We start from the raw sequence: 57,671 nt of genomic DNA on the forward strand, positions 1-57,671 counted from the left end.
ATTGCGATCGAGTACAATAATCGTCCTGCAGGTGGCTTTACCATCGACGTCTACAACTATGCTCACTCGATTGATTTGTACCGTGGTTATGCTGCCATCGTAGCAGGGGAACCCTTCCCAGCTTCTGAGTTTGAGCCCCTTTATTGCTTGGCAACTTCTCGTCGTGCCAATGCAGCTTATGCTCTTTCAGAGGAAGAAGTTCTGGCCAAATACCGTGATCAATTCCGTGTGAAGAAAGACATGCCAGCGGCCTTTGCGGAACTTCAGGGAGATTACCTCTATATGCTTACAACACCTAGTCGTGAAGAATTGGAACAAATGATTCATGACTTTGGCCAACGCCAATCATAAGATGACGACCGGTAGGATAGGATCCTATCGGTTTTTTATGTGACTATTGAATGAGATAGAAAAATCTAGAAGTTTGTGAAAAAACTAAATATTTCCTTTTGAAAGCTTATAGTTTCCATGATTATAGTGTTTAGGATTGTGAATTTTTCTGAGCATTATTTTTGACTGAGCTTTCATTTTTGGCTAGAATGAAAGTGAATGAATAAATGCTAAGAAAGGCGAAATGATGGCAACATTAGACAAAAGTCTCTTATTGGAAATGTTCCGTAAAATGGAAGAAATCCGTCGCATGGACTTAAAAATTGCACAGTTAGTAAAAAAAGGGAAAGTGCCAGGAATGACGCACTTTTCTGTTGGGGAAGAAGCGGCTAACGTCGGAGCGATGTTGGCTTTGAACGATGATGATTTGCTGACATCTAACCACCGTGGACACGGACAAGCCATTGCTAAAGGAATCGATTTGAATGGCATGATGGCCGAAATCCTTGGTAAGTATACCGGTACTTGTAAAGGGAAGGGTGGATCAATGCACATCGCCGACCTGGATGCAGGTAACCTTGGTGCCAACGGGATCGTCGGTGGAGGTATGGGAATTGCCGTAGGTGCAGCCCTTACACAACAAATGAAAAAGACTGGTAAGATTGTTGTCTGCTTCTTTGGTGATGGCGCAACCAACGAAGGTGTCTTCCACGAAGCAGTGAATATGGCTTCTATTTGGAATCTTCCGGTAATTTTCTACTGTATCAATAATGGTTACGGAATCTCTGCCGACATCAAGAAGATGACCAATGTCAAACATATCCATGAGCGTAGTGCTGCATACGGCATTCCTGGAATGTTTATTCCTGACGGGAACAACGTTATTGATGTCTATGAAGGCTTCCAAAAAGCTGTTGAACACGTCCACTCTGGAAAAGGACCTGTCTTGATTGAAAGTGTCACTTATCGTTGGCTCGGTCACTCTTCATCTGACCCTGGTAAATACCGGACACGTGAAGAAGTCGAAGAATGGAAGAAGAAAGATCCGATCGAAAACCTTCGCAAGTACCTCCTTGAAAATGAAATTGCAAGCGCAGAAGAATTGGATCAGATCCAAGAAGAAGTGAAAAAAGCAGTTGAAGCTTCAGTGAAATTTGCGGAAGAAAGCCCATTCCCACCACTCGAATCAGCTTTCGAAGATATTTACGCAGACTAAGGGGGAGTAGAGAATTATGGAAACTAAATTAATGTCTTTCCGCGATACCATTATCCTTGCTATGTCTGAGGAAATGCGTCGCGACGAAAATGTATTGTTGATGGGAGAAGATGTCGGAGTTTTCGGTGGAGACTTCGGTACTTCTGTAGGGATGCTGGAAGAGTTTGGTCCAGAACGTGTCCGTGACTGTCCGATTTCTGAGGCTGCGATTTCAGGTGCAGCAGCAGGTGCAGCCATGACCGGACTTCGCCCAATCGTTGATATGACCTTCATGGATTTCTCAGTAATTGCCATGGATGCTATTGTCAACCAAGCTGCTAAAACTCGCTACATGTTTGGTGGTAAAGGGCAAGTACCGATGACCATTCGCTGTGCTGCTGGTAATGGAGTTGGATCTGCAGCTCAACACTCCCAATCTTTGGAATCATGGTTTACTCATATTCCTGGTTTGAAAGTTGTTGCTCCTGGTACGCCAGCGGATATGAAGGGACTGCTCAAGTCATCAATCCGTGATAACAACCCCGTTATCATTCTTGAGTACAAATCAGAATTCAACCAAAAAGGGGAAGTGCCAGTTGATCCAGACTACACAATTCCACTTGGTGTCGGAGAAATCAAACGTGAAGGAACTGACGTCACTGTCGTAACCTACGGAAAAATGCTTCGTCGCGTGATGCAAGCTGCTGAAGAATTAGCAGAAGAAGGTATCTCAGTAGAAGTAGTAGACCCACGTACCTTGGTTCCACTTGATAAAGAGATCATCATTAACTCTGTCAAGAAGACAGGAAAAGTAGTCCTTGTCAATGATGCCCACAAAACAAGTGGCTATATCGGAGAAATTTCAGCTATTATCTCTGAATCAGAAGCATTTGATTACTTGGATGCACCAATCCGCCGTTGTGCGGGGGAAGATGTGCCAATGCCTTACGCACAAAACCTTGAAAATGCAATGATCCCAACAGTTGAAAGCATCAAAGATGCCATTCGTAAAACATATAACAAAGAATAATACATAACGTAAATTATGTAATATCATTTGAATTAGACCAGGAAACTTTGTATCTTTTTAGGTACAAAGTTCTCTGCGTCCTTAATATCTTAGATTAGAGCACGGGCTAAAAGCTCGGAAAAAAGATAAATCTACTTGACTTCATCGAAGTCTGCGTTGATTTCCTATTTTTCGGTCGCTTTTAAACGCCCTTTGCATCATAAATAGAATAGGAGAGGTCATGGCTGATGATAAGCTAAGAGCGACTCCTGCGGCTAGAAAATTAGCGGATGATCTTGGAATCAACCTCTATGATGTTTCTGGTTCAGGCGCAAACGGTCGTGTCCACAAAGAAGACGTGGAAACCTATAAAGAAACAAATGTGGTTCGCATTTCACCACTTGCAAAACGAATTGCACTAGAGCATAATATTGCTTGGCAAGAAATCCAAGGAACTGGTCATCGTGGTAAGATTATGAAGAAGGATGTTTTAGCCTTCCTTCCTGAAAATATCGAAAACGATACGATTAAATCACCTGCTCAAATTGAGAAAGTGGAAGAAGTTCCAGATAACGTGACACCTTATGGAGAAATCGAGCGTATACCGATGACTCCTATGCGTAAGGTTATTGCTCAACGTATGGTTGAGTCATACTTAACTGCTCCAACCTTCACGCTTAACTACGATGTAGATATGTCTGAATTGCTTGCCCTTCGTAAGAAAGTTCTTGATCCAATTATGGAAGCAACAGGTAAGAAAATCACTGTTACAGATTTGCTTTCACTTGCGGTTGTCAAAACTCTTATGAAACATCCATATATCAACGCTTCATTGACAGAAGATGGTAAAACAATTATCACCCACAACTACGTTAATCTTGCGATGGCTGTTGGTATGGATAATGGTCTTATGACACCAGTTGTCTACAATGCTGAAAAGATGACCTTGTCTGAGTTGGTCGTAGCCTTCAAGGACGTTATCGGACGTACCTTGGATGGTAAGCTTGCTCCAAGTGAATTGCAAAACTCGACCTTTACCATCAGTAACTTAGGAATGTTTGGCGTTCAATCATTTGGACCGATTATCAACCAACCAAACTCTGCTATCCTAGGGGTTAGTGCAACGGTTGAAAAACCAGTTGTTGTGAATGGTGAAATTGTCATTCGTCCAATCATGAGCTTGGGCTTGACCATTGACCACCGTGTTGTCGATGGGATGGCTGGTGCCAAATTCATGAAAGACTTGAAAGCCTTGATTAAAGACCCGATTTCAATGTTGGTCTAATCAACGAGAGAGAATAGAAACAAGAAAAAGAGGGAAATAAAATGGCCTTAGAAGTAATTATGCCAAAAGCCGGCGTAGATATGACCGAAGGACAAATCGTTCAGTGGAATAAAAAAGTCGGCGAATTTGTAAAAGAAGGAGAAGTTCTCCTTGAAATCATGACAGACAAAGTCAGCATGGAATTGGAAGCAGAAGAAGACGGTTACTTGATCGCTATCCTGAAAGGGGACGGAGAAACTGTTCCTGTAACAGAAGTAATCGGTTACCTTGGTGAAGAAGGGGAAAATATCCCAACAGCCGGAGCAGCAGCACCAGAAGCGAGTCCAGCACCAGCTGCAGCAAGTGCTTCAAACGATGACAATAAGAGCGATGACGCTTATGATATCGTAGTAATCGGTGGGGGTCCTGCTGGTTACGTATCTGCTATTAAGGCAGCTCAATTAGGTGGTAAGGTTGCTCTCGTTGAGAAATCTGAACTTGGTGGAACGTGCTTGAACCGCGGATGTATCCCAACTAAGACTTACCTCCACAACGCTGAAATCATTGAAAATATAGGTCATGCTGCTAACCGTGGTATTGTGATTGAAAATCCTAACTTCACAGTGGATATGGACAAGGTTCTTGAAACCAAGAACAAGGTCGTAAATACCCTTGTTGGTGGGGTTGCAGGACTTCTTCGTAGCTACGGAGTGGATGTTCATAAAGGAATCGGTACCATCACCAAAGATAAGAATGTCTTGGTCAATGGTTCTGAATTGCTTGAAACGAAGAAAATCATCCTTGCCGGTGGTTCAAAAGTTAGCAAGATTAACGTTCCTGGTATGGAATCATCCCTTGTCATGACCAGTGATGATATCCTTGAAATGAACGAAGTGCCAGAAAGCCTCGTGATCATTGGTGGTGGTGTTGTTGGTATCGAACTTGGTCAAGCCTTCATGACCTTTGGGTCAAAAGTTACTGTTATCGAAATGATGGACCGTATCGTTCCAGCTATGGATGCGGAAGTATCTAAGAACCTTCGTTTGATCCTTGAACGTAAGGGTATGACCATCTTGACGGATACGAAATTGCAAGAAATCATTGAGGAAGATGGAAAACTCCGTATCAAGGTTGAAGGTAAAGATGATATCATCGCGAATAAAGCCCTTCTTTCAATCGGTCGTGTTCCAGACCTTGAAGGTATCGGAGATGTTGAATTTGAATTGGATCGTGGACGGATCAAGGTCAATGAATACATGGAAACGTCTGTTCCAGGTATCTATGCACCAGGCGATATCAACGGTACCAAGATGTTGGCTCACGCTGCCTTCCGTATGGGAGAAGTTGCGGCTGAAAATGCTCTTAAGGGAAATCATGCTGTTGCCAAATTGAACTTGACTCCTGCAGCCATCTACACCCTTCCTGAAGTTGCGGCTGTTGGTTTGACAGAAGAACAAGCTCGTGAGAAATACGATGTTCAAATCGGTAAGTTTAACTTTGCGGCGAACGGTCGTGCCATTGCATCAGATGCGGCTCAAGGATTTGTTAAAGTCATTGCAGACAAGAAATACGGTGAAGTTCTTGGGGTTCACATCATTGGTCCAGCTGCTGCTGAATTGATCAACGAAGCTTCAACCATCATTGAGATGGAAATCACTGTAGAAGAAATGCTCAAGACCATTCATGGTCACCCAACCTTCTCAGAAGTGATGTACGAAGCTTTTGCGGATGTACTTGGCTTGGCTGTTCACTCACCTAAGAAGAAATAATATTATTCTTTCAACTAAATTTTCTTAAAGTAGTACGGACGGCAGCGACCTCTTTTAGAGTTCCATGCCTAAAAATTGAGCCACTTGTCTCAATTTTTCCGAGAAATGGCTTAATAAATAATTTTCCTTATCGAAGAAATGTTTGGAAGGATTAGTCAGACGCAGTGGTTGTTTGGTATCTTTGTTCGCTGGACAAGCTTCAAAGATACCTAATCAACTGTGCGGGGGTGGGAATACGAACTTTTTTTACTAGCGAAGTTCTGTCCCACTCCCTTCTTTTTACTACTTCAGAAAATTCAAGTGAAATTCAACTATTTCTGTCTAATGCTTATCTTACTATGAGTAGGATTTATAAAACGAATTTTTGGAATTACTATGAAATACATTATTAATTATTCAAATGATACTGCTTTTAATATTGCTTTAGAAGAGTATGCTTTTAAGCACCTCTTGGATGAAGATCAAATCTTCCTTCTTTGGATTAACAAACCTTCGATTATCGTTGGTCGTCACCAAAATACCATCGAAGAAATCAACCGTGACTATGTTCGGGAGCATGGGATTGAAGTGGTTCGCCGAATCAGTGGTGGTGGGGCTGTTTATCACGATTTGAACAACCTTAACTACACCATCATTTCAAAAGAAGATGAAAACAAGGCCTTTGACTTCAAGAGCTTCTCGACTCCCGTGATCAACACTTTGGCTCAACTTGGTGTTAAGGCTGAATTTACGGGTCGTAACGATTTGGAAATTGATGGTAAGAAATTCTGTGGGAATGCCCAAGCTTACATCAATGGTCGGATTATGCACCATGGTTGCCTTCTCTTTGATGTGGATTTGTCAGTCCTTGCTAATGCTCTCAAGGTGTCTAAAGACAAGTTTGAGTCTAAAGGGGTTAAATCCGTTCGCGCTCGTGTGACCAATATCATCGATGAGTTGCCAGAAAAAATCACGGTTGAAGAGTTCCGTGACCTACTTTTGGACTACATGAAGAAAGAATACCCTGAGATGACAGAATATGTCTTCTCGGATGAAGAATTGGCTGAAATCAATCGTATCAAGGAAACCAAGTTCGGTACCTGGGATTGGAACTATGGGAAGTCTCCTGAATTCAATGTCCGTCGTGGCACAAAATTCACAAGCGGTAAGGTGGAAATCTTCGCTAATGTCATTGAATCAAAAATTCAAGATATCAAGATTTACGGTGACTTCTTTGGTATCGAAGATGTTGCAGCAGTAGAAGATGTTCTTCGTGGCGTTAAATACGAACGTGAAGACGTCCTCAAAGCCCTTCAAACCATTAATCTAGGTCGTTACTTTGCAGGTATCACTGCAGAAGAAATTGCTGAGGCAGTGGTGGAATAAAGTCAAAAGAGATTCGCAGTAGCGGATCTCTTTTTTGAAACTAGTTTCACATAGAAATTATTGTTTTACTAAGGATTTTGTAGTATAGTAAAGGTGGAGAAATGTATTCGTTTACAAAAGTATAAATAAAATTTTAAATACTCAGCAATCACTAAACAAGGAAATTGATTGACTAGCTGAATAATATTTACCTTTGATGCTTTAGAAAGTGTGATGATATGAAACGTGTCTTTATTATTTTATCAAACCTTTTCATCTCTAGCTTTTTGATTTGGATTGCCTTTATTTCTCCAAATACGCTTATCCACCGCAGTCTTCCGGTAGTAGGTGTGGTAAGACAAGATAAGAGCGTCACATATGAAGACTTATCTTCCAGTTTAGACCGCTTGGCAAGGGAAAATCATAGTATAATTGCCCGTCAGATACAAAGAACAGACTCTAAGGGGCAGGTTGTTTTCACCTATGAAATCTACGGAGAGGGAAAACTTCCTCTTGGGATTAAAAGAGAGAAGAAAGAACTGGCTACCAAAGAAAGCCTGCTAACGAATTATTATGTATTAACAGGTGAATTGGAAACTGAAAAGCTGGATCAAACGCTTCATACTCTTGGTTTCTCACAAACTTTTATTGAGAAACCGAATCTTCTGCTGACCTTTATTGCCTTTTTTGGCTCAGGTTCACAATCACTTGCCTTAGTCATTTTTATCATTAGTTTTAGCTCTTTTACGATTATTCAAAAAACACAAGAAATGAGAAGTGCTGGGATTCGATATATTTCAGGAATGAGACGCTTGCAACTTTTCGGACATTCTCTAAAAGATGATAGTATAGAGTTGCTTTTGGGATGTATTGGCGCAAGTATAATGGGTGCTGTTCTGATTTATTGCTTTCAATTGACACCTTTTTCCTATTCCATCGTCATTTTCAGTAGTATTATTTACAATGGGATTTTACTAATTTTGTCTGTTTTCTTATCCTTCCTCTTTGCATATAGTATTCAAACGATTCATTTAGTCCCCCTTTTAAAAGGGAAGGTTCCATTGAAGCGCATATTGGTTTTCCTCTTTATTTGTCAATTTCTCGCTGTGGCACTAATTGGCCTTGCAGTTCATCGAATCAGTATTTATGGATCAGTCTGGCAAACCTACCAAGAGGGAAGTGAGGCTTGGTCAAAACAGTCGAATTGGGTCCAAATTAGTACAAGTCGAGAATATGGCAATCAGATTACCAGTAAAGAGAGGCTGAAGGAAAATAGGGAGAAATGGTCCAAGCTCATCGAGTCTGGTATTGAAAATGGTGGTCTTTTAGCTTATCATAATCTCGTATCTTTTAGTTCAAAAGGAGTTATGACGGATCCTAGTACAGGTAAAGAGTTTTCAATCACAGATTACGATCCTCTTGCACGAACTCTCTATGTAACTCCAAATTACCTCGAAATCCAAGGTGTTCCAGTTTCTCCTGAAGAAAAAGATCACTTAAATCACTTACAAGCAGGGGAATTTGGTCTGTTACTTCCGGAAAAATTAAAAGGTCGAGAAGAGGAGATGATCAAACGATATGAAGATTATCTATCTCCTCGAGATGATCAAGGAAATATCACCTTATCAATGAAGGCGCAGGTAACGTATATTCCGAATCATCAAAAACGCTTTATCTACAACAACACACCAATCAGCTATAAGCAATTCTTTACAGATCCTGTCTTAGTGGTTATACAACCTGAAAGTTTTGGAGGCTATGAGAATCCATATTTCACCCACCTAGATTCCTACCTTTATTTTAATGGGCTTCAGAATAGTAAGAAGCTAGTCGCTGAGTATGATCTTGAAAAAAGTGTTAGTCAGTACGACTATGCAGTGGACGTTTACCAGCAAATGGCCCAAAACATACAAATAGAAAATCTCATGGCGATTGCAGGAGGAGTCTTTGGTATAGCAACCTCTGTTCTTCTTTTTAACACTATGAATTTCCTATATTTTGAAGAGTTTAGAAGACCAATCTTCTTGAAGAAGATTGCAGGTCTGGGATTTGTAAACATTCACCAAACGATTTTGCTCTCAGAAAGTGTCCTCTTACTATTAGGAAGCTTCCTTGTATTCATTCTCACTTCGGAATGGTGGATTGCTCTTGTCACTCTCTTGCTATTTATTACTAATGCTTGGTTCATTCTCCTGTACCGGTCTCATAAAGAAGAGCACTTGTTAGCCACTGTACTGAAAGGAGCCTAATATGATTAGCGTAGAACATTTAACCAAATCATTTGGCCAACGAACGGTCTTTCAAGATTTGAGCTTGCAATTTACAGAAGGTAAGGTCTATGCTCTGATCGGAAATAGTGGGTGTGGTAAAACAACCTTGCTCAATATCTTGGCGAAGATAGAGCCTTATGAAGAAGGGAGTATAAACTATCAAGGGCAAGAACTGAAACAAATCAAACAGCATCACTTCTTTAAGCGTGAATTAGGTTATCTCTTCCAAAACTTTGGCCTACTTGAAAACGAGACTATCGCTACAAATTTAGATTTGGGATTGATTGGGCAAAAATTAACGAAAAAAGAGAAGAAGCAGCAAGAGGAAGAAGTGCTCAAAAAAGTAGGATTGGCTTACCTTGCTCTGGATCAAAAGATTTATGAATTATCGGGGGGAGAGGCGCAACGTGTCGCATTAGCTAAAGTTATTTTAAAAGATCCACCTTTAATTTTGGCAGATGAACTAACTGCAGCACTGGATCCAGAAACCTCACAAGAGGTGATGGACTTGCTCTTAATGTTAAAGAATCAAGAGCGTATAATCATTATTGCAACCCATAATCCAGTAATATGGGAAAAAGCTGACGAAGTGATAAGGCTCAACTAGTCCATGGTTGAAGAATGGTAGGATCTTCTAGATTATCTTTTATAGCTATTCAGGAGGTATAGGCTGATGAAGAAAGATTCATTCGAACAAAAATTTTTCAGTTTTATCATCCTTGGTATTATCATTCTCTTATCAGCTTGCACACTTGTAGGTCCACAAAAAAAATCTCCATCCGGTAGTGCCAATGTATCCAGGAAAATAGGGTTCGAGGAAAGAAAGGCAGAAGATTTATTAAAAAATTCTATTTCTATCCCTTATCCAGATGGGAAAATCTTTACACCTACCGCACTGTCAAATGATGGGATTGCCTATGGCGAGGCTGTTGACCAAGGACATGATGATCAGAATTATCTTGCCAGTATGAATTTACATACCAAGGAATTTCATAAGATAAAAGATGTTGAAAAGACATCTAATCTGACTCATGTAGCTGTCAGCTATGTTGATCATGATATTGTTGTTTTTGAAGAGTATGATCAACTCAATCAAACAGGGATTTACTATCTTTGGAAGATAAAGGACAAATCTTTAACGACACTGATCGATAGGAGACCTATCGGAACGGTTCCAGTTACTCAAGTAGCTCGATCCAACCAGAAACTCTTTATAAATTATGAAGTAGGCGATAGCCTATATCAGATTGAAGAAGTTGACCTTGAACCAGGGTTCATCAGACGATTGAATCAGAAAATAGCGGTTTTCCGACTGTCTTTAAAGATCACTTGTATTATGTACAAATTGATAACACAGCTTTAACTACAAAAATTGTAGCCTACTCCTTAAATGATGGGCAGAAAAAAGTTATAGATCAAACAAAGGATGATCAACGCTATTATGTCGATTTAATGACGAATGGGCACAATCTTCTATACTTGGTTGCAAATAATAAAGATGCTTCGTTTACCTTCGAAAATAAAAACCATAAAAAGATATTTTCTACTTCACAGGCAGAAACCTCCATATATCGCAATATTTATTTCACATATATGGGAGAAAGAAGAAGTGAGGAGCGTGTTAAATCTCAATATTATTTGTGGGATTTAAGGCATCGGATTCATTATTTATATGATCATGGCCCCATTTTACTATCGGATAAAGGGATTCTATGGGTTCAATTCAAAAAGAAGGATAGTGAGATTCCAAAAGGTGAAATCTATCGAAATGAAAACTCCGTAATGCGCTATCAAGAATGGTAGAAAGGAGAAAAATCATGAGAAAAGTTCATTTATTCCTTGTACTTCTGACTTTGCTTGGTTTATCTGGCTGTACAGCGACACAAAAAGAAAGCCAAACAAGTTCTTCCAGCACTCGTAAGGTCACATCCTCTTCATCAACAACAGTTAGTGTAAAAACAAAGGAGCGTACAGAACCTAATCCTCAAATGCCAGCAGAGGTAGCAGAGCGATTAAAAATTAAGGAAGGCAGTACGGAAGCCGGAACTCAGCAAACTTTGCCATCTTCAAAACAGGAACAAGCTTCAATGAAAGAGAATACGCAACCTTCTCAATCGCCCGAGCAAGAATCATCTAGTAAAGTGAATCAAGGGATCCGAAAACTATTGCCTATTCCTCTAAAGCTTCAAGAAGAATGGTATTTCTGTGCACCGGCGACAGTCCATATGATGCTGGCTAGTCGAGGGGTTAGCGTCTCTCAACATCAATTGGCTAAGGAAATGGGGACTTATAATCCCTATGGGACTCATAATCGAGATGCCATTCGCGTCTTGAATCAGAATCTATTTGGCTATCCGGAACCAAGTGGAAATCAAGCAGGCTATCGATTGGTTACTGTAACAGATGCACGTCCAGATTCGGAAGATATCCGTCTCTTTAAAGAACGTGTGCGCAAAGATATTGATGATGGATATCCTCTCTATTACACCTTCAATGTAGCACAAATCTATCCTGGAAAAAGTGGGGAACATAATGTGATTGGAGTAGGCTATGAATTGACAGCAGATGGCAAGGACATCTCATCAATCTATTATCTAGATCCCGATACACATGTACAGGATCCAACCTATGGAGGCTTGAAGAAACTGACACCAGAGGAATTATTAGCAGCCATGGCTACCTGCGGTGAGAAAAATTATGCTTGGTAGATGATATCGTAATAAAACGAAAGTTCGTTCATGACATGGTCTCTTTTCTTGATATTCGAAAACTATGAGTGTACAATATAGAGGAAATCTGAACACAAAAGGGGATTATATTCGATGATGAGAGTTCCAGTGGAAAATCTTGGTCTATTTGAACAGTTAGATCGTATAGTCGTGGCTTTTTTTAGAAAGCAACAATCTTCAAGTCCATATGATTTGTATGTCAGTATTACACAAGAACACCTTGACCAGAAAAAGCAAGCGCTAGAACCATTAGGCTATCAAGCTGTCAAACTACCATTAGGAATGGCTTTAGATAACGTCATCCAGCAACCTTATTATAAAAACTTAATCATTGGTGGTCTTGCTCCTGAGGAAATAATCGTTAGCAAAGAAGAATTAATGCCTTTGAAAGATATCGTGGATAGCTTTTGTATCATGTACGCTGCAGCGAATAACAGATTGGAAAATAGTAAAGCTTATGAATTAATGAAAGATAAGACGGTTTATTTTATTGGTAAACTATTTACAGATTTTCCGAAGGCCGGTGATGAAATTGCTTATTTAGGAATTGATCGAATAGCGAGTGACGGAACACCATATGAAGCAGTTAAATGCTTTTTAACGAAAGAAAGTGCAGAAAAGTATAATAGTGAAAAAAGACCTGTCACCCCTGCAAACCTGGCTTATCTAAAATCATTTTGGGGAAAACCAGTTATAATTGAGCCACACAGAAATTATTGGATTGAATTTTTATAGAATAATAAAAGAGCGTAAGATTCCATATAAAAATCTACGCTCTTTTTCTAACATAAAAATCATTTACATAATTTACGTTATGTAATTTTATAAACTATCCAAGGCATTTTTCTGTTCATCATTAACGATATGCGTATACAAGTCGGTAACTTGTGTGCTGGCATGTCCCAGCTGGTGGCTGACCAAAACCTGTGATTTGGTTGCATCATAGAGACGCGTTGCTAATGTATGGCGTAGTTTATGGGGCGTCACGCGGACTTTGAAGTCTTCTGAATACTTGGCCACCATTTTTTCAACGCTAGAAGCATCAATCCGGTTTGGAACACCTCGATACAAGGTTAAGAATAGAGCTGTATCAGTCTTTTCTGTCTTGTAACGTTTGTCTCGAATAGCAAGATATTGCTCTAGATAAGGCTTAGCAAAGGCAGCAACATTGACAGAGTCTCGTTTTCCACCTTTTCGAGTGACGTCAATCACCATCATCTTAAGATTGAGGTCACGAAGGTCTAGGTTAACGGCTTCAGAGAGACGGACACCAGAAGCAAGAAGGAGTGCTATAATGGCTAAATCTCGCTCTTTATTCTTATTAAAGGAGGATAGGGCGCGATTTGAGAGTGTTTGAGGGTACTCCTGGTCGATATAGTTAAGAAAACCTTCTGTTTCATCTCCTAAAAAGAGTTTTTGTTTGATATTTTCGGCTCGCGCAGCCAAGGTTTCTTTCTTTTTCTTGGTAGCAACCTTCTTCATGACGTTACGGTAGAAATAAGGTTCCCCTTGCTCATTCTCAACCTCCTCGGTCAAATACTTATAGAGACTAGATAGTGCAGAAAGGGTACGGTTTATTGTCGTTTGAGAAACTCCATTTTTAGTTGTGTTAGCATTAAGCAAAGGACGTTCGCGTAAGTAAAGAATAAAGGATTCCATGTCTTTCTTGGTCATGTGTTCCAGAACGTCTAAAGGGATCTCGGCCATGGTGTCAGCATCCGATATACCAGATTCTAAGACCCAGGTGAAAAATCGATCGTATTCCTTTAAGTATTCGTACAAGGTTGTAAAACTGTAGGGAACGGCCAGTTTCGATTGATAATATTCCAATACATACCAGGGCATGACTTGTTTGAGTTTATCAATCCGTTCTAATAAGATCTCGCGTTTCATGTTTTTCTCCAAATCTTTCTATACTAGTAGTATAGCATAGCCAGATATATTTTTCAAGAAAATTATAGTTTTTCGGAAAGATGTTATAGGGTTTATTTGGGTTAACTGAAAAAAATTTTTGAAGATAGATCGTAACCAAAAAATTTTTTTAAGCCAATTACACTCAATTATGTACTTTATTTAAGTGAACACTGGAAATTTTTAAAGCTGTTCATCTTCTGTACAATGTACTTTATTTAAGTGAAAACTAAAAATTTTTCAAATGTACATTTTTGCAATAAAAAACACTCCAATATCAATTTAATGATCTTTAGAGTTGTTTTTAGCTTGTTTGATTTTAATATTCTATTACATCTTTAATCTAACAAAATGCTCCTGTTTTCTTCTCAAACCTTTGCAAATTGGGCAGCTTATTAATGAGCGCTTTTCATATTTAATTTTTCCATTAATTTTAAGTTTATATCGATGATTTGAGTTTTCTTTACAAATCCACCATACAGTTTGTTGATATTTTTCATTGATTTCAGTTGGATCTGCTAAAAGAATATTATTAAGATAGTCCCATTCGTTCATTAAATGTTTATGAGTTGTTTCTAAGTCGTTAAATCCTTTTAATACCTTATTATTTTGACAATATGGACAAGATTCTTTCATCAGAATTTTTTTCTTAACAGTTTGTTGATATTCTTCCTTTACATACATTGCATTTCCACCACGCTCTATAAGTCGAATTACACATAATTGAGCATGATTCTCTATCATTTAAAGCTGACCATTCCTTAATCAACCAAGGGTGTGTGGTCGCTAGATCGTTAAATCCTTTTAATACTTTTTGATTTCTACAGTATGGACAAGAAATTTCTCTGTAAAATTTTTCTTTAATAACTTGCTGATATTCTCCAGTACATACAGGGCATTTCCACCATGCATTATATGTTGAATTTGCCCTTACTGAAGACATTTCTTGTTTATTTAATGATGACCATTCTTTAATTAACCAAGGATGTGTTGTTTCAAGATCATTATAACCTTTTGCAGTCTTCTTAAAAGAACAATATGGACAACATTGGTCGTTTTTGTGGCGTTCAGAAATTTTTGCTTTAAAACTTCTGTGACATTTTCGACAAATCCAATTGGTTAAAGCATTTGAATCATAAAAGAAGGTATCAATATCACCATTCAGTTCTTTTACCCATTCATTGTTTAAGTACGGTTTAACATAGCTTAGTGTTTCGTTTGGTTTAGGAATTTTTTTATTACAGTAAGGACATATAGAGTTGAGACTATTAGAGTTATTGTTTGTAAACACACCTAGAACAATCCCTAATCTCTCCTGAAATTCTAAATCACAACAATCACAAATCCAATTAAATATTTTATTCTCGGTTTCTGACGATTTCGTCACCTCATCAGGTTTTTCTACATTCTTGCTACTCCAAAGGTCACACAACTCAGGATAAGTATCTGCAATTGTATTATAACCTTTTAATGCTTGTTCATCATTACAATATGGACAGCTATCTATTACTTCTTTTCTTATTGGAATTGAACAAAGGTATTCACCTTGACAAACAGAACACTTCCACCAATATTTTTTTGTTTCAATGTGGCTCAATGCTAAATGAACAGGCAATCCATTTTTATCGCTCCATTCTTCCTGTAATTTTGGGAAATTATAGAGTATATCATTGTTAAAAACAAGTGTATACCAATCACAACGATTAGGACAAGTTTGAAAATTACTATTCTCTAAGTCGGTTCTTGAAATCATTTCAATTGGACTACAATAAAAACTGACTTTGCAGCAAGGGCATTTCCAATTTATGCATTTAGAAGACTTATACCAATATTCAGAAATAGGTTTATCATTACTTTTATCCCAAAATTTCTCTAAATAAGGATGAGTTTCTTGTAAAGTATTATATCCTTTTAACATCAATTTATTATCACAATAAGGGCAGCCTTCAAGATGCCTTTTGACAACACTACATTCATATTGACCATGACATTTAAAACACTGCCATCTTACTAAGATGTCGGATAAACTATCAATCATATTACTTTTTACATGAGTTGGAATAAATTGCTTAAAAAGATTTCTATCTGTATGTAATAGGGGGTTGGCTTTCACTTTAATTGGGGTATCGAATGTAGCTTTACAGTTAGTACAATAGAAACTATATCTTTTGATTCTTGAAATTAGCTGATCAATAGACAACTTAAAGATATGGTCACATTTGTCGCATTTCCAATTTCTAGGGATTGTAACATTGTCACTTAACTTCAAATCATTAAACTCTACATCGTTTTGCTCCCCTGGAAGATAAATTTTCCAAAGATTAGGGTATGCTTTAGTGTAAGGTACAAAATGTGTACTTTCATTACATCCGACATGAACAAGCTCTTGATTATGTTTATTGATTAATTTAGAAGTGTTTGCTACATCTTTCCAACCAACATGACAGGTAGGACATTTGAAGTGAAATAACCTCTTTGAAGAAAAAGATAAATTATCAATCTCTTCCTGAATGGTTTCTATATTTTCATAATGAAAGTTTATGTACCTTAGAAAGTTAGGAATCCTTGCAGATATAGAGTTTACCCCTTTTATGAACAGTTTTCCAAGTTCACATACAGGACAGATTTTTGAATGATTTTGAATATTCTTATAAGATTTTGATGTACTTGCTTTCCATTCATAAGAACAGGTAGGACATTTCCAGTTAATGTGTTTTTTACCGGTAATTGTTATTTTTTCTACATCTATTTTGATATTCTTGTCAAAGTCCCAATAGTTCAATAAGGCTGGAAATTCAGTGATTAAGTCTGACATTTTCTCCTCCTAATACTTAGTCTTGTTATCCAGTAAGTCTTTAATTTCCAAAATCTTACTTTTGCTTGTTTGCTCTTCAGTATGAGTATGCTTTTCAAAAGATATTTTTGTGTCTGAAGTAATAACATTCTCACTAAGATACTTCTTAGTTACTAGTTGCTGATCAGATTTTAATAAGCCTTCTTCTTTTAATAATTCATTTGCAATCCCAGGATACAAACTGCTTTTAAGAAGATTTCTTAACTTTTTGTTTTCATCTAATAATTCTTTGTTTAATGCCGTCTGTTCCTTAATTTCGGCATTTTTCTCATTAAGTTTTGCCACCTCATTTTTTAACTCAGAAATTCTTGTTTTAAGCTTACTAGCTTCATCCTTATATTCTACTGCTGCATCAACAACTCTTTTATAATAATTGTTAAGCTCCATCAATGCTGATTTGATGGCTTTAGGGGTTTTATTAGTCATTAAGAAACGTTCTACATCTAGAGTTTTATATGTTATAACTGTTTGATAGGTGTCGTCCTCAAATAGTTCCAGTTTATCATTAAGGGCTTGTCTAAACTCTTTATTTCTTCTAATTGTTGTGTCTGCAACTTGTGGAAATCCGTTGTTTCTAAGGTAATTTCCAAACTGTGGAATTTTGAATAATCTAGGATTATTCGAACAATATTCTAGTAAATAATGTTCAAATAACAATAGCAATTCTTGGTCATCAATATATTTCTTTCTCGCCATTTGAGAACTCCTGCAAGGATAATTGTTTTTCAGTTAGATATTCTTGATAAGAATGACTAACGGCTTTAAGTTTTAATAACGCTTCACCAATATCTTCTAAATTTCCCTTTCCTTGTCGAACTCTTTTTATTGCCTCATCTACAATTAAAGCTTCCTCATCTATTGATTTCTTAAATTTTTTATCCATAGAGAAATAATCTTTTCCAGCTTTTCTGTAAAATGGACAACTAGTGCAAGCACCAAGCTCTGCATGTGAGCTAATGACTTTAAGGCAGTCTGAATAATCACCTTCCGCAAATCGAGGTGAATAACATCTACCTTTATTATCAAGAGAAACATAGTTTTTATTAACGGTGTATTTATGTTGGGTTTTACTAATAGCGTAAGACGTTTGAGAGTTTGTTAATTTACGATAAAGCTGATAGCTCCTACATTCAATAAACTGACTCAGATTTGAAAAATAATGTGAGGATGTTGTGACACTATCATGTCCAGCTAAGAGCATTGCTGTTACAGGACTAGCCCCTTCTGCTATCAGATTGATCATTGCAATGTGTCTAGTATCTCCAATATGAATAAAATTAATCTCATGTTCATCCAATTTATTTGGGAAGTTGATATGATGGACAAAATATCCATACTGTTGAGAAACAATCTCATTAAAGAAATATTTTAAAATGGTATTTAAGTTACTATAAGTCAAAAAGCGATTTTTAGTACCAGTAACGCGTTTCCATTTTCGATAATGTGAGTCTGTCACAAAAAGGGTATCTAACTGTGTAGATGATAAGTCTTTAGTTAGTTCTAGATAATTTAGAATCTCACTCGCAAGCTTAAATGGTACTTCGTAAGTCGTTAAATAATAATCCTCTGAAATTTTATGGGATACTCCCTTGTCTTTTCCTTTTAAGTTATTTCGTCTGAGAGTTAAGTAATAATTTCCGTCTTTTTCTGTAAGACAATTTCTTTGAGTAAGTAAAAATTCCCTTGGTCTAAGTGGTACTACTGCTGTTATTTGCCACCATAAGTAAAGAGGGTAGTAAAACAATCTTTCTTCATCTGATAATGGTTTAACCCAATAGTCGTTTAAAATATCATTAAATAGAAAATAGGATTGAAATTGAGCTAACTTTCGTTGTTTTTTAGTGTTCAGTTGATAACTTACAGTTAAAAGTTCATCTAGTTGTTCAATCAATTGGGTTAATTCATTATCCTCTAAACATGGTAGTGTAGAAAGAAAGTCTATACATATTGAGGGATTGTAAATCTTAATATGTTCCACATTGAAATCTATATCCCAGCTTGTTTCTTTGATCAAGCGCTTTATGTCTCTTAAAAATGTTTGAAGTGAAATCAAAACATGATGCTCCATAGATAGCACTAAAAAACTCTTTAAGTAGGTAAGAAAATCATCAAAAGATAATTGAAATACTTGTTCATAAAATCTTTTATATCGGAATTTATTCAAGTTAAAAATGAAGCTTACATTAGAATATTCATTAGTTGTAATCCATTTATTCTCTTCAAAATTGGTGGTTAATATAATCCCTTTTTCAACATAATCTTGAAAACATTCTTTTGCGCTTTCAATCATATTATCATCAAACAGGATAATTTCATTTACTTTACGAAATAATTTTGATTGATTATTCAACTGACTAACTCCTCAATAATATCCTCATAATCAGACAATACAGCTTCACCATATTGTTCTGATAAAGCTTCTAACATTTCTGTAAGGCATGGTTTAATCTGTTTTTCTAAAATTGCTCTAACTTTACCTCTCTCAAGGTCATTTGTTAGTTTAGAGTATTGCTTGTTAAGCCGATTAAACTCACCGATTAACAAAAGCAAAGTAGATTTTGTCTGCAATTCATACTGGCAACCTACACAATGTTGACGGTCATCATAGGGGCATAGTTTCCCTAACGCAGATAAGAGACACATACTTTCTCCCTGCTTAGAGAAAGCCTCTCCGTTGCCAATTCGATGACAGATTGTCAGTAATTGTTCAGGTTCAACGTTGTTTTCAACTAGAGTTTTTAAAGCTTGTTGAGAACGCAAATCAGCCCTAATGCTCAATTCTAACGTTTTCTCAATTTCTACTGGTGTTAGATCTAAACTTTTAATCATTTGAGTTTGTTGGCTTGGACTTAATTGTTTATACTTTCCTCTAGTTACAATGGTCAAGAGCATAGACGGAATCATGGATAATACGCCTCGCTCAAATAGTTCTTTTGCAACCATTTCAGGTTTTAGTTGTCCAAGTTGGGCATCTTTTAGATACGTTGTTGTAGTTTGCGCAAATTCATTAAAATTACCTTTATGGCTACGAGCTAATGCTGCTAAAAAATAACCTTTAATATTCAGTTCTGACTTTTCTTCAAGAACGTCATCTGCTAACATTGCGACAGATTGTAAGTAAGACTTGTTTGCAGAACGACTACTAAAGTTACGCTCTAAAAATAAATTTCCGATTTCCTCCCCCATATAACTAGTAATCTTCTCATAAGTTTTAATTCGTCTGATCAATGGGTTTTCTGCATTGTATGGTATTTGAAGTTGAAAATGTGCTTCACAGATAGCCAATAACGTTCCAATAAGAACCTGACAACTTTCTGGGACGTGAAACTTTAGCTGAGTAACGTTAGAAGCGTTTTTTGTTTTATTAGGTGTTAAGTTTAAATAAGTCAATCTTGTTGTAATACTTAGTAAGGTCCTTCTAGCTTCACTACTACTCCAAGTTCCATCTACTACTGCTTCTAAAACTTCTAATGGTTCTCTTGTTAATTTAGGATGTCCTAATCTTTCCAAGTCTGTTGATCTTAGTGCGCAAAAAAAATGTAACCCTAGATACAACCATGTATCTGCATAGTTTTTTGAATTTGCTGCTTTACAAAACATATCATTTTTTATGATGTAGTCCTCGTTGAATAGGTAGTACATTAATTCAAGGTATTCATCTAATTCATACGCTCCATTTGCACTCTCAATCGTGTAACGCTTCGTCATTTCGAAACTTACTCGATAACGAGTAACACCTTTATTGAGTAGCCATTTAATAAATTGAATGAGATTATCACCTAGATATTTTGTGAGAACTTCTGTTGCTACTTCTACTAAGGTCTCCACTTCAGCATCACTATATAGAAACAAATCTTTTGTTAAGTAGTATGCTAAAAAATCAAGTAGATAAAAACGATTTGTTTCACTCAGCTTTTCTTCTTCAGCAAATTGGTTGAATAATTCGCTAGTAGACGGAAATTTTTTAGAAAAGATTGCTTCCATACTTTTAATTCCAGGAGGTGTTGTTAAATAGTCTTTGATATGATTTTTAAGAACTTCAGCATCTTTTTCAGAAATAGTATAATCATCAAGATTTATAGACACACCAAACCATTCATTGTCTAGTAAAAATCCACTGACTTTCTCACGGTGTTTTATTGTAGCAGCACCTAACTCGACTAATATTCTTTCAAGATAATTTTTTAAATCTACTACCAATAGCTACTCCTTTTAATCTTCTCCAAACAATTTTTCTGCTTGCCAGTTCATATATTCAAAAACACCATTATTAACCTGACCATATTGTTTTACAATTTCTCCTTTATTTTGTAAATAAACCCAAGCACTTTCTGGTGAATTGTCCCCTCTAGCAGACATCAGTTCACTAACTTCATTAACACCTGACAAAACCAATTGTGTGGTGTACCAGTGCCTAAAGATATGGGGTGAAATATTATTTTCTTGCAAGAGTTGACCAAAAAAGACAACCTCTGGGTCATCAGATTTAAGAAATATTGGAATCATTTCTTCGCGAATAATCTTACGAAATCGTTGATAGTACACATCGTATGACAATGCTTTCCCTTGCTTGTTAAGGTTTAATGGACCATAATCTCTCTCATACCTTTTACCTTCTAGGTAGCTCATATAGTCATTGTAGGTGTCTAAAAAGACCTCTAAGAAGATATAAGGTACAGCTTGAAGTCTTTCCTTTTTAATTCGTCCAGTTGGCTTTAAATCGCTTCTAAGGGGCATTTCTTTTCGCAGATCAATCTCAATTTTAAATACTTGATTATCACTTTGGTGAAATATGATACCTGCCCCCAAAGGGCTATCTTCACGCCTTACATTACAAGCTTCTGATGGTCTTAAACCAACAAATGCTCCCAAAGCAACAACCATAAGTAAATCCTTGTGATATTGAGCAATGTGAGCAAAAAGCATTTCAAAGGCGCTGTTTGGCATATCCCTAAAAATTGACTTCTGTGTGTTGCTTTCATCAACAAATACCTCAAAATTCAACTCTTTTCTTTTGATGACTCTACCTCGTCTATTAGTGAACGTATTGATAGAATAAAGGTCTTTTGGCTTCAATTTAGCCTTCCCTTTTCGTTCATTCAAGTATAGAGTTAAAAAATCAAGAACTGCATTTACACATTTTTCGACTGTACTTTTCTTTCTATTTGTTCTATCTTCAGGCAATTGTGCTAAACCATAAAGCGTAAAAAATTCCATGACCATTTCAAAAGTTAGTTGATCAAGATTATTTACCCCAACTGTTCCAAATATATAGTTCAAAAACTTAACAACGTATGAAAAACGTTTGTTGCCATCGTCTGAGATAGACTTAATTTTTGCGGCAGATTTTACATATCTATGAAAATCAGTGAATTGTAATGTGCCATCATCATGTTTGAGTGCAATCAATTGCTTTGTAACGATATTATTATCACCTAGAATTAGCGAATGTTTATATACAACAAATCTCATATTATCTCCTTGTTTAATATGACTGAAGGTTCTGACTGTGTTTTATGATGTCAATGCACAAAAAAACGATCAAATCAGTACTATTTTCCTTTGTGCTCTATACTGCATAAAGGAAATATCGATGAGTACTTTCATTGATCGTTATTATTATTCAAATTAATTCAATAATAAAAGTAACTTCATCTAAGTAATAAGAGCAATTAATTAGCTCAGCAACAACGATAACCACAGCAACTCCTTCTAAACGATGAAAGGAATATCCGCCGTGGCTATCTATTTACTTTTTTTCTTTTACTTTTGTAAGTTACGTTTGTTATTTTACTTTTTCTGTATTATATCATATTTTGATTAAATTGTCATCTGAGATAGTGATTTTAAAAAAGCTGGAAATTTTTTCAATTGTATATTTTGACAATAAAAAACACTTTAATATCAATTTAATGATTTTAGAGCGTTTTTAGCTTATTTGATTTTAAAGTTGTCGTCTATTCCTCAGAATTACTTGAAGAACAGGAAAAATTCGACAACAAAGTAAGTCGATCTATTCAGTTATAAAACCTATGAAGGTCTTTCTGCTGGAACTAGCCACTCCTACTTTGGAGATGTAGATTATACTCTTACTTATTCAACTGATAATACCCCTCATGATTTCTCCTCATGATGCGTCTGTGGGACTCAAAAGGTTTGGGAAACCTTTTGAGGATTAGTTTCGTTTCACTAACAAACTCACACAATCCACATGTAGTGATAGCTTGCTTCTATACTAATAGACGAAAGCGAAAAAAGTGATTTTAAAATTATACTGTAGAAATAAATATTAACTATAGTAATGACTAACTTTCTAAAATATCTTCAATAAGAGGTTTTATCCTCTAGATAATAAATCAGAAATTCTGAACTGCATGTAAACTCTATAAAATTCAAGTTACTTCAGAAATCAAACATCTTCAACAATTTTTTCAACTTACCTAAATATATAAAATAAGGAGGAAAGTTTGTTAACCTTCCCCCTTATGACCTTTTGAAAACCTCTTTCAAGGATTTCACGCCGTCGTGGCACTAAAATATAACTATATTATTCTATCATAACCAGCAACTTTTTGCAACACTTACTTGCCAATTCTATTAAAAAAATTTTTATTAATATCAAACTTCAACAGTAACATATTTTTTAAATAATATGATTGAATAGCTCGATCAATCCTTTTAAGAGAAAATCTATTAAAAGAATTTAAAATTTTTAAACCTTGATAAAACTTTAAAACTCTATTATTCCTTTTAGGAGTAAGTAACAAATCAGAGATAAAAAGTCTATTGATTAGAATACTATTTCCCGTCCTATATCTGGTTATGAGACCAAAGTGTGCCAATTGGTTTCTCAACTCACGCAGTATTTCACAAGCGTTAATAAATTTTTCTCGACTCCCACTAATAGAGGAATCAAATCCCATCTCACTCATAATTTTATTTTGTATAGCAATGTCTAATCCTTGGAATAAAACCAGCAAGTCATTCAACATTAGTGTATCAATAATAACCCAAAGCGGAGGATTTTTATAGCTAGAAATATATGGATATTTAATTTTACAGAAGTCTGAATAAGATAAATCAAAAAATCTTCCCTCTATGTTATTAATTTGAATCGTCACATTCATAGAACCGTTTAATGAAGAAATATTACTAGGAGTATTAGAAGCTTTTATTGAAAATCTCCCTCGATATTGATTTATTTTAAGGTCATCAACTATTCCATCAAAATCACCTTCTAGGTTGTAATATACATCTCCGTTACGAGTATGAGAGGTACTAATTTTACCTGTAAACATTACATCTTTAATCTTGGCAGAAATAGTATGCACTCTAAAAAAAGAATGCGTTTTTTTATTATCTCCAAGAGTATAAAAATACTCTGTAAAAGAATTTCGATTGTGTGCTATCGGTAGCACATAACAATTGATATCTAAATACTTTAAGTTAGAAGCAATACCATTATTGCAATGAACTTTTGAAAATTCGTATGCAATTCTCGACTTTAGTTCAACCTCAATCTTTTCGATTTCTTGAAATAGGTACTTAGCTATATTTCTATCCAATGTGTATATTCTCTCAAAATCTTTAAAAGAGACTCTTTTCATATATTTTTTAGGGTTAGAGGCCTCCAAAAAAATAGTTTCAAAACCATTTATAGAATTAAAATAATTTTTCTGCTGAATAAAACTTACCATCCTTGGCTCATCGGTAATCTTCAAATTCCTGCCCCGTTGAATCAAAATCTGCTCTTCAATAGTTTTAAACGCTTTTTCTCTAGTCATATTTTATTATCCATCTGCAATATCTTTGATTATATCATATTTTTAAAAATATAAGTATCAAATATTAAATCCTTAATAGTTATTTTTTCTTGTTTACTTTCAAAGTCATTCAACAATTTCAGTATACCACAAAAACGCAAAAAAGGCTTTAATAACAATGGTTTCCGCTGTTATTAAAGCCTATCTTTTTCTGTAACTGTACCTCGACCTTGTAAAAGTTATTACTCTGCCAGACTATCCGTTTCCCAAGACTTGTCGTCCAGTTCTTTCTCCCAATGTCAAAGCACACTCGGCGGTTCGGACTTACCGTATCATTTCGTCGGTACCCCTCCTCATTCTACGAGTCCTATCCCATGGGTGGAGCATCTACTTCTACTTCGCTGATGCCTCAGATCGTATAAGCAGTGATACCGCCTCAACATGATGCGTCTGTGGGACTCAAATGGTTTGGGAAACCTTTTGAGGATTAGCTACGTTTCACTAACAAACTTACACACTCAACTCAAACAACTTATAAAACTCACCTCTCCTATCCATCAAGTCACAAAAAGAACCATCTTCAACAATGACGCCTGCTTTCATAAAGAGAATCCTATCATATCTTTTTAAAATGTTTTCATTCAACTTGTGGGTTACTACAATTGCAGTTAAATCTTGAATATCCAAGATTGAATTTTCAATTTCAGTAGTTACTTGATTATCCAAAGATGAGGTTGCCTCGTCCAATAATAAGATTGGTGTTTTTCGAATCAAGGCACGCGCAATACTAAGTCTTTGTTTTTGTCCGCCAGATAGATTTGAGCCATTCTCTCCACATAAAGTCTGTAGACCAGATTCACTTTCTAAAACATAAGTTTCTAAACCTGACTGCTGTACAGCTTGCTTTATTTCCTCATCAGTAAAGGATTGATTAAGAGTAATATTCGTTTTTAAAGTATCATCAAAAATATAAACGTCTTGCTGAACAATAGTCATTAAGTTATAAAGACTCTCTCCTGAAATAGCTTGTATATCTTGATTATCAATTGAAATATGTCCACTTGTTACATCGTAAAAACGCAGTAATAGATTGAGCAAAGTTGATTTCCCACTCCCTGACATTCCTACAATTGCAATTTTTTCCCCTTTTTGAATTTTCAAAGATAAATTATTAAAAATTTTTTCTTCAGTATTAGGATAGGAAAAATCTATATTTGAAAAAGAAATAACAAAATCGAAATATTCTTTCGTTTCACCAGTCTGAATTTCGGTTACATCTTTTACCTCAAATGCATCTAATGTTGCCTGACCTTCACGGAATTTACTTATTCCCATTCCAACTTCATTTAGAGGCATTACTACAAAATTGACTAGTTGAACAATAGCTGTTACACTTCCAATTGTGGTATAGCCATTAAATACGAGATACATCCCTCCACCAAAGGCTACCAAAAAAACAATCATTCCTGAAAGCTGAGAAATAATATTAGCCAAAACATCAAATTTCCCTTTTATAAAATATATATCATCCAAGTTTTCACTTTCATGACTATAATCCTGACGGATAGCCTCTTTCACATTAAAACTTTTAATAACAAGAAATCCTGCTAAAATATCTTTAACCTTCGCTAAATACTTCTGATCGGCAATCATAGCTCTCTTTTGAAGATAAGCTGATTTGTGTCCAATAAATCCTGAAATCATCATCGGAATGATGCTAGCAATGATAACCAATAAGGTCAAAAACCAATTACCTATAAACATAGCTAGGAGTGAAAAAATCATTAAGGAAAGGTTTTTTGAAATATTAAAATACTGGTGCAGATAATCTTGCTCAATTTTCTTCATATTTTCGGTTAATACGGAAATAAATTTCCCTGATTTTTCCTTAGAGAAGTCTCTATAATCCCTATCTAAAATAGATTGGAACACCTTGTTTTTGTATTTTGACATGATTTGCCTAACAAGTTTATTTCTCAATCGTAGAGAAATAAAGTTGAGGCCCGCATAGATAAAAATAACAGCTGCTCCCACTAGTACCGCTTGAGTTAAGGCTTCTCTATTTTGGGACATGCCACTATCAATAAATAGAATAAGCAAAAGCAATATTAGTTAAAGGGACCAGTATATTAAATATCATGAAAGCATAAAAAGTCTTCTGATAGTTCTCTATCAATTGTTTCATTCTTAATCTACCTCATAATTCTTAATTTCATTTAGAAAATGTGACATAAAATATTCTTCTAAGTCAATATTCTCTCTCCTAATCTCTTTCATAGAGACCTGTTCTACCATTTCTCCATTTTTGATAAAACCAATCTTATCTGCTATCTGTGAAATTTCCGATAATATATGACTCGATATTAGAATTGTAATTCCATGCTCCTTAGAAAGCGACAACAAAAGATTTCGAATTTCTTGAATTCCTATTGGATCTAAACCATTGATTGGCTCATCTAAAATTAACAATTTAGGTTTTGTTAGAAAAGCACGAGCTAAACCAAGCCTCTGCCTCATTCCTAACGAAAAATCTTTTACTTTTTTAGTCGTATTTTTTAATCCGACCATTCTTAAGGCTCTTATTATATCTGATTCAATAATATTTTTCCCCATATACTGAGCGTGAATTTCCAAAATTTCTTTTGCAGTGCAGTTATCATAAAAAATTGGTGATTCAATAATACTTCCAATCTGACTTAGGATTTCTTCTCTGTGTTCTTGTAGATTTTTCCCAAAAATTTCAATACTACCTGATGTAATTGTTGATAAGGTTAACATACATTTCATTAACGTTGTTTTTCCAGCACCATTCGGTCCTAAAAAACCATAGATTTCTCCTTCAGCAATTTGAAGGTTGATACCACTTAAAATTTCTTCTTTATCAATTGTTTTAAAAACTTCTTTTATTTCAACAATATTTCTCATTTCTATCTCTCTTTCTATATCTAGCTTTAAATGCAAGAATTTTTCTCTCGGAGCATAAATACCAACTTATACAGTCTCTTTTTTTATAGAAATCATCAAGGAATTATAACTTTCCTTCGATTAAACTCAGGTATGCTACTTGATACTAATATCTTGTCTTGAAATATTAAAAATTGAAAATGAAGTAATCATTAAACTTATGAAACTTGCAAATATCAAAAAGAATAAGTTATCAGCAATATTATTAGATAAACTTCCTGGACTTATATTCGAAAGTAATGCTGCTAAACCAAGTCCTGTAAGCATTGTTATAGCTGTTGAATGCTTAATCATACCTAAAACAAATGGTAGTAACCCTATTAGTACTGTTCCAAACGTAACTCCAGCTAAGTTAATTAATTGATTAGCAACAGGGATATAACTAGATTCAGTGACAACAGCCATGAATCTAATGAAAAATTGAATCACTAAATGTGCAGAAAAATGGGCAATAAATGATATCAGAATGACTAAAATAATTTTTCCCCATAATAACTTTATTTTAGAAATAGGGTAAGAAAATAACTGAAAAATTGTTCTTCGTTTAAATTCATCAATAATAATCGTAGATAATAAATAAGATTCAAAAATCAAAAATGCTGCTTTAGTAAATAAAGATGAAAACAATGATGCTACAATTGCCCAACCTTCCCATTTACCAGTAATTCTAATAAGATTAGAATCCTGTCCAGTGAATTCTCCTAGTTTATTGTCAGTACCTAACCCCATAATGATTATTACTGTAATACCTAACACTATAAATATAGAACACAACCAGGCTAAAAATAATTTAGATTTAGAAATTTTATTTAATTCAATTTTAATAAGCAACAACATAGATTCTTTCCTCCAAAGTGTAAATAAAGAATAAACTATTCAAACTAATCTCACCAAATATTTAAAAATAAGCTTATTTAACAGACAATCGCATCAGACATACTATCGGTATGTAAATATCAAAAAAACAAACATACCTATGGTATGTATAATGGAATTTTAATAACACACTTAAAGTATGTTATTTTTTAAGTATCAAAATGTAAAATAGATCGTTCAATTGATAATACATAGATAGAAATTAGTATTAACAAGCATGTCATGCGACTACTTATTTCCTATTTTTTTAAGTGATCAAATAAGTTGAAAATCACCTCCATCATTTCATCAGAAATTAACTGTACCCCTAGACCTTCAAAAGTAAGTTTAATGAAATTCATTTTACGCTTTAATTCTACTAATGAAAAAACGGAAATTTGAAAACCAATCCAAATATTTAAAGTTAAAACAATTAAATCTGCTAGCTCTTCTGGATATTCTGTTTTAATTGACCCATCTTCAACACCTTCGTAAACTTTTTCTCTAATTTCGGGTAAAAAATCAGAAAATAGACCTAGATACTGCTCTCCCAACAAACGTGGACTTCTTAGCATAATTGAGGCAGAGTAAACGAGCCTTTGGTGTTCAAAATTAGAGAAAGAGTCCATCAAAGAATTTTGTATCTTTTCTAATCCAGTCTTTCCTCTCCAATTATAATTAAAAATTTCTTGATTATTTTCGCTGATGATCGTTTGAAGTATATCATATTTAGACTCAAAATGATGATAGATAACACCTTTTGTTAATCCGCCTAAGCCATCTATGATATCTTGGATTGACGTATTATCAAATCCTTTTTCTAAAAACAAGTTTTTAGAGACCTCTAGTATTTTTTTTCTAGTTTCATGTGAGTTTCTATTCCTTGCCATTTTAGTCCCTTTCTATCATACCAATGGTATGTAATTCTATTGTAGTGGAAGTAACTAATAATGTCAAGTTCTTTATTGGAACATGAAAAAGCTTTACAATAAAGGCTTTTCATTATTACTTCGCTACAAGGTTTCTAAGCTTTTACCAGCAAAGATACACACTCAACTTGGGTTTTAGAGGACTAAATGGAGTCTGAATTGCCTTTTAGAGATGTAGTATTGATTAAGCAATCAACAAAAAATGTACAAAATAAAAATAAAGTACACTGCTTAATGAGTGTACTTTATCCTTCTAATTCAGTTTTATCAATGGTTTAGATCTAGTTAAGTCGATTAGTTAAATGAATTTAGGCTATTGCTTTTTATAACGACTATAAATTGTATGTTCAATGCTATAATTTATCTTCCGAATCTACTTCTTCATAATTTATCGGAATTAAAACAACTTTACTGCTTATAGTAGATTGTTTTTCATTTTCACTTATTTGAATGGCATTTTTGAGTGAAAAAATAACTTCTCTTACAAGATTTAATAAATCTAATGCAAACTCTTGAAGTTCAAATTCAGTTAGATACAGTCTGGTTTCATTATTATCTTCATTATCTTCACTTCCATTAAAAATATTCAATGTTATATTAGTAAATCTGTGCTCTAAATAATTTCTAATAATTTTCAATCGCTTTGAGTTTGGATTAGCTGTTAAAGAATTATCACCATTATCAAAATCTTTCTCTATCCAAAATATAGATGACAGACCAATATTCTTATCCAACATTTTATTTAAATCACTATTTGATCTCCAAATTGAATGGAAATTTACTTGTCGAGTTTTAATTTTTAAAGAATAATATTCATTTATAAACATAGCTACTTTATCTAATAATGAATATAGTGTTTTAAAAGATGCTTTTAATCCTTCAACTCGGATAGAGTATTGTACATAGTCTAGACAATCAATAAGATAAACATTCTCATCAGCATAATGAACCGAATCAACCTCAATGCTATTAAAACAGAGATAACGGGCATAAACATATTCTTGCTTAATTTGATTAAACATAGAAATGTATTTGTTTAAATCTTTATCCGATTGAAACAATAAACTTGGTAGTAAAAGATTATCATCATATCTATTTATATCGTCAGCTTGTAAATCATTAAGTGGATTAAGATACAGCCCGTTGTTCCAACACCATTCACGATACTTTTGTGAATTGGGATTGTAATCAATGTCTTTACAAGAACATTCATCTAAGTCTTTATAATTAAGATATTGTTCATAAAGTTCAATAAATTGTTTTTCTGCATAATCAACTCTGTTTGGGTCTGAAACAGTTATGCTTGTTTCTATTAAATTTTTAATTTTTTTAATAAAGTGAAGATGTTCGTTATCATTCAAAAAATTACGATAATGATGTAGACAAATAGCCAAGTTACCACTAGCCATTGTGAATTTTGGATTGATTTGTATACATTTACAATACATCTTAATAGCTAACTGTTTTCTACCACAAGCATCTAATAGATTTGCGTAATTGGTGTATAGTGAACATAATAATGGGTGAATAAAGCTATTGTTCTCAGGATTTATATCAATATTATTTGAAATTTCGATAGCTTTTCTAAAGTAATAAATTTGTTGAACTGTACAATCGGTATCTATGTTGAATACTAGGTTATCACTTAGTTCAAATATATCACCATATGCTGTCCCAATAGAATAAAATAATTGAATTTTGGAAATATCATCAATAGTGTTTTCCATATTTTTTCCAAATTCTATTAGTCTATAGATTTCCTCTATATTTTTATATTTAAAAGCATTATCGAAATCCTTTGATAATTTAAGTACACTATGATTAATTGGATTATTTGTTAACATCTTCATTCCAAACTAAATATTTCGATTTTAAATTTGATTTTCCTTTATTTTCCTGTTCTTCAACTAACATATCAGATAAAAACTCTTTTATCATATCCCAATTAAAATTCTCTTTAAAACCTCTACTACCATCAGAAGGAACATTTAATGAAAATGTTGCAAATACAGTTTCACAAGTTCTTCTTGGAAATTTTGCTAAGTAAGAATCAAAAAATGAATTTGAATACCTATAATGATGGCTATGAATAAAGTCTTTCCATGTATTTAGCATAGTCTCTTCGTCTACAATATCTATTACGGAAACTTCTTCAAGTGGTCGGTCTTCAATATTTCCCCATGCTTTTTTCATTAAATTAACAGCATCTACATCGCTCTTAGGAGCACTGTATCCAAAAATAGTTAACATATATGAATGATCGACAAAGTAATCTAATGCTTTCCAACACCAATTTATGTATCCATCGGAAGAATAGTCTTTGTTTTTTACGGGATACAATAATTTTGTTGGATTTAATTTTTTATAACATGTTGGGCAATAGTAATCTACTGTTCCAAACTCAGTGTGTTCTTCACAAAAACCGACAGCTACATTCCCATGTAAACAAAGAATTTGTGGCAGGTTCAGAGTAATTTTTGAACAGCGAACATAAGCTTGTATAAGTAAAGGGTCCCAATTAAACGTAGCTATGCAATCTTTATTAGTTAAACTTAATATTAAAAGATCATAAATTGTTGGTTCATCAGGTAACTCCAACGAAGCAAAATAATCATAGAGTCTTTCTTCTAGCTTTCTAACTATTTCAGAGCATTCTTCTCTCTCAAATAATTCTGAATAGATATCTTCCAAATTTTCGCTCTTTGTCTGTAATTCAACACCAGCAAGAATTTCTTCTAAATTAAGTTTTTTTAGCAATCCATTCATAACTGAAGAGCTTTTCCCATTTTTATCACCATCTGGAATTGCTGCAATAGTAGCACCAGCGCCTAGAATAACTGTATGCGATCTCATCTCATTTCTCCTGAAAGTCTTTTGACACTATTATACCACTGTATCTACTTTATCTATGCTTCAAATACTATTAATATAGCCATAAATATTTTAAATAAAATGTACAATTGAACCGTCACTCCTTCTACTGTTACTTGAGTAAAAAATGTACAAATCAATTTCTTAGATTTGAGGATGTTATGTACTAGAAAACATACAAAATACCACCCCAGAATAATGTACAAAATAAAAATAAAGTACACTTTTTAAAGAATGTACTTTATGCTTCTAATTCAGTTATATCAATGGTTTAAGTCTTGTTTAGTCAATTGTACATAAATTTTTAGTTTACTGGAAATTTTTTCAATTGTACATTTTCTTATACCCCAATTTGTAAAACTAAGCTAATCAGAAAAAGAGTTCTACATATAAATAGAACTCTTATAATCTAGGATATTGTGTTAACTCTCTAGTTATTCTTTAATGCTTCCTTAATTTCACCTTGTGAGTGAACAGGATTTAAAGCAAAAAAATAAGAGCCGATGGGCTCTTATAATTATCTCTATAACTTGTAATTTTTTATTTACTTAAAACTTTTCTTTGCCAACTTTTCTCATTACATTTTGGACATTTCATATATCTTGTAGTTCCAAAGTGCATTGCAAAATATACTTTACTGTATTTTGGAACATATTTATTATGGCATTTTTGACATTCATAATAACCTGTTTCTGTTTCTATTTTTAATGCAAATGAAACACCTATTATTAAAAGAACGAATGCTAATATAAACAACAATATTCTTGCTATATTATTCTCTATTAAAAATGATGTAACAAAAATTAGTGTTAAAAAAGATATTGTTGAGCCAAAACCAATAAAATTTTCATACATCATTAGTTTTTTATTTTGCATTTCTTCCTTTTTTGCCATTTCTAACAAATTTTTTTCTGCTATCTCATTATAATTGTTCATATCAATCATCTCCCCACTTAATAATTCATTTACACTTATTTTAAGTTCATTACATAAATCTAGCATAATTGATGAATCAGGCATTGCTTTTCCATTTTCCCATTTAGATATAGCCCTATCTGTAATATTTAACTTTTCTGCAAGTTACATTTGAGTCAAATTATTCTTTTTCCGACTTTCAGCTATAAATTTTCCAATTTTAATCTGATCCATAACTTTTACCTCCTTCAATTTAAGTGTAAATTATTATTATTAAAAAGTACACATACCATTGGTTGAGTGGGATATTTTTTATATCAACTAATGGTTGAATAAGTGTAAATTGTCTTTATAATAGTGATACAACTAAGCCAACAATTAAGCAGACAATTAGTCCAATAAGTTCTCCAATAATTGAGCCTTTTATATGAAACAAATAGTTATGATATTCTTGTATCATATCTTCCGTACCTTCTATTATAAATTGTTTACTACGGCAAAACCATATTATCATTAAAAAACTGCATAAATTTATCAGCCATAGTAGCTCCTATCATTTAAAAGTCTATACATAGTATTTTTACAACAATCCTTTAGCTTCATATAAATTCAATTATAAAATTAGGAATTTTACATTTAGAATTATTGTTCTATCTATTATTCATTATACCATCAACAAAATAAAAATCTATATCTTGCGTTCAATTGAAACTTAAATAAGCTTCAAAAAATGTACAATTGAACCACCACTTCTTCTACACCTATTAGAGTCGAAAATGTACAAATCAATTTCTTAGATTTGAGGATATTATGTACTAGAAAACATACAAAATACCACTCTAGAATAATGTACAAAACAAAAATAAAGTACACTTTTTAAAGAATGTACTTTATGCTTCTAATTCAGTTGTATCAATGGTTTAGCTCTTGTTAAGTCAATTGTACATAAACTTTTAGTTTTTTTTAAACAAAACAATCAGCAAATCTCACGGATCTACTGATTGTTTTTCTTCTGTATCTTATTTTTCTACATACTGAAATGAAATCTTGCTACCACAGAGCCAATTGTATACACGATCATTAACTTGGACATTCATAGCTTCATGGGCATATTCTGGCATGATTAATTGCTCTTTTGGACCTTCTAATCGATTATAAATGGCAAACTGTGTCACAGGATAACAGACATCATCATCTAATCCTGTAATCATATGAACCTGTCCTTTAATGCGATGGGCAAAATTTTTCACATCAATATAGGCTAAGGTCTCCATGATTTGGTTTTCCGTTTCATGGAATGGATCATGGAATTTGAAATAACGGAAAAGCTCGTCATAGGCTTCACTGGTGTTTCCAATCTCCAATACACGTCTGAAATCCGATAAGAATGGATAAATGGCTACCGTTCGTTGGATTCGGGGATTCAATCCGGCAGCTACCAGGGCCAGGGCACCACCTTGAGAGGCTCCATAGCTGGCGAGTTTGCTGTTGTCAACTTGAGGAAGGCTGGCTACAATTTCAATTAACTGGTAAAGATCTAAGTAGACATCCTTATAAAATAGCTCATCTGGACCTTCCACAACTCCGCGGATAATCTGTCCTTTTACGGTATTCCCAAGTGGTGACCGATCTCCGTCTGTTGAATAGCCTGATTGACCTCTTACGTCCATAGACACAACTCCATAGCCAGCTACTGTATAAGCCAGCATGTCTGTCCAATCCCAACAACGGCCCATATAACCATGAAAATGGAAAATAACTGGAACCTTTTGATCTGTTTCTGGGAAAACAACTCGTGCATAAACAAGACCATTTCGTGTTCCTTTAAAGCTTAATTCATAACAAACAACATTTGGAATGCTGAAATTTTGTTCTTCAAGCTTGTATTCAGGAAGTTCAGCAATGTTTGCTAAGGCTTGATTCCAAAAGGTATCAAAGTCTGCGGGCACTTCATCACGCCCCCTGTAATTCTTCATTAATTCTAGTAATTTAGGATCTTTCATAAAACCCTCCTTAGGTATATGTAATCGCTACCAAAAATGTACCATATTTACTTAAGGATTGCAAGAGACAAATAAAAATTACATAACCGAAATTATGTAATTTACTTATAGATTCAAAAATAGACTTAATTGTTTCACTAGATCTGGATTAGTGGGTAAAGCTGAATGATGAGCCTTGCGTCCTTTTAAATTCACTTCTGTATAGGCTTGTTTCTCAAAAATAGATTGTGCTGCTTGAGCACTAGAGAGGGGAACGATACCATCTGATGTTCCAGAAAAGCTACCGACAAAATTAAGGACCTCTACTTCTTTTCCTAAGCGATGCCTCCATGTTTGAAAATCCTCATACATCTCTTGATTGAATTGGTATGGACTTCCAATAATAACCAGCTTGCTTACGGTCAGCTTTTTCTTTTCTAAAAAGCCACTTTCCAATAAACCAGTCAAAACCAGTCCACCATTAGAATGCCCGACTGCCTTAAACTCTGTAAAATGATAGTGATCCAAAAGGTAGGTAAGAGCGATCTTAAGGGATTCGATTTGCTGCTTGATATTGCTGTAGCCGTCACGATTATTCTCAAAGCCAATCACAATCATCGGATTCGGCTCTTTTGTATTCAGTCTGCCTTCCATCTCTATAGACTCATCTTTATTGACTTTTATTTTTAAGAGACTCTGCTTTTTTCTAGAATAGCGATGGAGCATGCGGATGGTTCCATTGAAACGCTGAATACTGGCTGAACTACCAGGTACAAAGATGATCGGTCTGATCGGTGGTTTCTTCGACCCTTTTGGAAATTCAAAGGGCTTGCTGTGCGAAGAAAACAATCTTGCAAAGAAACGAATGACTTGTTGAAATAGTTTTTTTAACATCTTTCCTCTAGTAGTAGTTTCTAAAAGAACCCAGAACAGTGTGTTCCAGGCCCTTATTAGAAACGATTATTTCCGTTTTTTCTTATTTTTGCGCATTTGTTTGGCCATCTTGTTCATCGCCCGTTTCATCATAAATTCACCGGCTTTTCCTTTGAGACCGCCACCAAACATTTGGCTCATATCAGGCATTCCAGCGCCTCCGCTAAGAGCTGACAAGTCAGGCATGCCACCTTGTCCCATCATGCCTTCGAGGGCAGACATATCTGGCATTCCACCAGGCATATTCTTCGGCATGTTGTTTGGATTGAGCCCCATTTGTTTCATCATCTTGTTCATATCGCCAGAGAGGACGCCTTGCATCATCTGCTTGGCTTGGTTAAAGTCCTTGATGAATTTATTGACTTCGACAAAGGTGTTCCCTGATCCAGCTGCAATCCGACGACGACGGCTTGGATTTAATAAATCTGGATTTTCGCGTTCAGCTGGGGTCATGGATGATACAATTGCACGTTTGCGAGCAATTTCTCGTTCATCGACCTTGAGGTTCTTCATGGCAGGGTTATTGGCCATCCCTGGAAGCATCTTGAGCAGATCTTCCATTGGTCCCATGTTTTGAACTTGGTCTAATTGATCGATGAAATCGTTGAAGTCAAAGGTATTTTCCCGCATCTTTTCAGCGAGTTCAAGAGAGCGTTTCTCATCGTATTCTTGAGAAGCCTTCTCGATCAGTGTCAGCATATCCCCCATACCGAGGATCCGACCAGACATACGGTCTGGGTGGAAGGTTTCGATATCGGTGATTTTTTCACCAGTACCAGTGAACTTGATTGGTTTTCCAGTAATCTGACGAACAGAAAGGGCCGCACCACCACGGGTATCCCCATCGATCTTGGTCAAAATGACCCCGGTTACTTCGAGTTGTTCATTGAACTCACGCGCCACATTGGCCGCTTCTTGACCGATCATGGCATCGACAACCAAGAGGATTTCATTTGGTTCAGCTAGGGCTTTAACATCGCGCAACTCGCCCATAAGTTTTTCATCGATTTGCAGACGACCAGCTGTATCGATCAAGACATAATCATTGTGATTGGCTCTCGCCTGCTCCAAACCTTGACGAACGATCTCAACTGCAGGGGCTTCTGTACCAAGTGAGAAGACAGGAACATTGATCTGTTGACCAAGGGTCTTCAACTGGTCGATGGCTGCTGGACGATAGATATCGGCCGCAATCATCAAAGGACGTGCGTTTTCTTCCTTGACCAATTTGTTGGCCAATTTACCCGCAAAGGTTGTTTTACCAGCCCCTTGAAGACCGACCATCATGATAATGGTTGGAATCTTTGGAGATTTGATAATTTCTGCTGTTTCTGAACCCAAAATCGCTGTCAATTCTTCATCGACAATCTTCACGATTTGTTGGGCAGGGTTCAAGGTTTCAATGACTTCATGCCCTACAGCCCGTTCGCGGACCCGTTTGATGAAGTCTTTTACAACAGGGAGGGCAACGTCGGCCTCTAAGAGGGCTAGACGAATCTCTTTGGTTGCCTCTTGGACATCCGCTTCAGAGATTTTCCCTTTCTTACGAAGATTTTTAAAGACGTTTTGTAAACGTTCGGTTAAACTTTCAAATGCCATTATTTTCTCCTATTTTTTCAATTCAGTGGAAATCGTCCGAAATGTTGCAAACATTCTAGTTCTTCGGGTGTGACTTCTTTCATGATTTCATTTGGATATCCCCAACAGCTAAAACCTATTTGCATAGCTTTGGAGATATCATTGGGCGAGATAATCTGTAGTCGAGTAGGAAATACTTCCTCTGCGACTAATAGTTTGCAAGGTATTCCTTGATAAATGACGAGACTGCCCATAATCATTCCCGATTGTCAATGCTTGATAAAATTTCAACCTGCTCTTGTAGAAAAGTATCTTCCGGATAGCGTTCTAAAATCTGATCAAAAATCTGGCTGCGTACAATGTAATCGGAATACATATGGAGTTTCATTTCGTAGTCTTCCAAAATTTTTTCTGTACGTTTAATATTGTCATAGACCGCTTGACGGCTCACTCCAAACTCTTCTGCAATCTCAGCCAAGCTGTAGTCATCTGCGTAATAGAGCTCGATATAATTCATCTGCTTGTCCGTCAAGAGCGCTGCATAAAACTCAAAGAGCGCATTCATTCGGTTGGTTTTCTCAATTTCCATACCTTTCATTATATCAAAAAAGCCCGCTAAAGACTAGCGGGACTTGATTCTTTTTGAGCTTGAAGTAAGAGGATTCATCATTAAAGTTTCAGTGCCAACATATTGACCGTCATCCCTGCTGCAGTTCCCATCAAGAAGATGGTATCTCCTTCCTTCACATATCCGTGATCCAGTGCATAGGCTAGGCCGAAAGGTACGGCTACCGAAACCATATTTCCATAATCACTGACAATATTGAGGTACTTGTCTTTGCCGACTCCCAATTTATCCATGACGAGTGGCAAAGCGCGACTTGCTTGGTGGGGAATAATATAGTCTACAGCATCTTTAGAAATGCCTGATTTTTCTTGGAATTTTTGGAACATTTCTGGAATAACACGGGCAGAAAGCAAAAGAATTTTCTTCCCTTTCATGTCAAACATGAAATCAGTCTTGGTTGCTTCAGAGTACAATTTCGGATGATAAGCTGTCAAACCACCACGAATTTCGGTATCGTGGGCTCCCTCAGACCAGGTACGTTGCATACTAGCAATGATTCCTTTATCTTCCTTTGTTGCTTCAAAAATAAAGGCTGCAGCGCCATCGCTAAACAGTTCAAAGCTTTCTTTTTGTTTGGGATTAAGCCCTAGGCTTCCTACTTCACTGGATACAATCAGAACCCGTTGGTATTCACCACCTTCAATCAGATAAGAAACAGTGCTCAAAGCTGATACAAAACTGGTACAAGTGGTATTGATATCCATAGCAGGAATCGTCAGTCCCTTGGCCACGCGCTCATGTATAAGAGCTGCTGTACAAGGAATGGGCTGAACACCAACCGCACTAGCAGAAATCAGGCAGTCGATGTCTGTCATCTCAAGTCCTGCATGTTTTAAAGCTGCCTCAATCGCACGCGCTGCAAGATCAATCTGTGTTTCTTCTCCTTCTTTCACGCGGTAACGAGTCTGGTCTTTGAAAGTTACTGTATGAGCTGGAAGCGCTGTTCCATAGCCTTTAATTTGCAAATGTCTTTTTACGGTAGTCATAGGATTCTCCTTTTATTGAAGTCGTTGAACACGTTTTAATTTACGTGTTGAGTCCCATTGGTAATCGATAAATAGAATACTTGGGAGAATGAATTGTTTTTGCTGAGCTAAGAGTTCAAATTGAGTAAAGATCGCTTGCTCCATAGACTCTGTCCGGTGACTCAAGGCAATGGTAATGGATCCATCTGCCAACTGAGTTACTTGATAGTCCTGAATATTTTCGACAAAGAGAATGCACCGTCGAATAAAATCCGGATAGATCATCTGGCTACTGCCATCTTCTTTTTTGAAATAGAAGATATCATCTGATCGTCCTTCGATCTTTGCGATTCGAGTAAAGATGGAGCCACAAGGACAAGGGGACTTTTCTTCCACCAGAATATCATTGAGTCGGTAGCGATAGATGGGTTGACTCGTTCGTTTGAAATCCGTAATAATCGGATAAAAGCGGCTATCATCAAGATACTCTTTTTCGACATACAAAATATCTTCGTTGAGATGTAGATTGCCTTCTGAACAGGTACAAGCTAAAAATCCCTCTGTCGCTTGGTAGACCTGATCAACCTTGTCTAGTTGAAAGGCTTTGGCAATGATCTGTGCATCTCGATCTCCTAGGATCTCTGCGACAGAGACAACCTTGACGGGTTGGATAGGAAGTTGCTGATTGCTGACATAGTTGGCTAACTCAATCAAGGTTGAAGCTGGTGCGACCACAATGGTTGGTTGATAGTCTTTGAGACGATCTAAATGTTCCTTGCTATCCTTGAAAATATCAAAATATTCCAAGCGGATAAGGCCTGAATTAATGGTTTGATAGAGTTCATTATCCGCTCGTAAGAAAAAGGCAATGCGATGACCAACCAGGTTTCCTTTTGGCAACATCTTGGCTAAGATTGCTGCAGCCCACATACTTCTTTCTTTTTCTGTGGTGACAAAAACTCCTCGGTGGCCGGAAGTCCCAGAAGACAAGCCTACTGCTACTTCTCCATTCATCTCGGTAAAATCTCGCGTTTGTTCTCCGCGAATCGCCATCTCTAAAGCCTGATCTCGATCCACTCCCAGAGTATTGAGTTCATTGAAATGCGTCATCATGAAATGCTTATTCATGGTCCCAAAGGATTCAGGAGAATGAGTCTGGAAATAGGGAGACTGAGAAGTGATAAAAGTATGGTAGCGTGCCAATTGTTTATCTTGGTATCGCTTCAAGGCCTCTTTTGAACGGAATCGATGGCACCATCTGGTTTCAATAAAGGTTTTCAGAAAGACTGTTTTTTTCATTTAAAATCCTTTCAATCCGATCTTGCGGGTCGTGGCTGACCACAACTTGAATGCCATCTTGCAAGAGTGTTTCCAGCAAATCAGCTCCTTTTAAATAAGCCTTCTTATCATCCTGAACCAAGGAAGGAATGAGTCGCATTTTCCGTGTGAAAGGCAAGAGGTCTACTCCCCAAGAAAGATCTGCTCCAATAAAGAGCTTGAGCTCATCCAGATAAAGACAGCCTTGCCCTCTCGCATGCCCATCGATAGACGATACGAGAATGCTCCCATCACCAAAAAGATCCGCAGTCGGGCGATAGGGGAAAGCCGGATGCCTTTGATCTGCTTTGAGACAAGTCACCCGATCTTTGAAATCAGCTGGAAGAAACTCTTTAAAAATCAGATCTTTAAATTTCGGTTTTTGGTACACCTCATAGACTTCCTGGGTAACAACGAAATGAGCATTTGGAAAAAGTGCTGCTCCACCGAGATGATCAGGGTGCAAATGCGAAAGAATCACATAAGTAATTTCTGCCGGATCAATCCCCCGCTCTTGCAATAAATAATCGATCTGGTCTTCTTTTTTCATCTGCATTGGGGTGGCTAGACGGTACCAGAAATACCGAGCTTTTTTCTTAATCTCGTAGTGATAGCCGGTATCGTACAAAATATAGCCTTTTTCACGGTGCTGAATCAAAAAGACACCTGCTGGAAATTGCATTTTTTTATTCGGAATCCCTTTAAATAAGAGACCAGAATGACTACTACAATAGCCTGCTGGAAAATAATCAATGTGCTTGATCATGTTGGACATAATTGTCAATCCCTTCTTCAATGGTCATTTTTGGATAGTAGCCAAGTTCGATTTGAGCCTTTTGAATATCGAGGGTTTGGCTATATCGAAGGAGATAATAGGTATAGCGAGTCAATGGAGGTTCAGCTTTCAGATGGAATAATCGATACACTCCTTCAAGGCTATAGGCCGCACCTGCTACAAGACCTGCTGGAATCTTCCGATAGCGAATCTGTTCTCCCAATCCCTTTAATGTTGTTTCGGTCAAATACTTAAAGGTCTTTGGTTCCCCATTTGTAATATTATATACTTGTCCGTGTGCTTCTTTAGTTTCCAGAGCCAAGCGAATGGCTAGGGCAACATTCTCCACACAGGTCATATCCATGAGCTGCTCTCCTCCTCGAATCAAAGGAATTCCAATTTTTCGACTGAGGCGTAAGACACGAGGTAAAATGCTGGTATCCCCCACACCAAATAATCCTCTAGGGCGCAAGATGATACTTGGCACATCTGAATAGTCAGAAAAAAGTTTTTCAGACGCCAATTTGCTTCGGATGTAATTGTTGAGGTGATTTTCTGTTGGAGCATCACTTTCCTTGATGTTTAATTGATTTTTTCCAGCTGCGTAAATACTGGGAGAAGATACGTAAACCAAGCGTTTTACCGCATATTCACGGCACAATTCAAGGACATTTTGAGTGCCAACTACATTCGCCTGATAGAAGGCCTTCCAAGGTCCCCAGGCAGTGGATAAAGCTCCTGCATGAACCACAGCATCAACAGACTGAAATGCTTGTCTTACTTCCTCTATAGAGCTCAAATCCCCTTTCACAAATTGGACGCGCTCATTTTCCAGGGCCTTTCCAATCATTTCATTTCGGCCAAAAGCTACAATGGAATAGTCGTGATCTAATAACTCTTCGATCACGTATTTTCCAAGGAAGCCAGTCGCACCTGTTACAAGAATTTTCATAGTTTCCCATCCGTTCCACGTCTTAATAATCGTTGAATCTCAAACTCCAAGGTATCCAACGGCTTGTAGGTTTTTGAAAGTTTGTTTAGTCTTTCTAACTTTTCCCAAGATTCTTTTTCTAATAGGGCCTTAAAACCTGCTTGAATCTCTTCGGTGCGATTGCGATGTGCTTGAAAAGCAATTCCTGCTTCTACTCCTCGAATCGCATAGTCAAATTGGTCATAATCATGTGGCAAGATCAAGGCTGGTTTTTTAAATTCGATACACTGATAAAAGATTCCAGCTCCTCCATGGTGAATGACATAGTCCATCTGCGGAATATATTCTTTGTAGGGTAGATATGAGACGACCGTCACATTTGGCGCTACTTCTTCTTCAGAGAATTCCTTTGCTCCATCTCCTAAGGTGACGAAAAAGTGACATTCTGGATGCTCTTTGGCCAACTGCTTAGTTTGCTGAAGCAAGTTCTCCTTTGCCCAAGGTAACTGGGTTCCACATGTCACGAGTACCTTCGTCTTGTCCTCGTAAGGACTGAGATCTAAAGGATAATCTTCTGCATTTTCAAGCGAAGTCCCCAAAGGGCCAAGCCACGCATATTGATGAGGGAAGTGTGTTTTCAACTCCAGCTCCATCATACCAATTCCAAAGATGGCATAAGGAGAGTAGATTGTCTCCACTCCATTTTGATTGTACAACTTGAAATTGTAACGTTTTAAGCGTTTGCGTAAGAGGAAAGCGCCACAGTATTTTCCAATGCGCGTGACTTTACGGCATAGTGCTTGGATCTTCTCTTCCTTCTTCGTGCGCGCGACTCCCATCCCTCCGAAGAAGCAAGGAGGACCATAAGGAGTTTCGATTGCAAATTGGGTTGCCATAGTGGTGATCCAAGGAATTTCTAACTCTTCTGCCACAAAGCCAGCTGATAAAGTAATAAAATCAGCAATGACAATATCTGGACGGTTGACGCGCCACTCCTCTAACAATTGATCCGATACATGATTAATCAAATCAAGACTCCTAGACAATTGCCGATAAGCTGAAAAGAGATTGAGTTTCTTATCGTTATTAGCCGCACGTTCAAATTCTTCTACTTTGTCCTCTAGAATCGGAACGACAGTGAAGCCAAGACTTTCTGTAACGGCCTTTTTCTGAGGTCCTGTGAAAACCCGGATCTCCATCGAAGGATCATCTAATAAGGGTTTAACGAGATTTAAAGTTGGGTACAGATGCCCACTCAAGGGAACAGCTACCACATCGATTTTAATTTTTTTCATTTTTTCCTGCCTTATATCTTTTTTTAGATCTAAAACTAGCTTCTATCTATTAATTCGTAAAAAAAATCAAAAATTGAAGAAAAAATAAAATTTTTTTAAATCTTTTATTTTTGACCGTACTATCACTATTTAGAAAGAATGACTTCAACCAAAAAAGCTCCCAAATGCCAAAGAGAGAAAGTCTCCCAAACATTTGAAGAGTTTTTTTATTACTGTGAATTGCGAGCTTAGTTATTTTCCAAATAAAATTCGAACCGCTCACCGACATACTGACTTTTTACATACTCAAAAGCCGTCCCATCTTCAAAATAGGAAACCTGTGTCAGACCTAAAATAGCCTGTCCTTTTGAAATCTGTAAATAGTCCGCAATCTTATCCTTGGCCAATCGCGCATAGATGGTCTGGTGCGACTTTCCAATCTTATAGCCATGACGCTCCAAGGTTTGGAAGAAATGGCTGGTAACCTCTTCTCGATTGAAATTCTTAATAAATTTCTCTGGAATAGAGGCCACTTCATAAACAACAGGGATCCCATCGGCATACCGGACCCGTTCCATCCGAATGATGGTCTCTGTCTTATCAATGCCCAATTTATCCACTTCTTGGAGGCTGGGAATGGTTTTCCGGTAAGAAATCACTTGGCTAGAAGGTTCCTTGCCTTGCGATTTCATAATTTCTGTAAAACTGGTTGTGCCCCGCATTTTTTCTTGGACGCGCGTGCTAGTGATAAAGGTGCCACTTCCTACCCGTCTTTCAAGCACTCCTTCTTCAACCAGAAGGGTGATGGCCTGTCTAAGAGTCATCCGACTAACCTGAAATTTCTCCGCTAGATCGCGTTCGCTGGGAAGACGCTCCCCGATTTTCCATATTTTTTGATCAATCTCAGACTTAATCTGATCATGAATTTGAATGTAAGCTGGAATCATAACCTTGCTCTTTCTCTGTGTTATCTCTATTGTAGCGTAAAATTCCTAATTCTTCAATCAGAGATTGGTAAAGACAAGGCTTTTGTGTTAGAATAGAGGAAAGTAAATTTCTTTAAGAAGGGGATAAGATGACAAACCTATCAACTGATTTGCATGATGTTGAAAGAATCATCGTGCTTGACTACGGTAGCCAATACAATCAGCTTATTTCACGTCGGATTCGTGAAATTGGAGTCTTCTCAGAATTGAAGAGCCATAAGATTTCTGCTGATGAAGTTCGTGCAATCAATCCAGTTGGGATCGTTCTTTCAGGCGGACCAAACTCTGTATACGAGGAAGGTTCTTTTGATATCGATCCTGAAATTTTTGAACTCGGTATTCCAATCCTTGGAATCTGTTACGGGATGCAATTGCTGACCCATAAATTGGGCGGGAAGGTCGTTCCAGCAGGTGATGCTGGTAACCGCGAATATGGTCAATCTGAATTGACTTTGACAGAATCTTCTGCTCTTTTTGCTGGCACACCAGACAAACAATTGGTCTTGATGAGCCATGGGGATGCTGTTACAGAAATTCCGGCTGACTTTATCCGAACTGGTTCTTCTGCCGACTGTCCATTTGCATCGATTGAAAATCCAGGCAAGAAAATCTACGGAATCCAATTCCACCCTGAGGTTCGTCACTCTGTTCACGGTTATGATATCTTGCGTAACTTTGCCTTGAACATCTGTGGGGCTAAAGGTGACTGGACCATGGACAACTTCATTGATATGCAGATCAAAAAAATCCGTGAAACCGTCGGAGACAAACGTGTCCTTCTTGGTCTTTCAGGTGGTGTTGACTCTTCCGTTGTTGGGGTTCTCCTTCAAAAAGCCATCGGCGATCAATTGATCTGTATCTTTGTAGACCACGGTCTTCTTCGTAAAGGAGAAGCCGATCAAGTGATGGAGATGCTTGGTGGCAAGTTTGGTTTGAACATTGTCAAAGCAGATGCTGCAAAACGTTTCCTTGATAAGTTAGCTGGAGTATCTGATCCTGAGAAAAAACGGAAGATCATTGGTAACGAGTTTGTTTATGTCTTTGATGACGAAGCAAGTAAGCTCAAAGATGTGAAATTCTTGGCACAAGGAACTCTCTACACTGACGTGATCGAGTCTGGTACGGATACTGCTCAAACCATCAAGTCTCACCACAACGTTGGTGGACTTCCAGAAGATATGCAGTTTGAACTGATCGAGCCACTCAACACTCTTTATAAAGATGAAGTTCGTGCGCTTGGTACTGAGCTTGGTATGCCAGACCACATCGTATGGCGCCAACCATTCCCAGGCCCAGGTCTTGCCATCCGTGTTATGGGAGAAATCACTGAAGAAAAACTCGAAACCGTTCGTGAATCAGACGCTATCCTCCGTGAAGAAATCGCCAAAGCTGGTCTTGACCGCGATATCTGGCAATACTTCACTGTCAACACAGGCGTTCGTTCTGTTGGGGTTATGGGTGATGGCCGTACCTACGACTACACTATTGCCATCCGTGCGATCACTTCTATCGATGGAATGACAGCTGACTTTGCGAAGATTCCATGGGAAGTCCTCCAAAAAATCTCAGTCCGTATCGTAAACGAAGTTGACCACGTCAACCGCATCGTCTACGATATCACAAGCAAACCACCTGCAACTGTAGAGTGGGAATAAAATATAATAGTAACTTAGGCTTAGAATCCTTGATTTAACAGCATTTTAACTTATTATAAAAAGTTAAAAATCAATCAAAATTGATTGGTTCCCCACCAAAAGCCCCACCAGAATTTTTCTGGTGGGGCGCTTTTTATTTTAATGATGCAAACGCAAATATTATTTAGGAGTGATTAAAGTATATACACTTAAAATAGAGAGCCAAAAATCTAGTGAGTATAAAACTTTTCTCGAGTATGGATAGCTGCCAAGATATCAGCATAAAGCTCAGGCGTCAAGTCTTGCTTTTGAAGTTCCTCATACAAATATTCTTTTTTATGTGTTTTTCTCCTCAATGCTAGTACACTTATGCTCAGCTCATATAACAAAAAGATATAATCGTTACTACCTATTAGATAGATAGTAAATTTTGAATATTTTTTATCAAAATACATCACAATTACTTATCGTTCAATTTATTTCTAAAGTATTCAGCTAATTTTATAAAAGATGCTGGAGATTTGGTCCACTTTGAATATGTTTCATCCTCATATTTTTTAAATTCATAATGATCACCGTAAAATCTAACTTCATAAAGTTTTTTAATATGAAGAACCCTATCTCTAGTGCCTATACCAGGCTCACTTGTATAATATGAATCAATTTTAAATTCTTTTAGTTTCTCTTTCAATGCTAATAAATGAATATCAAAGTTTCTTGCTCTAGAATTTTTATTAGGAATTAGAAGCATTTCATCTGGTCTACCTAACCAGTTAGGGGCTTTTAATCTATACTGTGAACGGTTCATTTTATTGAACATTACCTGGTAGTACGAAATAAAAATATATCGCCAATCTTGCTCATCTATACTATTTATGTTTTCATTTATTATCCTCTTATACTCAAACTCTAATGGTTTATTTACATCAATCGAATCTAGTAGTTTTTTAACATATTTATTTTTAGAAGAAAATAATCGTTTTAAACTTGGTGTACTTGAACTTTCATTAGGATCATCTTGGCAAAGTGTTTTATAGCTATCTACATTTAATGTATAGTCTCCAAAAGAAAGCAAAGCCGTTCTTAACAATATACCTTCTTTAGGTTTCGTATCTTCAAACATAGTACTTATCTTATCCCAATAAGAACTTATTTTCGAGTATTTAACAGCTGTAGAATCAGTACCTTCAAAATAAAAGCTACTTCTAATTTGTCCACCAAAATAAACATGATTTTCCGCATTAAATATCACTTCTGATTGGGATGGATCTTCTAAAATTAATTTCGCTTTATCTATCTCTTCGTTAACCTGTTCTATACTAAAACCTGTAATTCTGTTATTTTGAGACAAATAATAGATAAGGTCTGAAACATGGCCAATTTGCTCATTTATACCTCGAATTGCTCTTTCGTAAGGTTGTTGATAATCGATTTCAGAGTTATCTGTTAAGTTTCTAAAAATACGATACCAACTCTTAAACTTATCATCTAATATTTTTCCAGAATGAAGTAAATACAAAGAAATGAAGTGAAAATAGACTCTATCTTTTAAAGTCTTATTTATGATAGCTTCTTCCAAAACTTGTGAAACCTTTGAGTTCTCATTCTCCGTTAAAAAGTCAAGTACTCTTGCAATCAATTCTATATGTTCTAACTTAATATCTTCAAATAAAATATTAGTTGTCCAATTTTCACGTTGAGAATAATCTAGTGAATCTAAGTTATTAATCAGTGCAATCTCAAATAAATTTAAAAAGTTTATATCAAATCTATTTTTATCAAATCTCCAAATAGTATCAGTCCATTTTGTATCAAGCTTAAGTGCTATATCGTTTGCTAACTTAGTGTCTATCTCATGTACTCTTGAAATAAATCTTGCTTTAAAATTTTCAAAATCAGTTAGAGGACGTCCTCTAGAGTTCAATTTAATGTATAGTTCATCCTCTGAACCTAAGTCTTCGATATCGAGGAAATTGAAAGCAACTCTATAATTTGTTTCTGATGTTAATACCTCTGAATAGTTGTATTGAAAATCAAAAAAATCAGTTATCCCATCTAAGGTTACTAGTGCACCTTGAATAGTAGGATCTAATATCCACGAATCTGCAAACCATGCCGCATCTTTTATTATTTCAGACGGTTTCTCTTCGAGTTGAAAAATTAATTTTCTGTATTCAAATAAACTAGTGAAAAATTGCTTGGACGAATCTCTTGTTTCATAGGAAAAATTGCTAAGAAAATCACAAGTATCACTATCTCTAAAGGCAAAAAGGTATACTAAAAACAAAGTTGTAAGTCGCTGCTGACCATCTAGTGGTATAAAATTCCCATTATGCGATTTTCCATAAATAAAATTAAGGTCTAAAGTCGGCACTTCACTGTTAATTAAAGCAGAATTTATATCAATTAATAATTGTTTTCTGACCTCGGTAGTTCTTAAATCTTTCCTACCTTGCGCATAATCGCGCTGAATTAGTGGAATTACAATGCGATAAATTTCTAAAAGAGACTTTAAGTCATATTTATCATCAACCATACTCATATTTTCTCCCCGTCATTGCCAAAGAATTTATTAAATTCAAGCTTCATTGCCTTAATGTAATCAGTTTTATCATTGTCTGACCAAACCTCAAAATTTTCAATTTCATCACTATATACTTTCAAAAATATATTTCTAGTACAAACTGGAACAAAACGACCTTTAGCATCCACATCTATAATAATTTTCCTTTTTTGTTCAAATGGACTATCTCGATATGAGCGATTTGTTTTAGCGTCTAGTAAAGTTAGATTCCCTAAACCATCATCAGATTCTGCCGTTTCATCAGCTGTAGCATGAATATGCTCAATATCCCACTTTTGAGTTTTATAAATATCAAACGGAAAACGATACTGTTTCTCACTTTTATTTATCAAAGTTACTAAGTTAAACAGTAGTAATACATTTTTAATTCTTTTATCTCCGTATACTAATTCATCTAGCGAATCAATTTCAGGAATAGTATCAAATGCTAATTTTTTTAACTCATAGAAAGCTTCTGATTTTTTCTTGTCTCTTGTCGCCTTAAATACTTTATCTAGATTTTTACCATCTAAAGAAAGCAGATAACCAATTAAATGATATTTATTTAAATCTAAATACCAATTATTTAATTCTTCAAATTGTCTTTGGACTTTTGACCAGAAATCTGATATAAACTCTGATTTATTTTCTGCTCCCTTATATTCTTCATATAATGAATAAAAGGTGGAGTATTTGTCGACTTTGTACTCTTCAGAATTCCCATGTATAAGTAAATTGAAAAGAAAATCTATTTTTGTATCATAAACTTCATTATTGGTCAAAAACTGCCAAAAAGAATCCTGTTGAAGTCTATGTTCTATTTGATTCCATGCAATAGATCGATGTATTCTATCGCTCTCTTCTCCAATTTTATAATTATTTTTGTCGAGTATCAAAGCTTTAATAAGTTCAGCATTTGTTAACGGTATTTTCCCTATATTAACTTTTGTAAAAATCTTTATAGGCTCTTCTGTTTCATCAATCTCATACCAAATAAAAAACACATTTTCTGTAAGAACCTTATAGATATCATTCAAAGCATTAATTGAGTTTATTTCTTCGCGATTAACCCATTTATCTATTGCTTCAAAGGCTTTACTGATATGACTAGCATCAATGTCAATATTTTCGATTTCTTCATAAGTATCAAAATTTAAATTCTTTAAATAGTTTCCACTCTGTTTTCGGGTTTCGTACTCTAAATCAAAAAAATCATATTGATTAGTCCTTCTACGGCCATTGTTGAATTCAGCAGACATAAATTTAAGAAATATATAAATACTAGTCAGTCTTTGCTGGCCATCAACAACATCGTAAGTGTCATCAGCGACTTTTTTTACGATTAATGGTTGTAGACAATATTTATAATCAGTGTTATGATTATAAAAATCATCTAATAAAGTTGTAACCTCATACTCAGTCCACCGATAGCCTCTTTGATATGATGGAACGTTAAACTTAAGACCTCTTAAATCTTCAATTTTCTTTTCTGAAATTCCCATTTTTAATCACCTATTTCATTTATTTTTGCTTTTAAACACTAAAACCTTTATTATTATAAAAAAGTTAACAAAATTTCAAATTAAAGATATTTTTCTAAGTTTAGTCAATATAATTTGCTTGCATTTTGTTAATAAGAGTCTTCACATCATCAATTAACGATTGAGGAGACAATACCCTTAGAGATTCCGCTTGGCTCAACAACCACCTCTTCAACCCTGGTGTATCTTGACTCACAAATTCAATAATATTCCCATTTGATGTTTTTTCAATAATTTTTGCTGTTGGGAATTGATCAACAACAATTGCTGGGTCATTCGTGAATAGGACTCTGATGTTTAACTCTTTTCCTATGAATGGATCTACACGTTTATTACGAATTTCTCCATCACGAAATTTTCTTCCATATGAAAGAGAAGGTTTTTCTTTTTTAGATTCTGTCCAACTAAGTATTCTATCTAATTTTAAAGTCATATAAGAATTAAATAGCAAATTATAGGCTACTATATAAAAATAATGAGTATCATAGTAAAGAGAAACTGGAAAAATTGTATGTCTCTTTTTAGTATTATAAGGAGATTGATAATCAATGTCTAAGACCAGCTCCTTACGAATCAATTCAGACCATTCCCAAACCTTATCAATACGATTTTGTGTGTCTGATAATGGTGCATAATTTAGCAACTCACTTGCAATAATACTAGAAACTTCTTTTTGCTCATCTTTTGAAATAAGTGCCAATAAACTATCAAGTAAGGACTTGTTTTCTTCCTTATTCAAAGAACGATTTTCTAGCAAAATCTTTGAAATTATAAGAATATCCTTTTTATTAAATAAAGATTTCCCTTTTAAATACCTAGTATGATGCCTTGTATCGTAGGCAAGCTCTGCTGCAACCATCGGTTGTGTATCTAAGAAACCAGACAGGAGAGAAAAATCTCGTTGTATAGTCTTTTCACTAACACCAAATTCATCTGCAAGCTGAGTTTTAGATAAATGCGCACCAGACTGTAATCGTAAAAATATAGTTAATAAGCGTTCTTGGTCGTTCATATAATTCTAAATCCTTTAACAATATTATAACATTTCCAATAGCTTAGATTCAATCAATTTACTAGTTCAAATCTTCTACCGATACTACTACCTATTTCTTCTTTTAAAGTCTATTATAGGTTCCTTCTACCTTCCGAATCCTATCAACGACATTAATTTTGATGATTTTGCTTCAATAGCTACAATGGCCTTATTGATATCTGTCAAAGTAATTTGATTTAAAAAGGTATCATCTTCTAACTGATTCTTATCACCTTTAATCACTCGTTGCGCTTGACTGAAGACAATCTCATCTACTAATTTTCGGACGTATCTAGCATTTCCAAAGTTTCTAGAATTGACAACTTCTGAAAAATGCTGATGTAGTACTGTCTTACAATCATCGGTTAATTGATAATATCTCTTATTTATCATTAATTCCAAAATAGCAATTAGTTGATCAATTGTATAATCTAAAAATTTTATTTCTCTGGAAATTCTAGAGGATAGCCCTGGATTAGTTTCAATGAATTTGGCCATCAATTCTTCATACCCAGCAAAAATAACCAATACCTCATCCCGACGATTTTCCATTTCTTGTATAATCGCTGAAATAGCTTCATGTCCAAAATCTCTCTCACTACTCGGAATAAGGCTATAGGCCTCATCTATAAAGAGTACTCCCCCTTTTGCTTCATCAAAAGCTCTTTTTACTTTTGGAGCAGTCTGTCCGACATATTCACCAACAAGGTCCGCACGACCTACTTCCACTAACTTATTCTCTTGAATTATCTTGTTATTGTATAAAATTTTTGTATAAAGCCTAGCCACTATAGTTTTACCAGTTCCAGGATTTCCGGAAAAAACGAGATGACGATTTAGTATTTCATTACTAAACCCATGAGCCTGACGCAATGCGGAAACTTGATTATATGCTAACTGCTGATTTAAAACTACTTTCACTTCTTCTAAACCGATTAATTCACTCAACTTTTTCTCCGCATTTTCTTCGTCTTCAACTGAAGACTCATTTTGGGGAATAAATCCATCCAGACTTAATTCGTTTTTATCTGAAGGATCATAATCATTTTGTACTGCAAATTCAACAAGCTCTTGAACAAAAAGACGAACTTCTTTAGCATCCTTTAGTACTTTATTTTCAGCTATTAATTGTTCATAGTCTTCATTACTCAACTGAATACCTTTTTGATTTAACATTTGAAGGCCGATTTCTTTAAGCTCTGCTTCATCATATTGCGGAAAATTCACAATTGATACTTTACCAAAATCTTCAAGCAACTCTTTTTTTATAGATTCTGCCTCTTGGATAGTTCTCGTAATAATGATGTTAATTGAATGCCCCTTCTTTTGTCTAATTGTATCGTAAATATCTGATTTTGTTTTTGGCCTTACTGAAAGATAATCAACTAATATTGGGACATCTTTTTCGCTTATCTTAGGAATAGAAAAATTATTACAATTTACAAATATTGCATTCATTTCAAAAAGAGACATAAGAAATTTGATAGCAAACTTACGGCCAGTTCCCCTCTCACCATTAAAAATATAAAAGTGTTGCTGTTGTTCTTTATTATTTATTTTTTCTTGAAATGAAAGATATGTAATTAGCTCTTGAACGACATTCTTAAAATCGATGAGACCACAAATATTTTTCAATTCTTCCAACTTCTCCAAATGAGGCTTTAGCTGATGAGACAGTGTCTCTTTACTTGCACTTAGTAAGAATTTCACTAGCTCTCTTCTATCACTTGTTTCAAGTTTCTTTATAAAATCACTTTCTGTTAAAGTTTTAACTTTATTTAATGTAAACTCATAATCAAAAAAATCCTTTATTTTCCCCATAATTTCTTGATCATTGTAATTTTCTTGAGAAATAAGGTAATAATCTTCATCCTCTTTTAATAGTAATAAACGATTAGTCTTGATAAAATCTTCTGATTGAGTTTTTAAGAAATCATCAGGATTCTTAAACTCGACTTGATAATAATGCAATTAATTTCACCTCTTTTTATTGATAATTTAAGTCTACAAAAAAGAGTGGACGTTTCTTGTCCACTCAATTGTTGTTAAGAAAAAAATTTAAAAAGAAAAATCTTATTATTTGTTTAGCAAATTACTAATAAAATCCTTATTAACTGCCAGCTAAAAGCAAATAACAAATGTAAGACTTATTGTTTAGTTTACCAATTTGTATAAGAAACAATCATTTAGGAGTGACGATAGTATATATACCTAAAATAGAGATACACTATTTTAGTGAATCTTGGGTCTTTTTCGAGTAAATATAGTTGCTAAGGTATTAGCATAAAGTCCAGGCGTGAAATCTTGATTTTGAACCTTCTCCAGTAATTGTACAAAATATTCCTTCTCAGTACCCTTTGTAGTAGAAATCAGATCTAACAAAAATCTATTTAATTCACCAGCTGCGTTTTCTGAGCTGTAGGATTCATAAAATTTTTGATAAAATTTATCGTATTCCTCGTTTTTTTTGAGTAAGTTCACTTCCTCTTGCTTATCTAACAGTTGTTGATAAGAGACATTAAGATCAAGCCAATCTTTTTCAAACTGCTCGAGTAATTTGTCTGAGACTTTTTTCCTATTATAATATAATTTTATCAAAGGTATAATATCTATCCATGCCTGATCAATAAAAACTTTAACAATCTTGTCTTTAAAGATAAGTAAAGGCTTATCATCACATGTATGCACACGATATCCATCTGACTGTAATTTATCTATCATGTCTTCAATATGAGTTTCTGATGTATTGACTATATATTGTTTCAGCCATTGTGGCATATTAGGATCTTGGATATGCCAAGACGCGCTCAAATATTTACAATCATTTCTTCTAGTTTCATCTTTTTCTAGACGACCTGGTACTCGTGTGCTAGAAATGGTATATTTTTCAACGATATCTCCTTTTTGATAATATTCATTGTGAAAGCGTTCGTATTTATTAGGTCTATGAATTTTTGTTCTATAAATTAGTTTCATTACTACTCCTTTATTATTTAAAAGCTTGGTTGGAAATCATTACGCATACCATTGGATATAAAATAATAATAATAATTTATTAAATTATTATTATCGAGGAATGCATTTTTGAATAGTATTAAATACTAAAGCAGTAAATAACCTTATTCTCATATCGTTTTCAACTGAGCTAAATGTTTTTATCATTTATCTAAATTTTCTTCTTAAAAGTGTTAAACGATTAATTCTGAAAGTTCCATGTACCAAAAATCAAAATATTCATTAATATATAACAATACGTTGAATAATTTAAGAAATTCCTTCTTTGAAATTTCACTCTCCCAACGACCGTGACTAATCATGTGTCTATTGACACTATTAGATTTAAAACAGGGTGTAAATTTAAAAAAGTTCTCTAACCAATTCATTAACCCTGTATCATAAAGACTTTTGCTAATAAGAGCATCTTGAAACTTTTGATCTAAATCTTTCACTGCACTACTTCCAACTTTAATATTGCCTCTTTTATTGCTTTCGAATGTTTGAGCAGTTGTCCTCTCATTAAATCTGTTGATAGCCCCATCAATAGCAATTGTTGCTAGCGTATATGCTGAATAATAATTTTCACTTTGGTACGAAGCAAGTAATGATTTTATTAACGGTTGTGAATACCAGTTTGAATTTTCTATGTCAGATACTTTTTCTACATTTTCAAGATAATCTTCTAACTGTTCATACCATTCTTTTTCTAGGCTTTCTAAATTATCTGGAATTAAGTCATACAGTAAATCCTTATTCTGAAAATAAATTACCCAACCTTCGCTTGCAAAAAATAATATGTTTTCATTAATCTTTTCAAACTCTTCTTCTGAATAATAAGGCTGATGTAATTTAATAGTTTCGCTTAATTTTGAAAGCATATCAAGATATGACTTTTCAAAGTTTGCGACAATATTATTGGCAGCCTCTTGTACCGTTTTGAAGAAATCAATCTGTTTTGCATGTATTTCAGCATATACTTTTGTAATATCTTCTATTTCACCGTTTTTTACTGCCTCAATATATTTTAACGTTGGAGAATTTAATATTACATGTCTAACTGCTTTAACAGTTGATAATTGAGTAGCTGCTAAGCCAGCTTCTATTCGTGCAAGATCACCTAAAGCCATTATTGGAATTGATAGTCTAGCAAAATTACCAATTGTCATTTTGAGTCCATTTTCACTAATAGGGATCTGATCTTGAACTTTATTTGACTCTTTTTTCATACAATCATCCAAATAAAGTAAATTGATACTTTAGTCGCTTTACCTTATTTATATCCTTCATACTTATAATCATATAGTAATTATTATATCATTAATTAATGATATTTTTGAGGTAAATCTCACTAGTTTTTCATTATAAAGTAAAATAAAAGACAGAGTAAAGTTATTAGGCTCTATAATTTCTGTAGTGGGTAAAACTACCATAGGAATTATGGAGCCTATTTTGTTGTAGAAAAAAAGTCCCATAAGACCTATAATGAAAAGTGACCAAACCATCATTAGAAAGAATCTTATGGAACAATTAAATTTTATCACAAACTTACTCGGAATTAAAGACAAGAACATCAAAATCTTGGATTATCTTGATGCTGGAACGCATAAAGAAGTCATCGCTAAGCTCGATTATCCTGCCCCTAAATGTCACAACTGTCAAGGACAAATGGCTAAATATGACTTTCAAAAAGAATCTAAAATTCCCTACCTCGAATGTGCAGGATACAAGACTCTCATTCGATTGAGAAAACGTCGTTTTCGTTGTAAAGTCTGTGGGAAAATGGCTGTATCAGAGACCTCCTTAGTCAAAAAGAATCACCAAATCTCAACGATCGTCAACCAGAAAATTACTCAAAAATTAATCGAGAAAGTCCCTATGACGACTATCGCAGAAAGTCTATCTGTCTCTACTTCGACAGTCATTCGTAAATTGAAAGAATTCAAATTCAAGACAGATTTATCTTTCCTTCCAACTCACATGTCTTGGGATGAATACAGCTTCAAGAAGGGTAAGATGAGCTTCATTGCACAGGATTTTGATTCCAGAAAGATCGTAGCTATTCTGGATGGGCGGACTCAAGTAACTATTCGCAATCATTTCCTTCGCTATTCTAGACAGGTGAGAAGCCATGTGAAAATCATTACCATGGACATGTTTAGCCCCTACTATGATATTGCCAGAAAACTTCGCTTTCGAATTTCAAGGCTCAGGCTGAAACAGTCCCCCAGACTGTTTCACTCCCAAACACTAAAATCGTTCTGGATCGTTTTCACATTGTCCAGCATCTCAGTCGAGCTATGAACTGTCTTCGCATCCAAATCATGAATCAGTTTAGTCGGAAATCGCACGAATATAAGGTACTGAAACGTTACTGGAAACTCATTCAACAAGATAGCCGTAAACTCAGCGATAAACGTTTTTATCGCCCAACTTTTCGATCACACTTGACCAATAAAGAGATTCTCGAAAAGCTGCTTTCATACTCTCAAGAACTTAGACAGCACTACGACCTCTATCAACTATTACTCTTTCATTTTCAAGAGAAACAAGCTAACCATTTCTTTGATCTTATTGAAGAAGCAATTTCTTGTGTAAATCCTATTTTTCAAACTGTTTTTAAGAACTTTTTGAAAGATAAGGACAAGATCATGAACGCACTGGAACTGCCATACTCAAATGCAAAACTAGAGGCCACTAATAACCTCATTAAGGTCATCAAGCGCAATGCTTTTGGCTTCCGGAACTTTGAAAACTTTAAAACTAGAATCCTCATTGCTTTGAACATTAAAAAGGAGAGAACCAAGTTGGTCCTCTCCAGGTTGTAACTTTTCATCAACCCACTACAGTTGACAAAGAGCCCTTTTTTTCACTAGCTTAAAATTAGAATTTAGCAACCCTAAAAATGTCTTATAAAATATAAGAATCACTAAACACACAAAAAAGCACTCTGACTTATTGTCTGCAGTGCTTTCGTGCTATTTTTAGCCAACTAAACCACTAAAGAATTTGACAATGGCATTCCAGATGGCTCCGAAGAAGCCAGCAATGGCATTCCACGCATTTGTGAAGAAGTTTCCACTGTCTTTTAGAATAGCATTTGTATCAAAATTGAGATTGATATTATTAAAGGTATCGCCTGCCTTGTCTACGATACTATCTTTCAAGTCCGACAAGGTTTTAGTAAAGCTTTTGCTACTGATAACACTACTCTTTGAGAGGTTGACTGCGAAATTCACGATCAAATTAATCTGATCACCTGTCACAGTTGTATCCAGCTTATAATTTTTCAGGGTTTCTTCGACGATCTTTCGAATATCATCCTTGCTTAAATCCTGATTGTTCTGTTTGGCATTGGCTACTGCCGTTTTAATGTCGGTCAATGCCACGTTCAATTTATCCGCATCGAAGTTTTTCTTTCCCGCGTTCTCTTCATTGATACCTGATAGAGTCTTTAACTCTTCTTGGGCTAGATCCTTGCTTTCTTGAGAAACCTTGGCACCATTTTTCTCAAGCGAGTAATAGATCCCAGCTAAGGCACTTTCTCCGGTCACTTGGATAGGGG

44 protein-coding genes and 4 pseudogenes (2 of these 48 cut by a window edge) are annotated in these 57,671 nt (G+C 35.4%); 14 read left to right on the plus strand and 34 right to left on the minus strand.

Translation table 11 applies throughout. The features are described from left to right. The 12 genes from O3605_RS00265 to O3605_RS00320 all read left to right on the plus strand — a co-directional run. Positions 1–351 carry the 3' end of an ATP-grasp domain-containing protein gene (locus tag O3605_RS00265; RefSeq protein ID WP_061455571.1) on the plus strand. 816 nt of this gene lie to the left of the window's left edge, so the window shows 351 of its 1,167 coding nt (coding positions 817–1,167); its start codon lies off the left edge, out of view; it ends in the stop codon at positions 349–351. A 226-nt stretch (positions 352–577) separates the two neighbouring features. Then, entirely contained in the window at positions 578–1,546 is a 969-nt protein-coding gene (locus O3605_RS00270; RefSeq protein ID WP_371585111.1) for a thiamine pyrophosphate-dependent dehydrogenase E1 component subunit alpha, read from the plus strand. Between the two features lie 16 nt (positions 1,547–1,562). Beyond that, positions 1,563–2,555: an alpha-ketoacid dehydrogenase subunit beta gene (locus O3605_RS00275; RefSeq protein WP_003011072.1), complete on the plus strand. Its 993-nt coding sequence runs from the start codon at positions 1,563–1,565 to the stop codon at positions 2,553–2,555. Between the two features lie 220 nt (positions 2,556–2,775). Further along, complete coding sequence (locus O3605_RS00280) at positions 2,776–3,819, plus strand: dihydrolipoamide acetyltransferase (RefSeq protein WP_371585028.1); 1,044 nt, start codon at positions 2,776–2,778, stop codon at positions 3,817–3,819. 41 nt (positions 3,820–3,860) lie between these two features. Further along, positions 3,861–5,567 (plus strand): dihydrolipoyl dehydrogenase, encoded by a 1,707-nt coding sequence (lpdA, locus tag O3605_RS00285; RefSeq protein WP_049497863.1) that lies wholly within the window; start codon positions 3,861–3,863, stop codon positions 5,565–5,567. Between the two features lie 375 nt (positions 5,568–5,942). Then, positions 5,943–6,932, plus strand: a complete 990-nt coding sequence (gene lplA, locus O3605_RS00290) for a lipoate--protein ligase (RefSeq protein WP_371585029.1) — start codon at positions 5,943–5,945, stop codon at positions 6,930–6,932. 218 nt (positions 6,933–7,150) lie between these two features. After that, a complete protein-coding gene (locus tag O3605_RS00295; RefSeq protein ID WP_070505540.1) occupies positions 7,151–9,160 on the plus strand; it encodes a DUF1430 domain-containing protein in 2,010 nt (669 codons plus the stop codon). A gap of 1 nt (position 9,161) precedes the next feature. Beyond that, on the plus strand, positions 9,162–9,788 hold the full coding sequence (locus tag O3605_RS00300) for a putative bacteriocin export ABC transporter (protein WP_049497861.1): 627 nt from the start codon (positions 9,162–9,164) through the stop codon (positions 9,786–9,788). 66 nt (positions 9,789–9,854) lie between these two features. Then, positions 9,855–10,544: a hypothetical protein gene (locus O3605_RS00305; RefSeq protein WP_371585030.1), complete on the plus strand. Its 690-nt coding sequence runs from the start codon at positions 9,855–9,857 to the stop codon at positions 10,542–10,544. Next, positions 10,511–10,984: a hypothetical protein gene (locus O3605_RS00310; protein ID WP_371585031.1), complete on the plus strand. Its 474-nt coding sequence runs from the start codon at positions 10,511–10,513 to the stop codon at positions 10,982–10,984. Before O3605_RS00305 ends, O3605_RS00310 begins: the two co-directional genes overlap by 34 nt. A 14-nt stretch (positions 10,985–10,998) precedes the next feature. Further along, positions 10,999–11,889 carry a C39 family peptidase gene (locus tag O3605_RS00315; protein WP_049497859.1) on the plus strand — a complete coding sequence of 297 codons (891 nt, stop codon included), beginning with the start codon at positions 10,999–11,001 and terminating at the stop codon, positions 11,887–11,889. A 114-nt stretch (positions 11,890–12,003) separates the two neighbouring features. Next, on the plus strand, positions 12,004–12,645 hold the full coding sequence (locus O3605_RS00320) for a hypothetical protein (protein WP_049497858.1): 642 nt from the start codon (positions 12,004–12,006) through the stop codon (positions 12,643–12,645). Positions 12,646–12,732: 87 nt separating this feature from the next. Here the strand turns inward: O3605_RS00320 and xerS are convergent, their stop codons facing one another. The 26 genes and pseudogenes from xerS to O3605_RS00450 all read right to left on the minus strand — a co-directional run bounded on the left by xerS (position 12,733) and on the right by O3605_RS00450 (position 44,302). Continuing rightward, the gene (gene xerS, locus O3605_RS00325) at positions 12,733–13,803 is read right to left on the minus strand and encodes a tyrosine recombinase XerS (RefSeq protein WP_003001539.1); all 1,071 of its coding nucleotides are present in this window, start codon (positions 13,801–13,803) and stop codon (positions 12,733–12,735) included. Between the two features lie 348 nt (positions 13,804–14,151). Then, positions 14,152–14,505, minus strand: a complete 354-nt coding sequence (locus tag O3605_RS00330; RefSeq protein ID WP_371585032.1) for a zinc-ribbon domain-containing protein — start codon at positions 14,503–14,505, stop codon at positions 14,152–14,154. Next, positions 14,471–16,636: a zinc-ribbon domain-containing protein gene (locus O3605_RS00335; protein WP_371585033.1), complete on the minus strand. Its 2,166-nt coding sequence runs from the start codon at positions 16,634–16,636 to the stop codon at positions 14,471–14,473. The genes O3605_RS00330 and O3605_RS00335 overlap by 35 nt, the downstream gene beginning before the upstream one ends. A gap of 9 nt (positions 16,637–16,645) precedes the next feature. Further along, positions 16,646–17,371, minus strand: coding sequence for an MreC domain-containing protein (locus O3605_RS00340; RefSeq protein WP_155199038.1), 726 nt, complete (start codon positions 17,369–17,371; stop codon positions 16,646–16,648). Then, positions 17,349–19,025, minus strand: coding sequence for a hypothetical protein (locus tag O3605_RS00345; RefSeq protein WP_155199037.1), 1,677 nt, complete (start codon positions 19,023–19,025; stop codon positions 17,349–17,351). Before O3605_RS00345 ends, O3605_RS00340 begins: the two co-directional genes overlap by 23 nt. Next, entirely contained in the window at positions 19,022–20,875 is a 1,854-nt protein-coding gene (locus tag O3605_RS00350) for a hypothetical protein (protein WP_155199036.1), read from the minus strand. The genes O3605_RS00345 and O3605_RS00350 overlap by 4 nt, the downstream gene beginning before the upstream one ends. Positions 20,876–20,887: 12 nt before the next feature. Next, positions 20,888–22,147, minus strand: a complete 1,260-nt coding sequence (locus tag O3605_RS00355) for a site-specific integrase (RefSeq protein ID WP_155222360.1) — start codon at positions 22,145–22,147, stop codon at positions 20,888–20,890. A gap of 1,109 nt (positions 22,148–23,256) precedes the next feature. Beyond that, on the minus strand, positions 23,257–24,459 hold the full coding sequence (locus O3605_RS00360; RefSeq protein WP_371585034.1) for an Abi family protein: 1,203 nt from the start codon (positions 24,457–24,459) through the stop codon (positions 23,257–23,259). Between the two features lie 489 nt (positions 24,460–24,948). Beyond that, positions 24,949–26,623, minus strand: a pseudogene (locus O3605_RS00365) (ABC transporter ATP-binding protein). Between the two features lie 2 nt (positions 26,624–26,625). Then, complete coding sequence (locus tag O3605_RS00370) at positions 26,626–27,363, minus strand: ABC transporter ATP-binding protein (RefSeq protein WP_371585035.1); 738 nt, start codon at positions 27,361–27,363, stop codon at positions 26,626–26,628. A gap of 135 nt (positions 27,364–27,498) precedes the next feature. Next, positions 27,499–28,239: a hypothetical protein gene (locus O3605_RS00375; protein WP_371585036.1), complete on the minus strand. Its 741-nt coding sequence runs from the start codon at positions 28,237–28,239 to the stop codon at positions 27,499–27,501. A gap of 278 nt (positions 28,240–28,517) precedes the next feature. After that, entirely contained in the window at positions 28,518–29,147 is a 630-nt protein-coding gene (locus O3605_RS00380) for a TetR/AcrR family transcriptional regulator (RefSeq protein ID WP_371585037.1), read from the minus strand. A 392-nt stretch (positions 29,148–29,539) separates the two neighbouring features. Continuing rightward, on the minus strand, positions 29,540–31,030 hold the full coding sequence (locus O3605_RS00385; protein ID WP_155222358.1) for an LA2681 family HEPN domain-containing protein: 1,491 nt from the start codon (positions 31,028–31,030) through the stop codon (positions 29,540–29,542). Beyond that, positions 31,017–32,039 carry a hypothetical protein gene (locus O3605_RS00390; protein WP_070505555.1) on the minus strand — a complete coding sequence of 341 codons (1,023 nt, stop codon included), beginning with the start codon at positions 32,037–32,039 and terminating at the stop codon, positions 31,017–31,019. The genes O3605_RS00385 and O3605_RS00390 overlap by 14 nt, the downstream gene beginning before the upstream one ends. Before the next feature lie 558 nt (positions 32,040–32,597). Continuing rightward, positions 32,598–33,125 (minus strand): annotated as a pseudogene (locus tag O3605_RS00395) (helix-turn-helix domain-containing protein); the annotation flags it as partial. 866 nt (positions 33,126–33,991) lie between these two features. Beyond that, a complete protein-coding gene (locus O3605_RS00400) occupies positions 33,992–34,975 on the minus strand; it encodes an acetylxylan esterase (protein WP_070505557.1) in 984 nt (327 codons plus the stop codon). A gap of 105 nt (positions 34,976–35,080) precedes the next feature. Next, positions 35,081–35,848 carry an alpha/beta hydrolase gene (locus O3605_RS00405; RefSeq protein ID WP_070505558.1) on the minus strand — a complete coding sequence of 256 codons (768 nt, stop codon included), beginning with the start codon at positions 35,846–35,848 and terminating at the stop codon, positions 35,081–35,083. Between the two features lie 66 nt (positions 35,849–35,914). Then, positions 35,915–37,486, minus strand: a complete 1,572-nt coding sequence (gene ffh, locus O3605_RS00410) for a signal recognition particle protein (RefSeq protein ID WP_371585038.1) — start codon at positions 37,484–37,486, stop codon at positions 35,915–35,917. A 17-nt stretch (positions 37,487–37,503) separates the two neighbouring features. Next, positions 37,504–37,719 (minus strand): hypothetical protein, encoded by a 216-nt coding sequence (locus O3605_RS00415; protein WP_037606554.1) that lies wholly within the window; start codon positions 37,717–37,719, stop codon positions 37,504–37,506. Between the two features lie 2 nt (positions 37,720–37,721). Next, positions 37,722–38,054, minus strand: coding sequence for a putative DNA-binding protein (locus O3605_RS00420; RefSeq protein ID WP_003001435.1), 333 nt, complete (start codon positions 38,052–38,054; stop codon positions 37,722–37,724). A gap of 80 nt (positions 38,055–38,134) precedes the next feature. Next, positions 38,135–39,079, minus strand: coding sequence for a 3-oxoacyl-[acyl-carrier-protein] synthase III C-terminal domain-containing protein (locus O3605_RS00425; RefSeq protein WP_070505560.1), 945 nt, complete (start codon positions 39,077–39,079; stop codon positions 38,135–38,137). Between the two features lie 12 nt (positions 39,080–39,091). Next, positions 39,092–40,357: a F390 synthetase-related protein gene (locus O3605_RS00430; protein WP_070505561.1), complete on the minus strand. Its 1,266-nt coding sequence runs from the start codon at positions 40,355–40,357 to the stop codon at positions 39,092–39,094. Next, a complete protein-coding gene (locus O3605_RS00435; protein WP_070505562.1) occupies positions 40,323–41,150 on the minus strand; it encodes an MBL fold metallo-hydrolase in 828 nt (275 codons plus the stop codon). Before O3605_RS00435 ends, O3605_RS00430 begins: the two co-directional genes overlap by 35 nt. Continuing rightward, complete coding sequence (locus O3605_RS00440) at positions 41,125–42,102, minus strand: NAD-dependent epimerase/dehydratase family protein (protein ID WP_371585039.1); 978 nt, start codon at positions 42,100–42,102, stop codon at positions 41,125–41,127. Before O3605_RS00440 ends, O3605_RS00435 begins: the two co-directional genes overlap by 26 nt. Then, positions 42,099–43,376, minus strand: coding sequence for a glycosyltransferase (locus tag O3605_RS00445; protein ID WP_070505564.1), 1,278 nt, complete (start codon positions 43,374–43,376; stop codon positions 42,099–42,101). Before O3605_RS00445 ends, O3605_RS00440 begins: the two co-directional genes overlap by 4 nt. A 227-nt stretch (positions 43,377–43,603) precedes the next feature. After that, complete coding sequence (locus O3605_RS00450; protein WP_003016564.1) at positions 43,604–44,302, minus strand: GntR family transcriptional regulator; 699 nt, start codon at positions 44,300–44,302, stop codon at positions 43,604–43,606. Positions 44,303–44,430: 128 nt separating this feature from the next. On the opposite strand from O3605_RS00450, the gene guaA reads away from it, so the two are divergent. After that, on the plus strand, positions 44,431–45,996 hold the full coding sequence (guaA, locus tag O3605_RS00455; protein WP_070505565.1) for a glutamine-hydrolyzing GMP synthase: 1,566 nt from the start codon (positions 44,431–44,433) through the stop codon (positions 45,994–45,996). 439 nt (positions 45,997–46,435) lie between these two features. Here guaA and O3605_RS00460 read toward each other — a convergent pair whose 3' ends face one another. The 7 genes and pseudogenes from O3605_RS00460 to O3605_RS00485 form a co-directional block, all read right to left on the minus strand. Continuing rightward, positions 46,436–48,517 carry a GmrSD restriction endonuclease domain-containing protein gene (locus O3605_RS00460; protein WP_371585040.1) on the minus strand — a complete coding sequence of 694 codons (2,082 nt, stop codon included), beginning with the start codon at positions 48,515–48,517 and terminating at the stop codon, positions 46,436–46,438. Further along, positions 48,514–50,040, minus strand: a complete 1,527-nt coding sequence (locus O3605_RS00465; protein ID WP_371585041.1) for a DUF262 domain-containing protein — start codon at positions 50,038–50,040, stop codon at positions 48,514–48,516. The genes O3605_RS00460 and O3605_RS00465 overlap by 4 nt, the downstream gene beginning before the upstream one ends. Positions 50,041–50,140: 100 nt before the next feature. Next, positions 50,141–51,091, minus strand: coding sequence for a helix-turn-helix transcriptional regulator (locus O3605_RS00470; protein WP_371585042.1), 951 nt, complete (start codon positions 51,089–51,091; stop codon positions 50,141–50,143). Positions 51,092–51,217: 126 nt separating this feature from the next. Continuing rightward, positions 51,218–52,933 (minus strand): AAA family ATPase, encoded by a 1,716-nt coding sequence (locus tag O3605_RS00475; protein WP_524539366.1) that lies wholly within the window; start codon positions 52,931–52,933, stop codon positions 51,218–51,220. Between the two features lie 54 nt (positions 52,934–52,987). Beyond that, positions 52,988–53,083 (minus strand): annotated as a pseudogene (locus O3605_RS09960) (DNA recombinase); the annotation flags it as partial. Positions 53,084–53,344: 261 nt separating this feature from the next. Continuing rightward, positions 53,345–54,088 carry a hypothetical protein gene (locus tag O3605_RS00480; protein ID WP_371585044.1) on the minus strand — a complete coding sequence of 248 codons (744 nt, stop codon included), beginning with the start codon at positions 54,086–54,088 and terminating at the stop codon, positions 53,345–53,347. A gap of 212 nt (positions 54,089–54,300) precedes the next feature. Then, the gene (locus O3605_RS00485) at positions 54,301–55,335 is read right to left on the minus strand and encodes a hypothetical protein (protein ID WP_347089414.1); all 1,035 of its coding nucleotides are present in this window, start codon (positions 55,333–55,335) and stop codon (positions 54,301–54,303) included. A 292-nt stretch (positions 55,336–55,627) separates the two neighbouring features. Here O3605_RS00485 and O3605_RS00490 point away from each other — a divergent pair. Further along, a pseudogene (locus tag O3605_RS00490) lies at positions 55,628–56,934 on the plus strand (transposase). A gap of 156 nt (positions 56,935–57,090) precedes the next feature. Here O3605_RS00490 and O3605_RS00495 read toward each other — a convergent pair. Then, positions 57,091–57,671, minus strand: the 3' portion of a protein-coding gene (locus tag O3605_RS00495) for a DUF1002 domain-containing protein (RefSeq protein WP_003016663.1). Its footprint extends 430 nt past the window's final position; only the last 581 of its 1,011 coding nucleotides appear in the window; its start codon lies beyond the right edge, outside the window; the stop codon is at positions 57,091–57,093.

Source organism: Streptococcus sp. 27098_8_99 (genome assembly GCF_041431935.1).
GTDB lineage: Bacteria > Bacillota > Bacilli > Lactobacillales > Streptococcaceae > Streptococcus > Streptococcus parasanguinis_D.

What these genes read in the sequence shown, in the direction of transcription:
- O3605_RS00270 (WP_371585111.1), top strand. Translation starts at nt 578, where the DNA reads ATGGCAACATTAGACAAAAGTCTCTTATTGGAAATGTTCCGTAAAATG.
- O3605_RS00275 (WP_003011072.1), top strand. Translation starts at nt 1,563, where the DNA reads ATGGAAACTAAATTAATGTCTTTCCGCGATACCATTATCCTTGCTATG.
- O3605_RS00280 (WP_371585028.1), top strand. Translation starts at nt 2,776, where the DNA reads ATGGCTGATGATAAGCTAAGAGCGACTCCTGCGGCTAGAAAATTAGCG.
- lpdA (WP_049497863.1), top strand. Translation starts at nt 3,861, where the DNA reads ATGGCCTTAGAAGTAATTATGCCAAAAGCCGGCGTAGATATGACCGAA.
- lplA (WP_371585029.1), top strand. Translation starts at nt 5,943, where the DNA reads ATGAAATACATTATTAATTATTCAAATGATACTGCTTTTAATATTGCT.
- O3605_RS00295 (WP_070505540.1), top strand. Translation starts at nt 7,151, where the DNA reads ATGAAACGTGTCTTTATTATTTTATCAAACCTTTTCATCTCTAGCTTT.
- O3605_RS00300 (WP_049497861.1), top strand. Translation starts at nt 9,162, where the DNA reads ATGATTAGCGTAGAACATTTAACCAAATCATTTGGCCAACGAACGGTC.
- O3605_RS00305 (WP_371585030.1), top strand. Translation starts at nt 9,855, where the DNA reads ATGAAGAAAGATTCATTCGAACAAAAATTTTTCAGTTTTATCATCCTT.
- O3605_RS00315 (WP_049497859.1), top strand. Translation starts at nt 10,999, where the DNA reads ATGAGAAAAGTTCATTTATTCCTTGTACTTCTGACTTTGCTTGGTTTA.
- O3605_RS00320 (WP_049497858.1), top strand. Translation starts at nt 12,004, where the DNA reads ATGATGAGAGTTCCAGTGGAAAATCTTGGTCTATTTGAACAGTTAGAT.
- xerS (WP_003001539.1), bottom strand. Translation starts at nt 13,803, where the DNA reads ATGAAACGCGAGATCTTATTAGAACGGATTGATAAACTCAAACAAGTC.
- O3605_RS00330 (WP_371585032.1), bottom strand. Translation starts at nt 14,505, where the DNA reads ATGTATGTAAAGGAAGAATATCAACAAACTGTTAAGAAAAAAATTCTG.
- O3605_RS00335 (WP_371585033.1), bottom strand. Translation starts at nt 16,636, where the DNA reads ATGTCAGACTTAATCACTGAATTTCCAGCCTTATTGAACTATTGGGAC.
- O3605_RS00340 (WP_155199038.1), bottom strand. Translation starts at nt 17,371, where the DNA reads ATGGCGAGAAAGAAATATATTGATGACCAAGAATTGCTATTGTTATTT.
- O3605_RS00355 (WP_155222360.1), bottom strand. Translation starts at nt 22,147, where the DNA reads ATGAGATTTGTTGTATATAAACATTCGCTAATTCTAGGTGATAATAAT.
- O3605_RS00360 (WP_371585034.1), bottom strand. Translation starts at nt 24,459, where the DNA reads ATGACTAGAGAAAAAGCGTTTAAAACTATTGAAGAGCAGATTTTGATT.
- O3605_RS00370 (WP_371585035.1), bottom strand. Translation starts at nt 27,363, where the DNA reads ATGAGAAATATTGTTGAAATAAAAGAAGTTTTTAAAACAATTGATAAA.
- O3605_RS00375 (WP_371585036.1), bottom strand. Translation starts at nt 28,239, where the DNA reads ATGTTGTTGCTTATTAAAATTGAATTAAATAAAATTTCTAAATCTAAA.
- O3605_RS00380 (WP_371585037.1), bottom strand. Translation starts at nt 29,147, where the DNA reads ATGGCAAGGAATAGAAACTCACATGAAACTAGAAAAAAAATACTAGAG.
- O3605_RS00385 (WP_155222358.1), bottom strand. Translation starts at nt 31,030, where the DNA reads ATGTTAACAAATAATCCAATTAATCATAGTGTACTTAAATTATCAAAG.
- O3605_RS00390 (WP_070505555.1), bottom strand. Translation starts at nt 32,039, where the DNA reads ATGAGATCGCATACAGTTATTCTAGGCGCTGGTGCTACTATTGCAGCA.
- O3605_RS00400 (WP_070505557.1), bottom strand. Translation starts at nt 34,975, where the DNA reads ATGAAAGATCCTAAATTACTAGAATTAATGAAGAATTACAGGGGGCGT.
- O3605_RS00405 (WP_070505558.1), bottom strand. Translation starts at nt 35,848, where the DNA reads ATGTTAAAAAAACTATTTCAACAAGTCATTCGTTTCTTTGCAAGATTG.
- ffh (WP_371585038.1), bottom strand. Translation starts at nt 37,486, where the DNA reads ATGGCATTTGAAAGTTTAACCGAACGTTTACAAAACGTCTTTAAAAAT.
- O3605_RS00415 (WP_037606554.1), bottom strand. Translation starts at nt 37,719, where the DNA reads ATGGGCAGTCTCGTCATTTATCAAGGAATACCTTGCAAACTATTAGTC.
- O3605_RS00420 (WP_003001435.1), bottom strand. Translation starts at nt 38,054, where the DNA reads ATGGAAATTGAGAAAACCAACCGAATGAATGCGCTCTTTGAGTTTTAT.
- O3605_RS00425 (WP_070505560.1), bottom strand. Translation starts at nt 39,079, where the DNA reads ATGACTACCGTAAAAAGACATTTGCAAATTAAAGGCTATGGAACAGCG.
- O3605_RS00430 (WP_070505561.1), bottom strand. Translation starts at nt 40,357, where the DNA reads ATGAAAAAAACAGTCTTTCTGAAAACCTTTATTGAAACCAGATGGTGC.
- O3605_RS00435 (WP_070505562.1), bottom strand. Translation starts at nt 41,150, where the DNA reads ATGTCCAACATGATCAAGCACATTGATTATTTTCCAGCAGGCTATTGT.
- O3605_RS00440 (WP_371585039.1), bottom strand. Translation starts at nt 42,102, where the DNA reads ATGAAAATTCTTGTAACAGGTGCGACTGGCTTCCTTGGAAAATACGTG.
- O3605_RS00445 (WP_070505564.1), bottom strand. Translation starts at nt 43,376, where the DNA reads ATGAAAAAAATTAAAATCGATGTGGTAGCTGTTCCCTTGAGTGGGCAT.
- O3605_RS00450 (WP_003016564.1), bottom strand. Translation starts at nt 44,302, where the DNA reads ATGATTCCAGCTTACATTCAAATTCATGATCAGATTAAGTCTGAGATT.
- guaA (WP_070505565.1), top strand. Translation starts at nt 44,431, where the DNA reads ATGACAAACCTATCAACTGATTTGCATGATGTTGAAAGAATCATCGTG.
- O3605_RS00460 (WP_371585040.1), bottom strand. Translation starts at nt 48,517, where the DNA reads ATGAGTATGGTTGATGATAAATATGACTTAAAGTCTCTTTTAGAAATT.
- O3605_RS00465 (WP_371585041.1), bottom strand. Translation starts at nt 50,040, where the DNA reads ATGGGAATTTCAGAAAAGAAAATTGAAGATTTAAGAGGTCTTAAGTTT.
- O3605_RS00470 (WP_371585042.1), bottom strand. Translation starts at nt 51,091, where the DNA reads ATGAACGACCAAGAACGCTTATTAACTATATTTTTACGATTACAGTCT.
- O3605_RS00475 (WP_524539366.1), bottom strand. Translation starts at nt 52,933, where the DNA reads ATGGGGAAAATAAAGGATTTTTTTGATTATGAGTTTACATTAAATAAA.
- O3605_RS00480 (WP_371585044.1), bottom strand. Translation starts at nt 54,088, where the DNA reads ATGAAACTAATTTATAGAACAAAAATTCATAGACCTAATAAATACGAA.
- O3605_RS00485 (WP_347089414.1), bottom strand. Translation starts at nt 55,335, where the DNA reads ATGAAAAAAGAGTCAAATAAAGTTCAAGATCAGATCCCTATTAGTGAA.